This window comes from Pseudomonas sp. Y3 TE3536 (genome assembly GCF_053629175.1).
In genome coordinates this window covers 1-57,185 of sequence record NZ_JBRJHU010000001.1, presented here as the reverse complement: position 1 = coordinate 57,185, position 57,185 = coordinate 1, and the positions used below count along the sequence as shown (strand labels likewise).

Here is a 57,185-nt window from a genome sequence, read left to right as displayed (position 1 = left end):
CCCTGTTGCCGATCCTTCACGCCATTCAGCAAGACATCGGCTTCGTGCCGGATGCCGCCGTCCCTGAAATTGCCCATGCCCTGAACCTCAGCCTGGCCGAAGTGCGCGGGGTGATCAGCTTCTACCACGATTTCCGCACCACCGCGCCGGCACGCCATACCCTGCGCCTATGCCGGGCCGAGTCGTGCCAGAGCCGTGGCGCCGAGGCCCTGGCCGCGCAACTGCGCGACCAACTGGCACTGGACGACCATGGCACCAGCGCCGACGGCGCTATCAGCCTGCGCCCGGTGTATTGCCTGGGCGCCTGCGCCTGCTCGCCCGCGCTGGAACTGGACGGCCAACTGCACGCGCGGCTCACGCCTGAGCGCCTGCGTGCCCTGGTGAACGGTTGCCTGGAGGGCGAAACATGCTGAAGGTGTACATCCCCTGCGATTCGGTGGCCCGTGCCGTGGGTGCCGACCAGGTTGCCGAGGCCCTGCAACGCGAGGCCGAGCGCCGGCAGTTGGCGGTCGATATCCAGCGCACCAGTTCGCGTGGGCTGTACTGGCTGGAGCCGCTGGTCGAATGCGACAGCGCCCAAGGGCGCCAGGGTTTCGGCCCGGTGACCGCGGACGATGTGCCGGCGCTACTCGATGCCTTGGCCGGCCAGCCCCAGGCGCATGGCCTGGCCTTGGGGCCGGTTGAAGACATCGCTTATCTGAAATCCCAGCAACGCCTGCTGTTCGCCCGTGCCGGCGTGACCCGGCCGCTTTCGCTGGACGACTACCGCGCCCACGGCGGTTTTGCCGGGCTGGAGCGCGCCGTGGCACTGGACGGTGCCGAAGTGGTCGCTGCCGTGCTTGATTCTGGCCTGCGTGGCCGGGGTGGCGCCGCGTTCCCGGCGGGTATCAAGTGGCGCACTGTGCGCGATGCCGGGGCCGGGCAAAAGTATGTGGTTTGCAACGCCGACGAAGGCGACTCCGGTACCTTCGCCGACCGCATGCTGATGGAAGGCGACCCGTTCCTGCTGATCGAAGGCATGATCATCGCTGGCCTCGCCGTGGGTGCCAACAAAGGCTACATCTACGTGCGCTCGGAATACCCGGATGCCATTCGCGTGCTCGACCAGGCCTTTGCCATAGCCCGCGACGCCGGTTACCTGGGCGATGACGTGGCCGGCAGCGGCCAGGCCTTCGACCTGGAAGTCCGGGTCGGTGCTGGCGCTTATATTTGCGGCGAAGAGACCGCGTTGCTGGAATCGCTCGAAGGCAAGCGCGGGATCGTCCGGGCCAAGCCGCCACTGCCGGCCCTGCAGGGCCTGTTCGGCTTGCCGACGCTGGTGCACAACGTGCTCACCCTGGCGTCGGTGCCAATCATTTTGGCCAAGGGCGCGGCGTTTTACCGCGATTTCGGCATGGGCCGTTCGTTGGGCACCATGCCGTTCCAGCTGGCGGGCAACATCCGCCACGGTGGCCTGGTGGAGCGCGCGTTTGGCCTGACCCTGCGCGAACTGGTGGAAGGCTACGGGGGCGGTACCGCCAGCGGCCGGCCATTGAAGGCCGCGCAGGTCGGCGGCCCGCTCGGGGCCTGGGTGCCGCCCAGCCACTTCGACACGCCGCTGGACTATGAAGCCTTCGCTGCCATGGGCGCGATGCTCGGCCACGGCGGTGTGGTGGTGGCGGACGACACCCTGAACATGGCCAGCATGGCCCGCTTCGCCCTGCAGTTCTGCGCCGAGGAATCGTGCGGCAAGTGCACCCCGTGCCGCATCGGCTCGACCCGTGGCATGGAAGTGGTGGATCGGCTAATCGCCACCACCGATTTCACCGAACGCCACGACCAGGCCCTGCTGCTGCGCGACCTGTGCGACACGATGCAGTACGGCTCGCTGTGCGCCATGGGCGGGATGACCGCTTACCCGGTGGCCAGCGCGCTCAAGTACTTCCCCGCCGATTTCGGGCTGACCCACACGGAGGCCGCGCAGTGATCAATTTCTTCGACCCCGAGACCGACCTTGGCACCCCAGCACGCGACAGCCAGGTGCAGGTCAGCCTGAACATCGATGGCCGTGCCATCAGCGTGCCTGCCGGGACTTCGGTCATGCGCGCCGCCGCCATGCTTGGCACCAGCATTCCCAAACTGTGCGCCACCGACAGCCTCGAGGCGTTCGGCTCGTGCCGCATGTGCATGGTGGAAATCGAAGGCATGCGCGGTTACCCGGCGTCGTGCACCACCCCGGTCAGCGAAGGCATGGTGGTGCGCACCGAAACCCCGCGCCTGGCGGGGTTGCGGCGCAATGTGATGGAGCTGTACATCTCCGATCACCCGCTCGACTGCCTGACCTGCTCGGCCAACGGCAACTGCGAACTGCAGACCGTCGCCGGCCAGGTCGGCCTGCGCGAGGTCCGCTACGGCTATGACGGCGCCAATCACCTGGCCGAGAAAAAGGACGTTTCCAACCCGTATTTCGACTATGAACCGAGCAAGTGCATCGTCTGCAGCCGCTGCGTGCGCGCCTGCGAAGACATCCAGGGCACCTTCGCCCTGACCATCACTGGCCGCGGCTTCGACTCGCGGGTGGCAGCCGCTGGCGGGGACAACTTCCTGGCCTCGGAGTGCGTGTCGTGCGGCGCCTGCGTACAGGCCTGCCCGACCGCGACCCTGACCGAAAAAAGCCTGGTGCAGCTCGGCCAGCCTGAGCGTGCGGTGATTACCACCTGCGCCTATTGCGGTGTCGGTTGTTCGTTCCGTGCCGAGATGAAGGGCGACCAGCTGGTGCGCATGGTCCCGGACAAGAACGGCGGCGCCAACCATGGCCACGCTTGCGTCAAAGGCCGCTTCGCCTGGGGGTATGCCACCCACCCGGACCGTATCACCACGCCAATGATCCGCAAGCGCCTCGAAGACCCGTGGCAAGAAGTCAGCTGGGACGAGGCGGTAACCTATGCCGCCAGCGAGTTCCGCCGCATCCAGCTCAAGTACGGGCGTGATTCCATCGGCGGCATCACCTCCAGCCGCTGCACCAACGAAGAAGCCTACCTGGTACAGAAGTTGGTGCGTACGGCGTTTGGCAACAACAACGTCGACACCTGCGCGCGGGTGTGCCATTCGCCCACGGGCTATGGCCTCAAGCAGACCCTCGGTGAATCGGCGGGCACGCAGAGCTTCGATTCGGTGATGCAGGCCGACGTGGTGCTGGTGATCGGCGCCAACCCCACCGATGCCCACCCGGTGTTCGGCTCGCAGCTCAAACGCCGCCTGCGCCAGGGCGCGCGGCTGATCGTCATCGACCCACGGCGTATCGACCTGGTCGACTCGCCCCACGCCCGCGCCGAGCTGCACCTGCAACTGCGCCCGGGTACCAACGTGGCCATGCTCAACGCCCTGGCCCATGTGATCGTCAACGAAGGCTTGCTGGCCCAGCGCTTTATCGACGCCCGCTGCGAGACCGAGGACTTCGCCCGCTGGCGCGACTTCGTCAGCCTGCCAGAGAACGCGCCAGAAGTACTCGGCCCGGTCTGTGGCGTGCCTGCCGAGCAGATCCGCGCCGCCGCGCGGCTGTACGCCACCGGTGGCAACGCGGCCATCTACTACGGCCTGGGGGTCACCGAGCACAGCCAGGGCAGCACCGCCGTGATGGGCATCGCCAACCTGGCCATGGCCACCGGCAACATCGGCCGCGAAGGGGTAGGGGTGAACCCGCTGCGCGGGCAGAACAACGTGCAGGGCTCGTGCGACATGGGCTCGTTCCCGCATGAACTGCCTGGCTACCGGCATATTTCCAATGAAGGTGTGCGTGCCGAGTTCGAGCGGGCCTGGGGGGTGACCTTGCAGCCAGACCCAGGCCTGCGCATCCCCAACATGTTCGAGGCAGCCCTGGATGGCAGCTTCAAGGCGCTGTATTGCCAGGGTGAGGACATCGCCCAGAGCGACCCCAACACCCAGCACGTCACGGCCGCCTTGCTGGCCATGGAATGCGTGGTGGTGCAGGACATCTTCCTCAACGAAACGGCCAAGTTCGCCCACGTGTTCCTGCCGGGCAGTTCGTTCCTTGAAAAGGACGGCACCTTTACCAACGCCGAACGCCGTATCTCGCGGGTGCGCAAGGTCATGGAGCCCCTGGCCGGCAAAGCTGACTGGGAAGCGACCGTGGCCCTGGCCAACGCCTTGGGCTACCCGATGCAATACCGCCACCCGGCCGAGATCATGGACGAGATCGCGCGCCTGACGCCGACCTTCCACCGCGTCAGCTACGCCGAGCTCGACCGCCATGGCAGCCTGCAGTGGCCGTGCAACGATGCCGCGCCCGATGGCACGCCGACCATGCATATCGACCAGTTCGTGCGGGGCAAAGGGCGCTTCATGCTCACCGGCTACGTGCCCACCGACGAGAAGGTCAACAGCCGCTACCCACTGTTGCTGACCACCGGGCGTATCCTCAGCCAGTACAACGTCGGCGCCCAGACCCGCCGCACTGGCAACGTCGCCTGGCATGACGCCGACCGCCTTGAACTGCACCCCACCGACGCCGAAAGCCGTGGCATCCGCGATGGCGATTGGGTCGGTATCGGCAGCCGCGCCGGGCAGACGGTGCTGCGCGCCAAGGTCAGTGCGCGGGTGGCGCCGGGGGTGGTGTACACCACGTTCCACTTCCCTGAGTCGGGGGCCAACGTGATTACCACCGACAACTCCGACTGGGCCACCAACTGCCCTGAATACAAAGTCACGGCGGTGGAGGTGGTGAAAGTGTTCCACCCGTCTGAATGGCAGAAGCGTTACCAGGACTTCAGCGACGAACAGCGCCGCCTGCTCAAAGAGCGCCGTACTGCCGAGCAGCAAGAGAAAGCCGAGGTGCGCCGATGAGCAATGACAACCTGGTCAAGATGGCCAACCAGATTGCCCATTATTTTGACAGCGAACCGAACCGGCAGCTAGCGGTGCAAGGGGTAAGGCAGCACATCCAGAGCTTCTGGACGCCGGCGATGCGCCGGCAGTTGCTGGCGTGGAGCGAGGCCAATGCAGGGGAAGGGCTGGACCCGAAAGTGCGCGAGGCGCTGGTGTAAACGCGCCGCCCTTTGTATTTGTAGGAGCAGCCTTGTGCTGCGAAGAGGCCGGTGATAGCAGCATAGATTCTCTGAGCTGTCACCGGCCTCTTCGCAGCGCAAGGCTGCTCCTACAAGGGCCACGCATGCATTAACCGCGGGCCAGCTCTGTCAGGTGGGCAATTGCTTGTTCGCTCTTGAGCACCAGCACATCCCCCTCGAGCGAATCGAGCACCACCTCGGAGGTATTCCCGATCAATGCCCCGGAAATACCCGTGCGGGCCACCGTGCCGATCACCGTCACCACGGCATTGTATTGTTTCTCGGTGTAGGGAATCAGCACATCCGCCGGGCCTTCGGCGACATGCAGGCGTTCATCGCTGATGTCGTACTCGGTCTGAAACGCGCGGCAGGCTTCCCGGTAGCGTTCGGCGATGGTCTCGCTGAGCTGGTAGGTCGGGTCCGAGGCAGACAGCATGGGGGAGGGGTGTGCGCTGATGACGTGCAAATCGCCTTTGGCCAGGCCGGCAATCGCATAGCCATGGTCGATGATGCTCGCGTGCAACAGGCGGTGGTCCTCATCCTGGTTGCCGACATCCACCGCCGCCAGAATCACCCCCCTGGCCCATGGCCGTTCGCTTTTCACCATCAGCACCGCGCTGGGGCACAGGCGCAGCAGCTTCCAGTCGCTCGGGGTCAGCAGTGCCTTTTTCAGCGGGTTGTCCGGCCGATGCTCCTTGATGACCAGCTCGCAGCCCTCGGCTTGTTGCACATAGATGATGGTGTCGTGCAGGTTGTCACGCCAGGCTGCCTCATGGGTGACGTTGTCGTATCCGTCATCGTGCAACTGGCTGCTCAGCAGGCTGAGCAACGCACTGTGATCCTGCTTTTTGTCGCACATCAACAGGTGCAGGCGCGCGCCGGTCACGCCTGCGATCAGCTTGGCACGGGTCAAGGCCCGGCTGTGGGCATGCGCGGGGTCGAGGACGACGAGGATGCTGCGGACGGCTTGCATGGGCGTGAGCTCCGTTCAAAGATGGCGACCAGTGCCTGACTATAGTCGGCGCCTCACCCGTCGCCGCTTGATGTACATCAAGCATAGTCACTGGCGCTGCCGGTTGCCGCCGGTATAATCGCCGGCCCTGCCTGTTCTGTCTGGTTGCACGCTTATGTCCTTGACCCCCGAAATCGACGCCTTTCTTGGCTGCCCGACCCCAGATGCCTGGATCGAAGCGGCGCTTGCCGACCAGGAAACCCTGCTGATCGACCACAAGAACTGCGAGTTCAAGGCCGCCAGCACTGCCCTGAGCCTGATCGCCAAGTACAACACGCACCTGGACCTGATCAATATGATGTCGCGCCTGGCCCGTGAAGAACTGGTGCACCACGAGCAGGTGCTGCGCCTGATGAAGCGCCGGGGCGTGCCCTTGCGGCCAGTGTCGGCCGGGCGTTATGCCTCCGGCTTGCGCCGCTTGGTACGTGCCCACGAGCCGGTCAAGCTGGTCGATACCTTGGTGGTGGGGGCCTTTATCGAAGCACGCAGTTGCGAGCGCTTTGCCGCGCTGGTGCCGCACCTGGATGAAGAGCTGGGCACGTTCTACCACGGCCTGCTGAAGAGTGAAGCGCGCCATTACCAGGGCTACCTGAAGCTGGCCCATCAGTACGGCGAAGAAGCGGACATCGCCCGCAGGGTTGAGCTGGTACGTGAGGCAGAAGCCGAGCTGATCCAGTCACCGGACCAGGAACTGCGCTTTCATAGCGGCATCCCAATGGCGCAGGCCGCCTGAAAACCTTCAGGCGGCACTGCGTTCATTAAACGGGCTTAGTAGCGGCGACCCAGCAACAGGCCGACCACCAGGCCGAAGCCTGCGGACACCGCGACGGTCTGCCAAGGGTGGCCGCCGATGTAGTCCTGGGTGGCATCCACCACCGGTTGAGCCTTGTCACGTACGTTGCTCGCGGCCTGGCGAGCCTGGCGCAGTTTGAGGCTGACTTGCGCGCGCAGGGTTTCGGCCTCCTCGCCAACCAGGGCAGCGCTGTCGTTGAGCAGCTTTTCGGATTCTTCGATCAGTGACTGCAGTTCGCTGAAGACCTGATCCTTGATCTGATCGCTGGCGGCTTGTACGGCGTTTTTTCGGGCCATGAACTCATCCTCGTCAATGGGGGGGTGAACAATGGATGCCGGTGCGTCGGGAAAGTTGCGCCGGCTTTCCGATGACGCGTCGCTACGGTGTAAGATAGCGGCCATTTTCAGCAGGCAGGTACCTTCAATGAGTTTCAATCTGGCCAACAAGAGCTTCGAGGAACGGGCGCAGATCGAGGCAGAGAAGGCGCGGTTGTTCGAACTGTGGCAGAGCAACCTGGGCAAGGCCAAGGGCGAAGCCGCCCGGCTTATCTCCGAAAAGCCACGGCGCAAGGGTAAATGGGCGGAATGGGTACGGGCTGAACTGGAGGCCATGTCGCCGCCTGAATACGCAAGCATGGTGCGCAGCGAAGTCAACAAGATGATGGCCGCCGCCAACAGCAATCGTTGAGTGGGCTACCAGTAAGTCCCGGCTGCCTTGGGCAGGTCCAGCGTGCCCTCATCGGTGAAGCGGACGGTGCCCAGCAGCCCACCGGCCAATTTGCCGCGCAGTACATAGGGTAGCCCTTGCAGCGAACTCCGCTGGCCCAGCCCATAGGCCTGGCGCAGGAAGGAGAACGCGGTCACGCTCACCGGCACCACGATTACCGCCTCGTCGAAACGGCCTATGTGGCCCTGCTGGTCGCTGACACCGGCGGCCAGCGGCTGGCCGTTCACCTGCAGGTCGAGCGCGATACCGTTGTAATCGATCGCGGTTTCGTTGGGGTTCTGCACACGTATTTTCACCGCCATGCGCAGTTCCAGCTCCTGCCCGGGCAGCGGTTCGATGCCAATCACGTTGATATTCAGTGGGTCACGCGCCTGAAACAAGGCGCAGGCACTGAGGCCGTAAGCCATCAGCAGTATCAGCAACCAGCGGTGCAATCGGGCAGTCATGGGTTGCAACCTTGCCTGAAGAATTCAACCGCCAGTGTGGCAAATGCGCGTTGACGTTGAAAGTAGCGCGTCCAATGAAAGATACTGTTTCTCATTAACGCCCGACAATTCCTCTTACTGGCCTTTCTCCTACCCCATGCTGACGTCTCCCGTGTCTGGTCTGCTGGCGAGTTTCCAGGAGCACTACGACGACCTCTTGCTGTTCCTGACTCGGCGCATGAGCGACCGGCAGCGTGCTGCCGACGTCGCGCAAGAGACGTACCTGAAGCTGGTGAAGATCGACGCGCAGGCCGTGCCGGTGCTGCATGCACGCAGCTTCATCTTCCGGGTGGCGGGCAACCTGGCGATCGATGCCTTGCGCCGTGAACAGCGTATCGCCGCCCGCCACGAAGATGCCGATGGCACTGGTGAGGTGGCCTGCCCGGCGCCTGCGCCCGAGGCCACGCTGCTCGCCCGCGAGCGCTTGCAGATACTCGATGAGGCGCTGTTGCAACTGTCCAGCAATGCCCGCCAGGCCCTGTTGCTCAACCGCGTCGAAGGCCTGACCCAGGCGCAGATCGCACAACGGTTGGGTGTTTCCGAGAGCATGGTGGCAAAATACATCGGCCAGGCGCTGCGCCATTGCCGTGACTGGCTCAAACACAACCATGACTGAGCCTCACGCCATGCCAGCCGCCCAACCGCTCAGCGACCTCTCTGACGATGCCCTCGATTGGCAGGTGTTGTTGCATTCGGGCAACGCCAGTGCGGCGGACCACGCGCGCTACCAGCGCTGGTGCGCACTGAGCCCGGCGCATGCCGAGGCCGCGCGCGAGGCAGAGGCACTGTGGCTGGACATCGGCCACACCCCAACCGCTCAGGTTGTCGCGGCACCGCCTGCCCGACGCAAACGGCACTGGGCCGCAGGCCTGGCAGCATCGCTGGCGCTGTTGGTCGCGGGTTATACCGGTTGGCAGCAGGCGCCTATCTGGCTGGCGGACTACCACACAGGCCTCGGGCAACGGCAGGCGGTGACCCTGGCCGATGGCTCGCGGGTACTGCTGAACAGCGGCAGTGCCTTGACCGTCGCGTTCACCGACCGCGAGCGCCGCGTGGTGCTCAATGCGGGCGAAGCCTTGTTCGAGACGACCAGTGACCCACGGCCCTTTGTGGTCGATAGTGCAGGCGAGGCGGTGCGCGGTACGGGCGCAACGTTCAGCGTGCGCCGCGATGGCCGCGTGGTGCTGGCCCAGGGCGAAGCCACGGTGGGTGAGCGCAGCGTGCCGGTGTCGCCTGACGCCAGTGCACAGACCGCTTGGCAGCGCGGCAAGCTGATCTTCAACGGCAAGCCGCTGGGGCAGGTGCTGGCGGAGCTTGAGCGCTACCAACAGGGGCGCATTCTGCTGTCTGACACGAAGCTGGCGGCCCTGGAAGTCAGCGGTGTATTCGACCTCGATAAACCCCAGGCGCTGCTGCGCACCCTTGAGCAACGTTATGGCCTGCAGGTCACCTACTTGCCGTGGTTGGCCGTGGTGCACTGAGCCGGTAAAAAATAATCTAAATATTTTTCATCTGCCGCTGCAAGTTCAGCCAGGCCAGATCGTCGTAGTGGGACTGATCAGCAACCCATTCTCATTTACGACTTGCCTGGAAGCTCATTCGTGGCCCTTACGCTCAAGCCTACGCACCGCCGCAGCGATCCCCTTCATCACGCCTTGTTGTCTTGCACTGCCTTGGCCATGCTGGCTGGCCCCTTGCAGGCGATGGCCTCAAGTGGTGCGCACCAGGCCCCGGTGGAAGCCCGCCAAGTGCAGCTGGACCTGCCTGCCCAGGCGCTGGACCAAGCGCTCACGGCCTTCGCCGACCAGGCCGGGTTGCACCTGCTGTACACCACCCACGATGTTGCGGGCCTGAACAGCCCGGCGTTGCAGGGCAGCTACAGCATCGAGCAGGCACTGCAGCAGTTGCTGGCGGGCAGTGGCATGAGCTGGCAGTTCAGTGATGCCCGCACGGTTACCCTGCGCAAGGCGGACGCCACGCCGCAGGCCGTCAACCTCAAGCCCATCGAGGTCAGTGTGGCCTCGCGCACCAGCACGGCGATCAGCGAAATCCCTGGCACCGTTTGGGTGGTCGACCAGCAGCAACTGCGTGAGCAGATCGACAGCGGGGTGAGCCTCAAGGAAGCCATCGGCAAGCTGGTGCCTGGCCTGGACCTGGCGCCAGAAGGGCGCACCAACTATGGCCAGAACATGCGCGGGCGCAATGTGCTGGTGATGATCGACGGGGTCAGCCAGAACAGCTCGCGCGGCCTGTCGCGCCAGTTCGACAGCATCTCGCCGTTCAACGTCGAGCGTGTCGAAGTGCTGTCGGGGGCCAGCGCCCTTTACGGCGGCGGCGCCACCGGCGGCATCATCAACATCGTGACCAAGAAGGGTGAGCCCGGCCCGGCCCGCTTCGAGACCCAGCTGGGTGCCAGCAGCGGCTTCAACAACAGTGATGACCTGGCCACCCGCATTGCCCAGTCGATCAGCGGCGGCAACGAGCGGGTCAGTGCCCGGCTTGGTATTTCCGGCGAACAGAACGAAGCCTTCTATGACGGCGCTGGCGATCAGATCTTCATCGACAATACCCAGACCGACCTGCAATACAACCGCACCATCGACGTGCTCGGCACCCTGGGGCTGACGCTGACCGATGAGCAGAGCCTGGACTTGCTGGCCCAGTACTACGACTCGGGCAACCACGGCAGCACCGGCATCTACTTCCCCAACCTCAACTACAACGCCCCCTCGGACCTGGAAGACGCCGAGCTGCGCAGTGGCTATTCCTCTGACCTGGAGCCACGTACCCGGCGCCTGTTGCTCAACGCCAACTACCATCACACCGATGTGCTGGGCCAAGACTTCTACCTGCAGGCCTCGTACCGCAAGGAAGACGACAACTTCTACCCGTTCCCGTACTACAACCGCGCCACACCCACCGGTTCGCGCGGGGTGTACTTCGCCGCATCACAACAGAACTTTGAGGTCACCAGCCTCAAAGGCCTGTTCGCCAAGCAATGGGACACGCTCAAGCTGACCTACGGTGTCGACCTGGACCGCGAGCGCTTCAACGCCGAACAGACCACCTTCGACGCCCTGACCTCATCCGAAAGCGGTGGGCTGGACATGGAAAAGGCCAGCAAGGCCGCGCGTTACCCCAGCTACCGGGTTGACGGTGTGTCGTTGTACGCCCAGCTCGATTGGCATGCCACCGACAACCTGACCTTGTCCGGCGGCGCCCGGCGGCAGCAGATGGACGTGGATGTCAGCGAATTCAAAGGCGTACCCGGCGGCAGCAACGATTACCAAGTCAACCTGTACAACGTCGGCGCCATCTACGACTTCAAGAATGGCCATCAGGTGTGGACCAACTACGGTGAAGGTTTCGACCTGCCGGACCCGGCCAAGTATTACGGCAAGCCGGGCTTGAGCGTCGCCGACAACCCGCTGGCCGGCATCAAGAGCCGCCAGGTCGAGCTGGGCTGGCGCTATGCCGACGTGGATTGGGACGCTCAGGCGGCGCTGTACTACATCTGGTCGGACAAGATCATCAATGTCGATTCGCAGACGCTGACCATCAATGTCGAAGAGCAGAAGAGCCGTGACTTTGGTTTCGAAGGTGCATTGACCCGCCACTTCCAGAGCGGTTGGGAAGCCGGGGGTACGCTGCACCTGACCCGCTCCGAGGAAGAAGACGTCGACGGTGGCTGGATGAAACGCGATGCCCGTTATGCGTCGCTGTCCAAGTCCACGGCGTTTGTTGGCTGGAAGGGCGATGGCCGCAGTGCCCGCCTGCAGGCCAACCATGCGTTCACCCTCAAGGACGATGCCGACCACGAGATCGACGGTTACACCACCTTCGACCTGCTGGGCAGCCAGGAAACCGGCTTCGGCACCTTCAGCGCAGGCATCCAGAACTTGCTGGACAAGCAGTACAGCACGGTCTGGGGGCAGCGGGCGACGTTGTTCTACGCACCGACCTATGGCCCAGCGTACCTGTATGACTACCAGGGCCGTGGGCGCACCTACACCCTGACCTGGAGCATGGCTTACTGACAGCTATGTGGGGATTCAGGTAGGAGCAGCCTCGTGCTGCGAAGAGGCCGGTGCAAACAGCGAAAATCTATGCTGTTGTCACTGGCCTCTTCGCAGCACAAGGCTGCTCCTACCCGAATCGTGCATGGCGCGAGTTGTCTGGACTAGTTGTTCTACGCACCGACCTATGGCCCGGCGTACCTGTATGGGCCGTGGGCGCACCTACACCCTGACCTGGAGCATGGCTTACTGACAGCTATGGCGGGTTTCAGGTAGGAGCAGCCTTGTGCTGCGAAGAGGCCGGTGCAAGCAGCGAAAATCTATGCTGTTGTCACTGGCCTCTTCGCAGCACAAGGCTGCTCCTACCGAATCGTGCATGGCGCGAGTTGTCTGGACTAGTTGTTCTACGCACCGACCTATGGCCCGGCGTACCTGTATGGGCCGTGGGCGCACCTACACCCTGACCTGGAGCATGGCTTACTGACAGCTATGGCGGGTTTCAGGTAGGAGCAGCCTTGTGCTGCGAAGAGGCCGGTGCAAGCAGCGAAAATCTATGCTGTTGTCACTGGCCTCTTCGCAGCACAAGGCTGCTCCTACCGAATCGTGCATGGCGCGAGTTGTCTGGATTAGTTGTTCTACGCACCGACCTATGGCCCGGCGTACCTGTATGGGCCGTGGGCGCACCTACACCCTGACCTGGAGCATGGCTTACTGACAGCTATGGCGGGTTTCAGGTAGGAGCAGCCTTGTGCTGCGAAGAGGCCGGTGCAAGCAGCGAAAATCTATGCTGTTGTCACTGGCCTCTTCGCAGCACAAGGCTGCTCCTACCGAATCGTGCATGGCGCGAGTTGTCTGGATTAGTTGTTCTACGCACCGACCTATGGCCCAGCGTACCTGTATGACTACCAGGGCCGTGGGCGCACCTACACCCTGACCTGGAGCATGGCTTACTGACAGCTATGGCGGGTTTCAGGTAGGAGCAGCCTTGTGCTGCGAAGAGGCCGGTGCAAGCAGCGAAAATCTATGCTGTTGTCACTGGCCTCTTCGCAGCACAAGGCTGCTCCTACCGAATCGTGCATGGCGCGAGTTGTCTGGACTAGTTGTTCTACGCACCGACCTATGCCCCGGCGTACCTGAATGACTACCAGGGCCGTGGGCGCACCTACACCCTGACCTGGAGCATGGCTTACTGACAGCTAGGTGGGGATTCAGGTAGGAGCAGCCTCGTGCTGCGAAGAGGCCGGTGCAAACAGCGAAAATCTATGCTGTTGTCACTGGCCTCTTCGCAGCACAAGGCTGCTCCTACCCGAATCGTGCAGGGTGCGAGTGGTGTGGACTACAGTGACGGACAGCTCCCTTTGCCGAGGTGTCCGTCATGCGTCGATCGCTGTGCCTGCTGTCCCTGTGCCTGGCCCTGCCGCTGCAAGCCCAGGAGAAGGTCGTCAACCTCTACAGCTGGGCCGACTATGTCGCCCCGCAAACCCTCCAGCGCTTCGAGCGCGAAACGGGCTACAAGGTACGCTACGACACCTTTGACACCACCGAGGTGCTGGAGACCAAGCTGCTGACAGGTGGCAGCGGCTATGACGTGGTGGTGCCGTCATCCACCGTGCTGGCCCGGGCGCTCAAGGCCAAGGCCCTGCAGCCGCTCGATGCCCAGGCCATGCCCGGCTATGCCAACCTCGACAAGGACTTGCTGGCCAAACTGGCCGAGGCCGACCCCGGCAACCGCTACGCGGTGCCTTACACCTGGGGCACGCTGGGCCTGGGGGTGAATGTCGAGGCCGTGCGCCAGCGCCTGGGCGATGTGCCGCTGGACAGCCTCGACCTGTTGTTCAAACCGGAGTACGCCAGCCGCCTGAAGGATTGCGGCATCGCCATGCCCGACTCGCCGCAGGAAGTGATCGGCCTGACCTTGAACTACCTGGGCAAGGACCCTTACAGCCAGAACAAGGCCGACTTGGACGCCGCGCAGGCACTGCTGAACCAGCTGCAGCCCTCTGTGCGCTATGTTGCCAACGGCCGGCAGATCAGCGACCTGGCCAATGGCAGCGTGTGCCTGGCGCTCACCTACAACGGTGATGCGGCGATGGCCGCCGACCAGGCACGCCGTGCTGGCAAACCGTTCGAGCTGATCTACCGCATCCCCCAGGAAGGCACCTTGGTCTGGCAGGACAACCTGGTCATCCCCAAGGACGCGCCACACCCGGAGGCAGCCCGCGCGTTCATCGCCTTCATGCTCAAGCCGGACTCGATCGCCGCGCTGACCAACACGCTGTTCTTCGCCAATGCCAACCAAGCGGCCACCCCCTTGGTCGACGCTGCCGTGCGCAACGACCCGGACATCTACCCGCCAGCCCAGGTGCGTCAACGGTTGTACGCCGACCGCAGCATGGCACTGTCCGACTTGCGCCAGCGTAACCGCCTGTGGATGGCCTTCCGCAGCGGCCAATGAGCCCGGCGGGGCTGCGCTGCAGCCCCTTGGGGTCCATACTGAAACATCAGGAATTATCTCCAGCCGCTTTCACACTTTTGCCGCGAACCCCTCGCGCCTTAGGCTATCCAACGCACAAGGCGCGGCATTTCGTACAGGAGGTGAAGCATGAACCTAGCACTGCCAATCCTGGCCATCGGCCTGGCGTTGTGCCTGCCCGCGCGCGCAGCGCCGGTTGCGCCCTTGCAACTCGCGGCCAGCAACAACAACCCCTACAACAGCCCGATCCAGCGCGCCAACCCCAATAGCCGCCAGGGCAGCATGCCGGCCACACCGCCCGTGCGTGGCCCATCCACCGACCCCTACCAGCGCACGCCCTCGCTGGACAACCGCGGCATTGGCAACGGCGACAACCTGCGCCGCCAACAGCAAGCGCCCAATCTGGAACCCACCCGGCCGCCGCGCGATAACCCACGCGCGCCGTAAGCCCCGTCGAAAGGAATTCTGCATGACCCGAGCTACCTGGCTGACCACCTTGACCGCCGCCGCGCTGCTGCCCCTGTTGGCGCACGCGGCTTCCGAGCAGCAGTTCCCCAGCGAAGAAGGGCCATTGACCGTCAGCACCGTCGCCGATGGCCTGCGCAACCCTTGGGCATTGGCTTTCTTGCCGGGCGGCAAGGACATGCTGGTGACCGAGCGCCCCGGCAACCTGCGGGTAGTCAACGCCGAAGGCAAGGTCGGCCCGCCCATCAGTGGCGTGCCTCAGGTCTGGGCCGAAGGGCAGGGCGGGTTGCTGGACGTGGTGTTGTCGCCGGAGTTCGGCAAGGACCGCACCGTTTACCTGTCCTATGCCGAAGCGGGCAATGATGGCAAGGCAGGGACGGCGGTCGGCCGCGGTCAGCTGTCCGAAGACCGCGCACGGCTAGAAAACTTCACCGTGATCTTCCGCCAGCAGCCCAAGCTCTCGGTGGGCAACCATTTCGGTTCGCGGCTGGTGTTCGACCGAGACGGTTACCTGTTCATTGCCCTGGGCGAGAACAACCAACGGCCGACTGCCCAGGACCTCGACAAGCTGCAAGGCAAGGTCGTGCGGATCTTGCCTGACGGCGAAGTGCCCAAAGACAACCCCTTCGTTGGCAAAGACAATGTCCGCCCCGAGATCTGGTCGTTCGGCCATCGCAATCAGCAGGGCGCAGCACTCAACCCTTGGACTGGCAAGCTCTGGACTCACGAACACGGCCCGCGGGGCGGCGACGAGATCAACATTCCCCAGCCCGGCAAGAACTACGGCTGGCCGGTTGCCACCCACGGCATCAATTACTCGCTGCTGCCGATCCCGGAGGCCAAGGGCAAGCACGTCGATGGCATGGTCGACCCGCACCATGTCTGGGAAAAGTCACCTGGCATCAGCGGCATGGCGTTCTACGACAGCCCGACGTTCAAAGCGTGGGACCACAACCTGTTCATTGGGGCGCTGGCTACTCAGCAATTGATCCGTCTGCAGCTCGAGGGCGACAAGGTGGTGCACGAAGAGCGTTTGCTGGGGGACCTCAAGGCGCGTATCCGTGATGTGCGGGTAGGCCCGGATGGGTATCTGTACGTGTTGACCGATGACAAGGACGGGGCACTGTTGAAAGTGGGGTTGGGCGAGGGCTGAAGCGCTGGCTTCTGCCATGCACGGTTCGTGTAGGAGCAGCCTTGCGCTGCGAAGAGGCCGGTGGTGACACTTTAGATAGTCGTGGCCTACAGAGGCCTCTTCGCAGCACAAGGCTGTTCCCACACAGGAGCGGCGTTGGCTTGCTGACGATGGGGCCAGTACCGATAATGCGGCATGACCGCCCAACCGCAGACCCTCTACCAACAAGCCCTGACCGACCACGGCTATGTCCATGACCCCGCCCAGGCCCACGCAGTCGACGCGTTGCAGGCCTGTTTCGAGGCGATCGAACAGGGCCGCCTGACCCAGGGTGTCTACCTCTGGGGCCCTGTCGGCCGGGGCAAGACCTGGTTGATGGACCAGTTTCACCGTTGCCTGCAACACCCCAGCCGGCGCCAGCACTTTCACCATTTCATGGCCTGGGTGCACCAGCGGTTGTTCCAGCTCAACGGCACCGCCGACCCGCTGCTGGCCCTGGCCCGTGAACTGGCCCGGGAGATTCGCGTACTGTGCTTCGACGAGTTGTTCGTCAATGACATCGGTGACGCGATTATCCTCGGCCGCCTGTTCCAGGTGTTGTTCGACCAGGGCGTGGTGATTGTCGCCACCTCCAACCAACCGCCCGACCAGCTCTACCGCGATGGCTTCAACCGTGACCGCTTCCTGCCCGCGATTGCCGCCATTGAACGGCACATGCGGGTGTTGTCGGTGGCCGGCGAGCAGGACCATCGCCTGCATCCGGGCGCTGTGCGGCAACGTTACTGGGTCACTGAGGCCGGCGAGCGCGGCGTGCTGGGTGAAGTGTTCCACCAACTCAGCCCGGCTGACCCCGGCAGCGAGCAGCCGCTGGCCATTGGCTCAAGGCAGATAAACGTCATCCGGCGCAGCGAGCAGGCCATCTGGTGCCGCTTCACCGACCTCTGCGAGCAGCCCTTGGCGGCGATGGAGTTCATGGCCCTGTGCGACCGTTACCCGTCAATTCTGCTGGAAGGCGTGCCAGCGTTAGGTGGCGAGCAACGGGCCGGGCGGATTGCCCGTGGTACCGAGGATGGTGCGGCGCGGGTCGCGGCAGGGGACCGGGAGCTGCCGGCGCTGTCGCCCAAGGACGATGCGGTGCGCCGGTTCATTGCCCTGGTCGACGAATGCTACGACCGCCGGGTGGCGTTGTACCTGGAGGCGCAGGTGCCGCTTGACGCGCTTTATACCCAAGGGTACTTGGCGTTTCCGTATCAACGCACCTTGAGCCGCTTACGCGAGATGCAGTTGCAACGCTTCGGCTAAGCCCCTGTGGGAGCGACACGATGGATGGCACGGGCTGCGCCCGTGTTCGCGGGCAAGCCCACACAGTGATCGCGCATAAGTTTAGATTTTGCCGAAGGCAGTTGCGCCCACTCAGTAGGTTGGGGGCTAGCCCACTCAGCGCCCCAACCACTCGATCAGCGTCCGGTTGAACCGCATCGGCTCTTCGATCTGCGGCGCGTGACCCATACCCTCGAACGTCACCAGTTCACCCTGGGGGATCAGCTTGGCCACTTGTGGCCCCAGCACCTGGTACTTGCCCAAACGTGCCTTGACCTCTGGCGGCGCGATGTCGCTGCCGATGGCCGTGGTGTCCTGGTCACCGATCAGCAACAGGGTCGGCATCTTCAGGTCCTTGAACTCGTGGTACACCGGCTGGGTGAAAATCATGTCGTAGATCAACGCCGAGTTCCACGCCACTGCTTCATGCCCCGGCCCTTGGTTGAGGCCCACCAGCATCTGTACCCAGCGCTCATACTCCGGCTTCCAGCGCCCGGCGTAATAGGTCTTGCGCTCATACTCACGCACCCCTGCGGCATCGAGCTTGAGCTCCCGTGCATACCACTGGTCCACCGTACGGTAGGGGACGCCCAGGGCCTTCCAGTCTTCCAGGCCAATCGGGTTGACCATCGCCAGGCGTTCGACTTGCTGCGGGTACATCAGCGCATAGCGGGTCGCGAGCATGCCGCCGGTGGAGTGGCCAAGCACAATGGCCTGCTTGACGCCCAGCTGGTCGAGCAAGGCGTGGGTGTTGTCCGCCAATTGCTGGAAGCTGTACTGGTAATACGCAGGTTTGCTTGAGGTGCAGAAGCCGACCTGGTCCGGGGCGATGACCCGGTAGCCGGCTTTGCTCAGGGCATTGATGGTGGTTTCCCAGGTAGCGGCGCAGAAGTTCTTGCCATGCATCAGCACCACGCTGTGGCCATTGGCCTGGCCTTGGGCGGGTACGTCCATGTAGCCCATCTGCAGGGCTTGGCCCTGGGAGCTGAAGTCGAAATGCTTGAGCGGGTGAGGGTAGCTGAACCCTTCGAGTTGTTTGCCGTAGGTGGGCGACTCGGCAGCAAGGGCCGGGCCGCCGACAAGGCAGGCAAGGGCCAGGGCGGTTGCGCGCAGCATGGGGGCACTCCGTGTAGGGCCATGTAGGAATAGGCGACTGTATCAGCCAGTTGACCGCCTGAAGCGGCAAAGGTGTTACCAGGCGTGAAACCAGCCCAGGGTGATCATCGCCACCACGGCGTAACGGCCGGCCTTGGCCAGGGTCACCAGCAGCATAAAGCGCCAGAAGGGCTCACGCATGATCCCCGCGATCAGGGTCAGCGGGTCGCCGATCACCGGCATCCAGCTGAGCAGCAGCGACCACTGCCCCCAGCGCTGGTAGCGGTGTTGCGCGCGTTCGAGCTGGCGGGCGCTGAACGGGAACCACCGCTTGTCACGCAGGTGCTCGATGGCCCGGCCCAATACCCAGTTGACCACCGAACCGAGCACATTGCCCAAGGTGGCCACCAGCAACAAGGTCGGCCAGGCGTCGGGCTGGCGCAGCAGCAAACCAACCAGCACGGCCTCCGATTGCAGCGGCAGCAGGGTGGCGGCGCCGAAGGCGCTGAGGAACAGCGCCCACTCGCTGAGCATCAGTAGTTGGCGACCACGGTGTCCTGGCCATCCTGGGTCACACCGATGACCTGGTAGGCGTCTTTGTGGTCACCCATTTCCATCCCCGGCGAGCCCATGGGCATGCCGGGGACGGCCAGGCCCTTGAGGTCGTTGCGTTTGGCCAGCAGGCGGACCTGTTCGGCCGGCACATGGCCTTCGACGAACTTGCCGTCGATCACCCCGGTATGGCACGACGCCAGGCGCGGTGCCACGCCCAGGCGTTGCTTGACTGCGCTCATGTTCGGTTCGACGTGGTCGTTGACGGTGAAGCCGTTGTCGCGCAGGTGGCTGATCCAGGCCTTGCAGCAGCCGCAGTTGGGGTCGCGGTAGACATCGATGGCCTCGGCGGCCTGGGCCAGGCCAGTGATAGCCAGCAGCCCGAGGGTCAGCAGGTGTTTGTGCAGCATGGTGAAACACTCCTTTAGAAACGCAGGCGGATACCGGCCACCAGGCGGGTCTGGCCGGTGTCTTCGCCGTCTTCGCGGGCCTGGTCGGCGCGGTTGCCGTGCAAGCGATTGAAACTGACCCCGACGTACGGCGCGAAACCACGGCTGATTTCATAGCGCAGGCGCAGGCCGATTTCGCTGTCGGCCAGCCCCGTGCCTTGCTCGCGGCGCGCATCGTCGCGGCCAAAAACGTTGGCTTCCAGGGTGGGTTCGAGTACCCAGCGGTTGGTCAGCAGCATAGCGTAAGCGGCTTCCAGGCGCAGCGCGGTCTGTTGCCGCTCGCCGACGTAGGCAGTGGCCTCCAGCTCAACGCCATACAGCGGCGTGCCCTGGATACCGAAAGCCCCCCAGGCCTGCCCGCTGGCGGGCTTGAAGTCTTGGCGCAGGCCGCCGACCAGTTCCCACCAAGGGCTGATGGCGTGGCCCCAGAGCGCCTGCAGTTCGGCCTTGTGGGTCTTGCCCTGCTCGCGTTCGCCCTCGCTGCGCAGCCACAGGCGGTCGATGTCGCCGCCGACCCAGGCGCTGGCGTTCCAGTTCAACGCGCCGCTGCTGTCGAAGTGCTGGTATTCAAGCTGGTCGACGATCACCGCCCCGTTCAGTGCCCGGTCATGCACCTGGTGCCCTGGCAGCGGCGGGAAAGCCGCGCGACGGTCGGCGTCACTGAGCACCGGCAGCGGCGTACGCGGCTGTTGCGCAGGCGGCGTTGCGTGGTTCATCTGGCTGTGGTCCATGGGCATGGCGCCGTGGCCCCTGTGCTGCAGGCCGGCGGCCATGGCGCGTTCACTGGCGAGCAGCGCCACCAGGGCCACACCGGTGACGATGCGACGGTTATTGAGCTCATTCATCGACGCGTACCTCGCGGAACATGCCGGTCTCCATGTGGTAGAGCAAATGGCAGTGGTAGGCCCAGCGGCCCAGGGCGTCGGCAGTGACTCGGTAGCTGCGACGGCTGCCAGGCGGGATGTCGACGGTGTGCTTGCGCACCATAAAGCGCCCCTGTTCGTCTTCCAGGTCGCTCCACATGCCATGCAGGTGGATGGGGTGGGTCATCATGGTGTCGTTGACCAAGGTGATGCGCACCCGCTCGCCATAGGCCAGGCGCAACGGTGCGGCATCGCTGAACTTGACCCCGTCGAACGACCAGGCAAAGCGCTCCATGTGGCCGGTCAGGTGCAGCTCGATGTCGCGTGAGGGTTCGCGGCCATCCGGGTCGGGGTAAGGGCTGCGCAGGTCGGCGTAGGTCAGCACGCGCCTGCCGTTGCCGCGCAGGCCGATGCCTGGGTCGGCGAGGTTGGGCCGTGGGGCCATGGTCTGCATGTCTACCAGTGGATTGCCGGTCTCGCTGGGTGGGTGTTGCTGCAGGGCGGCCATGCTGGAGTGGTCCATGCCGGCCATGTTGCTGTGGTCCATGCCTGCCATGGCGCCGTGGCCCATGTCGGCCATGCTCAGTACGGGGCGCGGGTCGGGTTGCGGCACGGGCGCCTGCAGGCCGTTGGCGCGGGCCAGGGTGCCGCGCGCGTAGCCACTGCGGTCCATGCTCTGGGCATACAGCGTGTAGGCGGGCAGGTCGCCGACGGTCACCAGCACGTCGTAGGTTTCGGCCACGGCGATGCGCAGTTCGTCCACGCTCACGGGTGTCACCGGCAGGCCGTCGGCGGCGATCACGGTCAGTGTCAGGCCGGGGATGCGGAAGTCGAAATAGGTCATGGCCGAGGCGTTGATCAGCCGCAGGCGCACGGTTTCGCCCGGCTGAAACAAGCAGGTGAAGTTGCCATCCGGTGGTTGGCCATTGAGCAAGTAGGTGTAGGTGGCTGCGCTGACATCGGCCAGGTCCGTGGGGCTCATGCGCATGCGGGCCCAGCTCATGCGCTCGGCGACAGTAGTGCTCCAGCCATGGTCGGCCACGTCAGCGATGAAATCGCCGAGTGTGCGTTTGTGGTAGTTGAAGGCGTCGGACTGTTTTTTCAGGGTCGCCAACAGCTGTTCAGGGGGCTGGTCCGACCAGTCGCTGAACAGCAGCACATGGTCACGCTGGTACTGATGCGCCTCGGGTTCGCGGGGTTCGATAACGATCGCCCCATACACCCCGGCCTGCTCCTGCAACCCGGAATGGCTGTGGTACCAGTAGGTGCCGCTTTGGCGCAGGGTGAACTGGTAAAGGTAGTCGCCGCCGGGCTCGATACCGGCAAAGCTCAGGCCTGGCACACCGTCCATGTTGGCTGGCAGGAGGATGCCATGCCAATGGATCGAGGTGCTCTGGGCGAGGCGGTTACGCACGCGCAGGCTGACGGTGTCACCTTCGCGCCAGCGCAGCAGCGGGCCGGGCAGGCTGTCGTTGACGGTCAGGGCGGTGCGTGGGCGGCCGGTGATGTTGACTGCGGTCTGGCCGACCGACAGCTCGAAGTGCTGGCCGGCCAGGTCGCGGCCATTGGCGGCCTGGGCCAGCGGCCGCCACAGCCCCAGGCCCGCCAGCGTAGTGGCGGCGCCCAGGCCTTTGACGAAGGTACGGCGGAAGGGGTTGCGCAACATGGCGTGGCCTCATGCGAGAGAGCCTTGATGTTGGCCGTTGCTGGCTGTCAGCCAGCTGAGCTGCGCATTACAGCGTTGTCAGGCGGCGGCCTCGTCGTGGCGCAGGTCACGCATCAGCAGGCCGTATTCCAGCGGGACCTGCTCCGGAATCGGCAGGTACACCACATGGCCGTCACCCGGCGCTACCTCGATGGCCTGCTGCTGGCGGTCGCCCAGGCGGTGCAGGTCGAAATGGTAGTTGCCGCGCGGGGTCATCAGCTCCAGGTGGTCGCCCACGGCGAAGCGGTTCTTGACCTTGACCTCAGCCAGGCCGTCCACACGCGCGCCGGTCAGTTCGCCGACGAACTGCTGGCGGTCAGACACCGAGTTGCCACGCTGGTAGTTCTGGTACTCATCGTGCACATGCCGGCGCAGGAAGCCTTCGGTATAGCCGCGCTGCGCCAGGGATTCGAGGTTGCCCATCAGGGCGCGGTCGAAAGGCCGGCCTGCCACGGCGTCGTCGATGGCCTGGCGGTAGGACTGCACCGCGCGGGCGCAGTAGAAGTGCGACTTGGTGCGGCCTTCGATTTTCAGCGAGTGCACGCCCATGCTGGCCAGGCGTTCGACGTGCTGGATGGCGCGCAGGTCCTTGGCGTTCATGATGTAGGTGCCGTGTTCGTCCTCGAACGCCGGCATCGCTTCGTCCGGGCGGTTGCTTTCCTGCAGCAGGAAGACCTGATCGGTAGGGGCTCCGAGCCCCAGGGTCGGTTGCACTTCGCGCACGATGTCGCCGGTGGCATCCTCGCTGGCCGGCGTGGCGTCGTATTTCCAGCGGCAGGCATTGGTGCAGGTGCCTTGGTTGGCGTCGCGCTTGTTGAGGTAGCCCGACAGCAGGCAGCGGCCGGAGTAAGCCATGCACAGGGCACCGTGGACGAACACTTCCAGTTCCATGTCCGGCACGTGGTGGCGGATGTCTTCGATTTCTTCGAGCGACAGCTCCCGCGACAGGATCACCCGGCTCAGCCCCAGCTGCTGCCAGAACTGCACGCTGGCCCAGTTGACGGTGTTGGCCTGCACCGACAAATGCACCGGCATCTGTGGGTAGTGCTGGCGCACCAGCATGATCAGGCCGGGGTCGGACATGATCAGCGCATCCGGCGCCATCGCGATCACCGGTGCGAGGTCCTTGAGGAAGGTTTTCAGCTTGGCATTGTGCGGGGCGATGTTGATCACCACGTAGAAACGCTTGCCCAGGGCATGAGCCTCCTGGATGCCCAGCGCCAGGTGGGCGTGGTCGAATTCGTTGTTGCGCACCCGCAGGCTGTAGCGTGGTTGGCCGGCATAGACGGCGTCGGCGCCGTAGGCGAAGGCGTAGCGCATTGTCTTGAGGGTGCCAGCGGGGGCCAGCAGTTCGGGCTTGGCGGGAAGGGTCATGTGCGCACCGGGGCAAAAGGCCTGAATGCTATGGCTTGGCGGTTTTGCCGGCATTGACCTGAATCAACGGCGCGACGGCACTTTTACCCCTACGCCGCGCACTAACGTTCAGGACACTTGAGGATCCTTCATGAACGAAACCGCTTTGCAGAACAGAGCCTTGGCCGTGCTACTGGCACTGGTGACCATCGCCTTCGTGTGGATCTTGCTGCCTTACTACGGGGCGATCTTCTGGGCGGTGATTCTCGGCATCCTGTTCGCGCCGCTGCAGCGCAGCCTGCTGATACGGTTTGGCAGGCGGCGCAACCTTGCCGCCGCCACGACGCTGTTGATTTGCCTGGTGGTGGCTGTATTGCCTGTGATCATCACCAGTGCCTTGTTGGTGCAGGAGGGGGCGACGTTGTACCAGCGCATCGAGAGCGGGCAATTGGACATTGCCGGCTACGTCGAGCATGGCATGAACATGCTGCCGGGGTTTGTGCAGCACGGCCTGGACAGCTTGGGCATCGGCAACCTGGAAGGGCTGCGCGAGAAGATCACCAAATGGGCCACCCAAGGCAGCCAGGCGTTGGCCAGCCAGGCCTACAGCTTTGGGCAGGGCACATTCGAGTTTCTGGTGAGCTTCGGCATCATGGTCTACCTGCTGTTCTTTTTCCTGCGTGAAGGGGCCGAGGTCGCGCGTCGCGTGCGCCTTGCGGTGCCGCTGCCCGAACACCAGAAGCGCCGCTTGCAACTGAAGTTCAACCGCGTGGTGCGGGCAACGGTCAAGGGCAACGTGTTGGTTGCCATTACCCAGGGCGCGCTTGGCGGCTTCATATTCTGGGTGCTGGATATCCCCAGTGCGTTGGTGTGGGCGGTGATGATGGCGTTTCTGTCGCTGCTGCCAGCGGTGGGGGCGGGGATCGTGTGGGCGCCGGTGGCGGCGTATTTCCTGTTGAGCGGGGCGATTCTGCCGGGGGTGATCCTGACGGCGTTCGGGGTGCTGGTGATCGGCCTGGTGGACAACGTGCTGCGCCCGATCCTGGTGGGCAAGGACACGCGCATGCCGGATTACCTGATTCTGGTGTCCACCTTGGGTGGGTTGGCGGTGTTCGGGCTCAACGGGTTTGTGATCGGGCCATTGATCGCCGCGTTGTTCGTGTCGAGCTGGGCCATTTTTGTCGCCACCAAGCCGCAGGTGCAGTTGCCGCAGTAGGCTCAATACCTTGGCCGCATGCGAACGGTGTAGGAGCAGCCTTGTGCTGCGAAGAGGCCAGTGACCACACCCTCGATTTCGCTGTGGTCACTGGCCTCTTCGCAGTACAAGGCTGCTCCCGGTCAGGATGCCTGCGGCATCTCGCCCTTGGCCAGGCGCCGGTTGATGTCGGCAATCACTTCGGGCAGCTCATTGATGGTGTCGATCAGGTAGTGCGGGCGGGAGCTGGCGAACAGCGCGTGAATGCGCGTGCGCTCGCGCTCCAGTTTCTCGGCACTCAACGCGCGGTAGCCTTCCCAGGTCAGCCCCAGGGCGTTGCCGGAGCACACCAGTGCCACCGTCCACATGCCGGCACGGCGGCCTTCGAGGATGCCCGGTACGGTGTCATCGACCTTCACGCAGGCGGCCACGTCATCGATGCCCAGGGCAATCACGTTGGCCAGGGCCTGGGCCGGCCAGGGGCGGCCGTTCGGGGTTTCGTCGGTGGCCACCACATGGTCGGCGACATAGCCGTTTTGGGCGGCCAGTTCCACCACCTTGTCCATCACCACCTTCGGGTAGCCCGAGCACGAGCCAATCTTCAGGCCGTCCTGGCGCAGGCCGGTGAGGGTGTCCAGGGCGCCGGGGATAAGCGCCGAGTGCACGGCGATCTTCTCGATCTGCAGCGGCATGAAGCGGTTGTAGATGGCCGTGACGTCATCGTCGGTGGGCGTGTGACCGAACACCTTGCGGTAGCGTTCGGCGATTTCCGGCACGTTGCACAGGGTGCGGATGTGGTCCCACTTGCCCATGCCCATCGGGCCTCGGGCTTCTTCGATGGACACCTGGACGTCGAACTCGGCGAAGGCTTCGACGAAGATCTGGGTGGGGGCGAACGAGCCGAAGTCGACCACGGTGCCGGCCCAGTCGAGGATGGCGGCTTGCAGCTGGGTAGGGTTGCTGTAGTTCATGTGCGCTATTTCCTGAATTGGGGTGGGCAAAGGGTCAAATGTCCAGCACTTCCATTTCCCGCAGCACCTCGGCCACGGCGTTGACTGCGGCTTGCATGCCATCCGGCCCGACCACGCCGATGCAGCCGACGCGGAAGGTCTCGACCTGGGTCAGCTTGCCGGGGTAGAGGATGAAGCCCTTGGCCTTGACCCGCTCGTAGAAGTCGTTGAACTGGTAGCGGGCATCGTTTGGGGCATGGAAGGTGACGATGATCGGCGCCTGGATCTCGGCCGGCAGGAAGCTGCGCAGGCCGAGGGCGGCCATGCCGTCGAGCAGGGTTTTGCAGTTGTCGGCGTAGCGCTGGTGGCGCGCAGGCAGGCCCCCTTCTTCGTTGTACTGCTGCAGCGCTTCATGCAGCGCCGCGACCACGTGGGTGGGCGGGGTGAAGCGCCACTGGCCGGTCTTGGCCATGTAGGCGTGCTGGTCATGCAGGTCCATGGCCAGCGAGTGGGCGTTGCCTTCGGCAGCGGCCAGGGCGGTTTTTTCGGCGAAGACGAAGCCCATCCCCGGCACGCCTTCCAGGCATTTGCCCGAAGCGGCGATCAGTGCGTCGAAGGGGACCTCGCGGGCATCGATCGGCAGCGCGCCGAACGAGCTCATGGCGTCGATGATCAGGCGCTTGCCGTGGCGTTTGATCACCTGGGCGATCTCGGCCAGCGGGTTGAGGATACCGGTGCTGGTTTCGCAGTGGATCAACGCCACGTGGGTGATGGCTGGGTCGGCGGCCAGCAGGCGGTCGACATCGGCGGCGGTGGTCGGTTGGTCTTCGGCGGTTTCGAAGGTGCTGTAGGTGCGGCCCAGCACCTTGCAGATTTTCGCCAGGCGTTGGCCATAGGCGCCGTTGATCAGCACCAGCACCTTGCCATTGCGGGGTACCAAGGTGCCGATGGCGGCTTCCACGGCGAAGGTGCCGCTGCCTTGCAGGGGGACGCAGTGGTGGCTGACGCTGCCGTCGATGATCGCCAGCAGTTGCTCGCAGACGCTGGCGGTGAGTTGGTTGAAGGCGTTGTCCCAGGAGCCCCAGTCCACCAGCATGGCTTGGCGGGTGCGCAGCGACGTGGTCAGGGGGCCGGGGGTCAGCAGGATGGGTGCATTGCTCATTCCGTGGTTCCTCACAAGCGGCGGGTGGTCAGCCGAAAAATCTGGCGCTGAAACTACGGGGGCTAGGTTGCAATTGGCTAAGCTATCAATCAAATTGTTTGTTGTTATGCCAGCCATAAGTCAGGCCGATAAACATGAACCTGTTCCAGCTCCGCGCTTTCGATGCCGTCGCCCGTGAGGGCAGCTTCACCCGTGCCGCCGCGCGGCTGTTCATCAGCCAGCCGGCCGTGACTGGGCACGTCAAGGCGCTGGAAGAGCACTACCAGATCACCCTGCTCAGGCGCACGGCGCGGCGGGTGGAGCTGACCGAGGAGGGCTCGCGGCTGGCTGCCATCACCCGGGCCATGTTCGGCCTGGCCGAAGAAGCCCAGGCAATGCTCGAAGCCAACCGGCAGTTGCTGACGGGCCGCCTGGAGGTGGCGGCGGACGGCCCGCACCGGGTGATGCCGATGCTCGCCCAATTGCGCGAGCGCTACCCGGGCATCACCGTCAACCTGCGCTTGGGCAATGCCCAGGAAACCCTGGCCGCGCTGCTGTCCGAGCACGCCGATGTCGCGGTGTTGACGGAGATCGAACCGCGCAAGGGCTTGTACCTGCAAAGCCTGTGCGAGTCGCGGCTGTGCGCGTTGCTGCCAGCGGGGCATGCGTGGGCGGACGGTGAAGGCGACTTGCCGTTGACCGCGTTGAATCAGCAGATCATGGTGCTGCGCGAGCCCAGTTCGACCACCCGCCGTACGTTCGACAAAGCCTGTGCCGCCGCCGGGGTGCAGCCCCGTGTGCTGCTGGAGCTCGACAGCCGTGAAGCGGTGACCGAGGCAGTGGCGTCGGAACTGGGGGTTGGCGTGGTGTCGTCGACCGAGGTGGCCCATGACCCGCGCGTGGTGGCGCGGCCGCTGGCGGGTGACGGCCTGGTCAACCAGCACATGATTGGCTGCCTGGAGCGGCGCCGCGAACTGCGGTTGATCCAGGCGTTTCTAGGTTTGGCGGCCACCCTGTGAGGCAACGCTGGCGTTTTTCCTGCCCCGGCCTAAGATGGCCGGCATAGACCCACCTGGATGGCCGATGAGCGATAAAGACACCATCTCCATGCAACTGGTGCGTGAAGCCCTGTTGCAAACCTGCCCGGCCGGGCAGCCCGATGTCAGCGTGCTGCAGCGTGCCGGCATCGACCCGGCGCAGCTCGAGTTGCCACAGGCACGCGTCTCTGCCGATGCCTATGCGCGGCTGTGGCGGCTGCTGGCGCGTCGCTGCAACGACGAGTTTTTTGCCATGGACCCGCGCGGGCTGCCGGTGGGCAGCCTGGCCTTTCTGACGCGTGCGGCCATGGCGCAGCCTACTCTCGGGGCTGGCCTAGAAATTGCCATGGGCTTTCTGTCGTTGATGCTCGAAGACCTGCAGCCAAGCGTGGTGCGCCAGCAAAGCCTGGCCGAAATCGTCATCAACGAGCCGCGTGAGCAACCGCGCCGGGCCTTTACCTATTTCACCTTCTGGATGATCGTGCACGGCGTCGCTTGTTGGCTGGCGGGGCGGCGCATTCCGATCCTGGCCATCGACCTGCGCTGCGCCGAGCCACCGTTCTGTGACGATTACCGGGTAATGTTCTCGGAAAACCTGCAGTTCGAACGCCCGCGCTCGCGCATCATCATTGCGGCCGACTGCCTGGACCTGCCGCTCAAGCGCACGCCGCAGGAATTGCAGCGTTTTCTGGCCGAGGCGCCGGGCAACATCCTGGTCAAGTACCGCGACCCGGCCAGCCTGGCCCGGCGCATCCGTGGCCAACTGCTGGCCCTTGACCCAGCGCAGTGGCCGGATGCCGAAAGCCTTGCGCACGGCTTGTGCCTGTCTGGCGCGACCCTGCGGCGGCGCTTGGCCGACGAGGGCCAGACTTATCAGCGGCTCAAGGACAGCGCCCGCCGTGAGCTGGCCATTGCCTGGCTGGCGCAAACGGAGCCGGCCCTGGGCGAAATTGCTGAGCGGCTGGGGTTTGCCGACAGCAGTTCGTTCTACAAGGCTTTTCGCAAATGGTTTGGTTGTAACCCGGGGCACTATCGGGCGTTGATCCAGGCAGAAGGCCTCGGCGAAGCGCGAGGCGATTGAAGCGTTTCCAGCTGATGGATAGGGCATACAAGCACAAGCATGTACGGCCCATCGCCTACCACTGGAACCGCCATGCCCACGCCAACTGCCACTCAGCAATCGCCTGCCGTGCAAGCGAAGCTGTCGACTGCAACGGATGACTTCATCAAGGGCCAGTTACCCGACTGGCTGAAGCGCGCCACGCGGGCGCAGATCAATGCGCTACGCAGCCGTTTCAGTGAGCACAAGAACAGCCAAGATCAACTGCATGAGGCAATAGCTGGCTTGCCTGCGCTGCGGCAATTTGCCGAAACACATTTTCAAACGTTGCTGCCGGACAACGTGCCCCACGACGTGCGCTTGGCTGATCTGTCCTGGATCAAAGTGGTCAACATAGCCCAGCCGAATTTGAATAGGTTTGTCTACCCCCGCAAGTACACCTACGAACCTGCTCTGGCCCGCCTGATGCAGGGCCTGCAAGCCAGTGCTGATGTTGTACTGAGCAAGGGCCTGGGTTTTGAAGGGAGCACTTCCCTGCTGCTGGAAGCCGATGATGCGTTTCTCGAACGCTATCGACAACTGGACGTAGGCAGGCGCTACCAGGATGAACTAGACCAGGTCTACAACCCACAGAACCTGAACTTGCTTGGCGCAGATAAACGCAGCGGCTTCAGTCTGGCCACTGAGCTTGCGGCGCTCAAAGGGCACCTTAGCCCGTGGGAGCATGCCGCCCTGCGCGAGATTGCGGCGTTTTCCCCGAATACCTATGGGCAGCCCAAACCTCACAGTGTCAGCACGCTCGAGATGCTCGGGCAGACACTTTCCAATACTTTGTTAATAGAGCTGCGTACACCCGCCAACGTCAGCCAGAGCGTGCTGCTGTACCTGCCTGGCGATTCGCATTACGCCTTGCGCCGCTATGGCTCGATGACCGAGATGCAGCAGAAGCTTGCCGTCGAGTTGCAGCAAGCGGGCTTTCGACAGGCGTTGGCGCAGCAAGTGAGCCTGAAGCAGCGTCCTGGGTTTATGCAGACCCTCAGCTTGCGCTTGCAGGACACGCAGCCTGACCTGTCGCTGACACGGGGTGAAATGGTCGAGGACGCCTTCCTTACGCTAGCCCGGCTGCAAGTGCTACAAGCGAAAGCCGATGCCCGGTTGCTGCTCGTGCCTACTGCCGACGTCGACGAGGCTGCAGCCGAACACAGCCGGCAGATGTGGAAGGCGCTGGGTGCCGGCGTGGTCAACCTAGCCGGGCTGTTCGTGCCAGCAGTGGGCGCGTTGCTGTTGGGGCAATTGGTGGTACAGACCTTGTGCGAGGTGTTCGAGGGCGTCAGGGATTGGTCGCGGGGCCATCAGCATGAGGCGCTGCAGCATTTTCTCAGCGTCGCCGAGGTGGTGGCGCTCACCGGCGCCACGGTCGCCGGGGTGGCGGTGGTGCGCAGTGTGTTCGTCGACAAGCTCGAACCCGTCGCGCTGGGGGCGCAGCAGGTGCGGCTCTGGAACAACGACTTGGCCCCATATGAAACAACCCCTGAAGACCGAAGCCTGCAGCCTGATGGCCTGTATGGCGCGGGCAAGCGCCGCTGGATGCGGTTGCAGGCCCGTTATTACGAAGTGCATCGCCCTGTGGCCAACGGTTCTTGGTGCTTGCGCCATCCGCTGGACGACAGTGCTTATGGGCCGGCGCTGGTGCATAACGGCGAGCGCGGCTGGCGCTTGCAGCTCGACCAGCCACTGGCGTGGGACGACAGCGCCCGCATGCTCGATTGCCTGTGGCCACAGGATTCGCCCGTCGACAGGGAGAGGGCCGAGCAGATCCTGAAGGTGGCCGGTATCGACCAGGATGAGCTGCGCGGTGTGCTGGTGGAGAACCGTCCGGCACCCATCACCCTCGCCGATACACTGCGCCGTTTTGCTGCGGACGCACGTATCGAGGCCTTCGCTCGCCATTTAAACAACGAAACGCGTCTGCCCCGTGATGAAGAGTTGCTGACCTGGCTAAGCGCGCAGCGTGAAGTGGCAGGCCCCCAAGCCGGCCTGCGCGACAGGTTGCTGCAACAGCTGCCGGCCATGCGTTGGCGTGCGTTCGAACATTTGGCCTATGCCCCGCGCTCTGCCGCATCGGTGGCCGGCCTGGTGTTGCGCGAGTTCCCAGGCTTGCCGAAGGGTTACATTCCTGAGGTATTGAAAGACTGCAGTGCAGTCGAATACGCCATTGCCCGTCGCGAGCAGCGCTTACCACTGCCACTGGCCAGCAAAGCGCGAGCGCTGCTGCGCGCCGCACGCCTGACCCGTGCCATCGAAGGTTTCTACCTGGCCAGTGCCAGTTGCAGCGAAACCGATGAGCTTGCCGTCGCCTTGCTGCGCAAGCTGCCAGAGTGGCCCGCCGGGCTTGCGCTGGAGGTGCGCGAGGCGACGCCGCAGGGCCGGCTGGTGGCCAGCTTTGTTCCAGAGGGCCAGGAAACGGCGCGTGTTCAGTTGGTACGCATCGATCGGCATTTCCACCTGTACGATGCGCAAGGGCAAGCCCTGGCACAGACCCACCCGGTGCCTGCCACGGTTTTCGAAGCCTTGGTCGCGGCGTTGTCGCCAGCCCAGTTGCAAGCACTTGGCCTTGAAGGGAATGACCCCGCCCTGGCCTTGCGAGAAAAGCTGCGAGCACAGTTGCCAGCCTCACACCAGGATTGTGTGGCACTGCTTGGGTGGACGCCGCAACAGCGCTGGTTCAACCCGGGCCAGCGCCTGGCTGATGGCCGCGTGGGCTACCTGCTAAGCGGCCGTGGTGCGGTGGTACAGACACCGCGGCAAACCTTGCTCACCGGCTTGCGCCGGCTTTTCCCGGGCTTGGACGACAACCAGCTTAACCAGGAACTGGAGCACCTGCTGCAGGGCGAGGACATGCCGTTTGCACGGCTGGCAGTTTTGCAGGATGACCATGAGCAATTGAATCGGGCGGTCAACCGTTGGGTATCCGCAGAGTTCAGCAACAGCAGGCGGGCCAGTCGGCAGTTGATCGCCGATCGGGTGCTCCGTGCCTGGCGTGGACAAGGGGAGCGCTTGTCACTGGGCTTCGGCGAACAGGCCAGCCTGCCGGCACTGCCGGGGCATGTGCAATTTCGCTTCGTGACGTCGCTGGTCATTAACGACACCGCCATCAGTAGTGTGCCGAGTGACTTTCTGCACAGCTTCACCCAGGTGAACTACCTGAACCTCAGTGGTAACCGGTTGTTGAGTATTCCGCCCGGGCTCAGCTACCTGCCCCAGTTACGCACACTGCGGCTGGCGCGCAATTTGATCCGCCTGAATGCGTCGGCTGTCGAGACACTTGCCGGGCTGTCCGAGCTGTCACGGCTGGACCTGAGCTACAACCCGCTGGGGGCGCTGCACTTGCGCTTCAATCGGCTGCAGCAGCTGATGCACTTGAACCTGCGACATTGCCGGCTCGGTATCTGGCCGCAGTACATCGAGCTGTGCCAGAACCTGCAGGTGGTCGACCTGCGTGACAACCAGCTCAGCGCGGTGGCCGATGAAACACTGCAGATGCCGCAAGCCTTCCGGCAGGTGTTTCTGGTGGAGCGCAACCGCTTGAGCAACCGCCAAGTCATGGCACTTTACGCGCCAGAGGTGATACCGGAAGTCCCGGAGGCCACAGTGGACCCCGACTACGTGCGCGGCCTGTGGCTTCAGGCCTCGCCTGAGTCACAGCAAATCGAGCGGGGCTTGACATGGGCAGCAATGGCCACGCATCGCAACAGCGACGCTTTCGTTCAATTGTTGGGGCAATTGGAGCATGCCTCGGATTACGAGCAGGCACGCCCGCATATCGCCGGGCAGGTGTGGTCACTGCTGGAGCAGATGCAACGCGATGACACGCTGCGCGATGCCGTGTTCGAGCAGGCTGCCGACACACCCTCGGGCGAAAGGCGCGCAGTGGATGTGTTCAGCCGGATGCAACTGCATAGCTTGCAGGCACGTGCTGCGGCTAATGCCCATCGGCTCGAGCGCATCAACGAGCATATCGGCTTGGGGCTCAGCCTGTTCCGGTTGGACTTCCTGGCAGTGATTGCACGGGAGACGGCCGCACAGGTGAATGAGCAGCGGGAAATCGCCCGGCTGGATGACCCCGCGTTGATGGGCTTGGCAGATGTCGATGTCCGGGACATCGACATGCTCTATCGCGTCAGGCTGAGGGAGGCCCTTAATCTGCCTGGCCAACCCCAAACCCTGCGTAATGCTGAGGCGCTGGGTGTCAGTGAGGCGTCGATAGACGAAACCAGGCAGCGTATCGAACGGGTGGGCGATATCGAGACGTTCGCCGAAGACTTGAGCCAGCGTGGCTTCTGGCAGCGCTACTTACGTAGCCAGCACGCGGAAGATTTTCTCGCCTTGGAGCGTGCTCATGGTGAGCGTGTCCGCAGGTTGCACGCCGAGCAGCCAGACGCACCTGCGCCAGTGCGTGCGCAGGCCTTGGAGAACCTGGAAATCGAGCACGAGTCAGCCCTGCACCGTCACAGCGTGGCACTGACGCGCTTCGAGCTGAGGACCAACCTGGCCCGCCAGGGCTGACATTAGCTGCGCCATCAGCCCTTGAACGTGCCTGCAGGGGCGGTTTTCCGGGTTCAGGCAGGGGGTGGTGAGCCGCAGAGTTAGCGGCTCATCCACCACTGTGATCACCACCATGACCGAACCGACCCCAGACCTCCCGCGCCAACAGGCAACCGACGCCTTCATCGCGCAAACGCTGCCTGATTGGCTGAAAAACGCCGATCACGAACAGTTGCTGGCCCTGCGCAGCCGCTTCGACGCGCACATTCAGAGCCAACAGAAGATTCAGCAGACGTTTGCCCGGCTGCAGTCGATCGACACGTTCGCCACAGCGTTGCTACAAGAGCGGTTGCGCGTCGCCATGGAACTGAACATCACGTTAGCCAAAGCGCAATGGCGAGAGCAGCGTTTCAAGAAAGTCGATGATGCGCCAGCCACGCAGTTCGAACCCTACTTCGTGCGCCAGCCGGCCTTGCAGAGACTCATGCAGAACTTCAAGGCCGGAGAGTCGTTTTATCCAGATACTGGCCTGGTGTACCCGGACGACCCAGCGACGGGCGAGGCGGAGGAGGTGCTGACCACCTCGGGTGACACGCTGGTCGAGACCTGCCGGGCGCTGGATATTGGCAAGCAGTACCAGCAGCACCTCGACACGCTGATCGATGCCGACTGCATGGCCCTGATTGCCGAAGACAAGCGCTTGCAGCTGGCCTTGGCGATCGAAATCGCGGCGCTCAAAGAGCACCTACCGGACGATGACCTGGCGATGTTGCGGCGAATCCTGCACGGCAAGCCACCGACGCACGCCCGCAGCAACCGCGCCTACGTAGGGGCGTTGACCGTGCTGGGCTGTCGGGTAGAGGGCGCCATCGCATTCGAGCGAATGGATGTCGCTCCCTTGTTCGGCTCTGGGTCTTCAACCGTGGTGACCGGTGTCATCCTGTATCTGCCAGACGATCCTGAACAGTCGCTGCGTGCCTATGGCACTTGGCGCGAGGCCAGCTTGGACCTTGGCAGGCGTCTGCGCGAGCCCGGCTATCAGCGGGCATTTAGCCAGCGCATCGCGTTAGCCGACCGCCCTGAATACCTGACCACCTTGAGTAAGCGCCTGGGCGATGCGCAGACCGATGCCCAGTGTGCTTGCGAAGAGATCCATGAGGCATTGTTCGCGACCTTGGCTGCACAACAGTTGCAGCGGATTCGCGACAACGCGGGGTTTATCGCGGTGCCCACCGCGCAGGTCGATGCCCGTGTCAGCGCCCAACGCCTGAAAACGCTGGAAGCGATAGGGATGGGCTTGCTCAACCTGGCCGGCCTGTTCGTACCCGTGATCGGTGAGGTGCTGGCGGCCGACATGATCGGCCAGACGCTGAAGGAGGTGTGCGAGGGGGTCGAGGACTGGCATCAAGGGCATCGCCATGAAGCCATCGAACACCTGCTGGGCGTGGCCGAAACGCTGGCGGTCGGCGCTGCGTTGGCTGGCGGTACCGCCGTGGTCGCCCGAGGCTTCACCCGCAGCGCGCAGGTCGATCAATTGTTGCCGGTACTCAACGATGGCGGAGCGCCGCGACTTTGGAGCTGGGATATCAGCCATTTCGAGGACAAGGCGCCGCCCGCCGACCTGCAGGCCCTGGACAACGGCTTGCTCGCCAAGGGTGACGGGCGCTGGTGGCGCAACGGCGATACCTACTACCCAGTCAGGCCGGTGCCTGGGCGCAGTGCCTGGCAGCTGCGCCACCCGCAACGGGAGGCGAGCTTCGGCCCGGTGCTGGAGTTTAACGGCGAGCGCAGCTGGCGCTTGCCGACCGAGCGACCCCTGGCATGGCAAGGGGAGGGGCTGCTGTTGGGGCGCCTTTGGCCGCCGGCGGCAGCGCTGAGCGAGCAACGTATCGGGCAGATTCTCAAGGTGGCCGATGTCGACCAGGAACACCTGCGCGGGCTGTTGGTGGAGGCCCGGCCGTTACCGGTGGCGTTGCGTGACACGGTCGAACGGTTTGCCGTGGAGGCGCGCACCGAGGCGTTCTTCACGCAATTGGCCGAAGGCCAGCCCGCAGATGCCCCCCTGTGGCAGTGGTGTATGGACAGCTTGCGCATCGAAGCGTTGTCTTTGGAGGAGCAACGCCTGGAACTGCTGGATGACGCGGCAGATTTGAGGGAGCAACTGCTGGAACATTTTTCGCGCCAATATCTGGCAACAGACCCATTGTTGCCGTTGATCCAGAGGGACTTCAACGGCCTGCCTGACGCCTACGCGCTCGATGTGCTCAAGTCGGCAACCGACACCGAGCGCCAGTGGATGCTGAGGGAGGACCGCATCCCCTTACCGGTTGCCGAAAAGGCCCGTGAGCATTTGCAACTGGCGCGGCTGACGCGCATGCGTGAAGGCCTGTACCTCAAGGGCAGCTATCACCCCGATACAATCAAACTGGTATTTGCGCTGTTGCGCCAGCAGGCCAACCTGACGGGGGCGGTCGACTTGGAATTGCGCGAAGGCTCAGATGTCGGCCGCTTATTGGCGCAATTGCAGCCGGACAAGGGCTCGGAATATGTCACCACGGTGTTGGTGAAGTGCCCTGGCGGGTTCAAGTGCTATGACGCGCAGGGGCGTGAAGTGGATATCGACCGGCGCGACCCCGTCGATATCGCCGACGTGTTGGCCAGGCACCTGGCCCCTGGTGATCGTGCTCGCCTGACCTGGGATGGCAGCCAGGCCCCTGAGCAAATCCGCAATGCACTGCGTAGCTGGTTGCCTCGCGAGCGTCAGGCGCTGGCCGACCTCATCGGGTTGCGCGAGATCAAGCCTACGCGCAGTCCTTTGCGAAGGCTTGCCGATGGGCGAATCGGTTACCTGCTCAACGGGCGTGATGAACTGCCTGATTCGCTCCGGCAAGACCTGGTCGGAGCGGTGGGGGATTTGTTCCCCTCCTTCCGCGCACTGGAAGTGGACCGCTACGTGTCGGTATTGCTCGAATCGCCGGAGACCGCGTATGCCGCGATGATCCGGCTGTACAGGGAATATATGGGAATGGACCGGGCTCTGCATGCCTGGATGTTGGACGTGCCGCCCGGCAACTTGCGTGGCGCGCGTCATCATGTGGCCAGCATGTTGCGCCGCAGTTGGCGCCTGGAAGGGCTGCGCATCGATGCCCAAGGCGCGAGTCGGGAGTATCGGCGCTTGAGCCTGGTCGGGATTGAGGTCGGGAGCTTGCCCACATTGCCTGTCGGCACGCAGTTCGGTCATGTCACCGACCTGGGCTTGATCGGCCTGCGCCTGCAGACGTTGCCACAAGGTTTTCTGCGCTGCTTCACGGGGCTGCGATTACTCAATCTCAGCAATAATGCCCTGACTACGCTGCCAGCGGAGATCGCCGAGCTGAATCTGCTGAGCAGCCTGCGTGTGTCACACAACCGCATCCGCATGACCGAGGCGTTAGCGACCAGCCTGAGTGGGTTGTCGCAGTTGGACACGCTGGACCTGAGCTTCAACCGCTTGGGCGGCGTCAGCCTGCAATTGGGTGAGTTGGCACACCTCAGGGTGCTGAACGTGCGGCGGACCAACCTGCAGACCGTACCCGTCGGGCTTGAGCGTTGTGTACAGCTGGAGTCGGCCAACCTGCGTGACAACCACATCGCCCACGTGCGGCAAAGCATGTTCGCCATGCCCTTGCAGCGTCGTCGCGCGGTACTGCTGGAGAACAACCCGCTGGCACTGGCCGAGCGTGAACGTTTTCATGCCGTCAACCCACTGCCGGCCCTACCGCCAGAGCCTGCCGAGAACTTTGCGCAAGCCCGGGCGCAATGGCTGGAGCAATTGGATGAGCCCGCCAGGGCTGGCCGCGAGCTGCAGTGGAATGCATTGCAGGCCCTTGATGAAAGTTCTGAGTTTTTCAGTTTGCTGAGGGCGTTGACCCTGACCAGCGACTTCCGGCGCGAACCCCAGGACCTGGCGCGCCGGGTATGGACGGTGATCGCGGCGGCCAGCGAGGATGCGGCCTTGCGTGATGAGCTGTTTGAAACGGCCTCTTCACGTGGCTGTGTGGACAGCGTGATCTCGTGTTTCAGTGCGCAGGAGGTGGGCGTCATGGTGGCGCAGGCGATGCGCGCCGAAGGGGCTCCGGCGCAGCAAGGCGCCTTGCTTGAACTGGCTTCAGGCCTGTTCCGGCTGGAGCAAGTCGAGGCCCAGGCACGTTTGGACATCGAGCGACGCGTGGCGCTGGAGGAGGACAGGTTGCGCAACGCCGGGCTGGAAGAGGCCGACGCGGCAGGGCGCGCCCGTGACAGCGTGGACGAAATCGAGGTCAGCCTGGCCTATCGGATCGGCCTGGCGCGTGTGTTGGGCCTTCCGGGTCAGCCAAGGACCATGCAGTTCGAGCAAATGGCCGGGGTCAACCAGCAGCAGCTCGACAACGCCGCAGCGTCTGTGCGCTGGGCGCAAAACACCGATGCACTGGTGAACTACATCAGTGAACGGGATTTCTGGGTCACCTACCTGAGGGCACGTCATGACGATGACTTCGTCCAGCTCAGGCAGCCGTTCGATGAGCAAACGGAAGCAGAAAGCCCACTCGATGCAGCACGTGGGAGGCAGATCCAGAATGCATACGATGAGGCTGAACGGCGGCTGATCCTGCGCCTGACGCGCAAGGCCCTGAGCGAACAGGCCTCAGGCCAAACCGCTCATCACGATTGAGCAATTAGGCCATTGCCGAGCGGCAGGTGTAGCGACACCATCGTCAGATAACGGGTGCACTCCAACAATAAAAAGCCAGGAGTCTGATGATGCGTAACTACGCCGAGGCCGCTCGTGCCTTCGACCATGCCCAGGCCGCCGCTGATGCCCTGCAGGGCGATCTGTCTGCGCTCAACGCCTGCGTCGAATGCTGCGACCGCCATGTGGGCAGCGACAAGCTTGCCCTGCTGTGGGTGAACCGTGACGGCGAAAGCCAGCCGTTCACATTCGATACGCTGTGCGAGCAGGCCGCGCGCTTTGCCAACGTGCTCAAGGCCCAGGGTGTAAAAGCGGGAGACCGCGTTGCCGGCCTGATGCCGCGCACCCCGCAGTTGCTGGTGACCATCCTTGCCACGTGGCGCCTGGGTGCTGTCTATCAGCCACTGTTTACTGCGTTCGGGCCTAAGGCCATCGAGCATCGCCTGGAGCAGTCCGGGGCCAAGGTGGTGGTCACCGACAGCCAGAACCGCGCCAAGCTGGATGAGGTGCACGGTTGCCCAACAATCATCAGCGTGCAGGCTCGCGTCGGCGAGCTGGACTTCCAGCAGAGCCTGGACAGCGCCGCCGAGCACTGCCCGCCGGTCATGCGCTCGGGCGATGACCCTTTCCTGTTGATGTTCACTTCCGGCACCACAGGCCCGGCCAATCCCCTCGAAGTGCCGCTGCGCGCGATCGTCGCCTTCCAGGGTTACATGCGCGACGCCATCGACCTGCGGCCGGAAGACAACTTCTGGAACCTGGCCGACCCGGGCTGGGCCTATGGGCTTTACTACGCCGTCACCGGCCCGCTGGCGCTGGGCCATGCCACCACCTTCTACGATGGCCCGTTCAGCGTTGAAAGCTGCGCGCGGATCATCGACCAGTTTGGCATCACCAACCTGGCCGGCTCGCCGACCGCGTACCGCCTGTTGATCGCGGCAGGCAGCGAATTTTCCGCACCGATCAAAGGCCGCCTGCGGGTGGTCAGCAGCGCCGGCGAGCCGCTCAACCCAGAGGTGATCCGCTGGTTTGCCGACGAGCTAGGGGTAACCATCCACGACCATTATGGGCAGACCGAACTGGGCATGGTGTTGTGCAACCACCATGGCCTGGAGCACCCGGTGCACCTGGGGTCTGCCGGCTTCGCCATCCCCGGGCACCGCATCGTGGTGCTGGACGAGCAGGGCGCGGAGCTGCCGCCTGGCCAGCCCGGCATCCTCGCCGTGGACCGCGAGCAGTCGCCGTTGTGCTGGTTTGGTGGTTACCACGGCGTGCCGACCAAAGCCTTCGTCGGCAAGTATTACCTCAGCGGCGACACGGTCGAACTTAATGCCGATGGCAGCATCAGCTTCGTGGGCCGCAGCGACGACGTGATCACCACCTCCGGCTACCGGGTTGGCCCCTTCGACGTGGAGAGCGCGCTGATCGAGCACCCGACGGTGGTCGAGGCGGCCGTGGTCGGCAAGCCCGACCCTGAACGCACCGAGCTGATCAAAGCGTTCGTCGTCCTGGCCAAAGGCGTGGAGGGCACCCCCGAGCTGGAAGAAACCCTGCGCCAGCACGTGCGCAAGCGGCTGTACGCCCACGCCTACCCCCGCGAAATCGAATTCGTCAGCGAGCTGCCCAAGACCCCGAGCGGCAAGCTGCAACGCTTCATCCTGCGCAACCAGGAAATCGCCAAACAACAGGCCCAACTGGCCGCTCACGCCAGTGCCTAAAGGAACGACACCATGCAAATAGCCAACAAACACTTTATCGTCAGTGGCGCCGCATCCGGGCTGGGTGCCGCCACCGCACAGATGCTGATCGAGGCCGGTGCCAAGGTCATGCTGGTCGACCTCAATGCCCAGGCGGTCGAAGCCAAGGCGCGTGAGCTGGGCGACAACGCCCGCTTCGCGGTCGCCGACATCAGCGACGAGCAAGCCGCCAAGGCTGCGGTCGACGCCGCGGTCAGCGCGTTAGGCAGCCTGCATGGGCTGGTCAACTGCGCCGGTATCGTCGGCGCCGAGAAAGTCCTGGGCAAACAAGGCCCGCATGGCCTGGCCAGTTTCGCCAAGGTCATCAACGTCAACCTGATCGGCAGCTTCAACCTGCTGCGCCTGACGGCGGCAGCGATGGCCGAGGGGCCGGCGGATGAGCATGGCGAGCGCGGGGTAATCATCAATACCGCCTCTATCGCTGCCTATGACGGGCAGATCGGCCAGGCCGCCTACGCGGCCTCCAAGGGCGCCATTGCCAGCCTCACGCTGCCAACGGCCCGTGAGCTGGCGCGTTTCGGCATCCGCGTGATGACCATCGCCCCGGGCATTTTCGAAACCCCGATGATGGCCGGCATGACCCAGGAAGTGCGTGATTCGCTGGCCGCTGGGGTGCCGTTCCCGCCGCGGCTGGGCCGCCCTCAGGAATACGCTGCGCTGGCCCGCCACATCATCGAGAACAGCATGCTCAACGGCGAGGTGATCCGCCTCGACGGCGCGCTGCGCATGGCTGCCAAGTAAGGAGTAATGAACATGACCCTCGCCAACGACCCAATTGTCATCGTCAGCGCCGTGCGCACGCCTATGGGCGGCCTGCAGGGCGACCTCAAGAGCCTCACCGCACCGCAGCTGGGTGCCGCAGCGATCCGCGCTGCGGTCGAGCGCGCCGGCATCGAAGCCACCAGCGTCGAACAGGTACTGTTCGGTTGCGTGCTGCCGGCAGGCCTGGGCCAGGCCCCCGCGCGCCAGGCAGCGCTGGGCGCTGGCTTGGACAAACACACCACCTGCACCACCTTGAACAAGATGTGTGGTTCGGGCATGCAGGCCGCGATCATGGCCCATGACCTGCTGCTGGCCGGCAGCGCCGATGTGGTGGTGGCGGGTGGCATGGAGAGCATGACCAACGCGCCCTACCTGCTGGACAAGGCCCGGGGTGGCTACCGCATGGGCCATGGCAAGATCATCGACCATATGTTCATGGATGGCCTCGAAGACGCCTACGACAAAGGCCGTTTGATGGGCACCTTCGCCGAGGATTGCGCCCAGGCTGGCGCTTTCAGCCGCGAAGCCCAGGATGCCTTTGCCATCAGCTCGCTGACCCGCGCCCAGGACGCCATCAAGCAGGGCCGTTTCAGCGCCGAGATCGTTCCGGTGGAAGTCACTGAGGGCAAGGAAAAACGCGTCATCAAGGATGACGAGCAACCGCCCAAGGCGCGCCTGGACAAGATCCCGCAGCTTAAACCGGCCTTCCGTGAAGGCGGTACGGTGACGGCCGCCAACGCCAGCTCGATTTCCGACGGCGCTGCTGCGCTGGTGCTGATGCGCCGCAGCGAAGCCGAAAAGCGCGGCTTGAAACCTTTGGCCGTGATCCATGGCCATGCGGCCTTTGCCGATGCGCCCGCGCTGTTCCCCACCGCTCCGATCGGGGCCATCGACAAACTGATGAAGCGCACCGGCTGGAACCTGGCCGAGGTGGACCTGTTCGAGATCAACGAAGCGTTTGCCGTGGTCACCCTGGCGGCCATGAAACACCTCGACCTGCCACACGACAAGGTCAATATCCATGGCGGTGCCTGCGCCTTGGGCCACCCGATCGGCGCCTCGGGCGCGCGCATTCTGGTGACCTTGCTGTCGGCCCTGCGCCAGAACAACCTGCGCCGCGGCGTGGCGGCCATCTGCATCGGCGGTGGCGAGGCCACGGCCATGGCCGTCGAATGCTTGTATTGAGGTGAACCATGTTGGTAACTGACGAGCAACAACAGATCGCCGACGCCGTGCGTGACTTTGCCCAGGAGCGGCTGCGCCCGTTCGCCGAACAGTGGGACAAGGCCCACCGCTTCCCGCGGGAAGCCATCGACGAGATGGCTGCCCTGGGCCTGTTCGGCATGCTGGTGCCGGAGCAGTACGGCGGCAGTGACACGGGCTATGTGGCGTACGCCATGGCCCTTGAAGAAATTGCCGCAGGCGATGGTGCCTGTTCGACCATCATGAGCGTGCACAACTCGGTGGGCTGCGTGCCCATCCTGAAATTCGGCACCGAGCAGCAGAAGCAGCAGTTTCTGGCCCCGCTGGCCAGCGGCGCGATGATCGGCGCCTTCGCCCTCACCGAGCCCCAAGCCGGCTCCGATGCCAGCAGCCTGAAGACCCGCGCACACCTGGACGGCGACCACTACGTGCTCAACGGCAGCAAGCAGTTCATCACCTCCGGCCAGAATGCTGGCGTGGTCATCGTCTTCGCGGTCACTGACCCGGAGGCGGGCAAGCGTGGCATCACGGCGTTCATCGTGCCGACCGATTCGCCGGGCTACCAGGTTGCCAGGGTCGAGGACAAACTCGGCCAGCATGCCTCGGACACCTGCCAGATCGTCTTCGACAATGTGCGGGTGCCGGTCGCCAATCGCCTGGGCGAAGAGGGGCAGGGTTACAAGATTGCCCTGGCCAACCTTGAAGGGGGCCGTATTGGCATTGCGTCGCAGTCGGTCGGCATGGCCCGGGCGGCCTTCGAGGTGGCCCGCGACTATGCCAAGGAGCGGCAGAGCTTCGGCAAGCCGCTGATCGAGCACCAGGCCGTGGCCTTCCGCCTGGCCGACATGGCCACGCGCATTGCCGTGGCCCGGCAGATGGTGCTGCACGCCGCGGCCTTGCGTGATGCCGGGCGGCCGGCCTTGACGGAGGCGTCGATGGCCAAGCTGTTTGCCTCGGAAATGGCCGAAAAGGTCTGTTCGGACGCCTTGCAGACCCTGGGCGGTTATGGCTATCTGAGTGACTTCCCGCTGGAGCGGATCTACCGCGACGTTCGGGTCTGCCAGATTTACGAAGGCACCAGCGACATTCAGCGCATGGTCATTGCGCGCAATCTTTGAAGGAGCAGTCTGCATGGCATTCGAAACCATCCTGTTGGACATCCACGGCAAGGTCGGCCTGATCACCCTCAACCGGCCGCAGGCGCTCAATGCGCTCAATGCGCAGATCGTCGGCGAGATCAACCAGGCCCTGGACCAGCTCGAGCGTGACCCGAACATCGGCTGCGTGGTGCTGACCGGCTCGGCCAAGGCCTTTGCCGCAGGTGCCGATATCAAGGAAATGGCCGACCTCCAGTACCCTCAGATCTACGTCGACGACCTGTTCAGTGACGCAGACCGGATTGCCAATCGGCGCAAACCGATCATTGCGGCGGTGTCGGGTTTTGCCCTGGGCGGGGGGTGTGAGCTGGCGATGATGTGCGACTTCATTCTGGCAGCGGACAATGCCCGGTTTGGCCAGCCTGAGATCAACCTTGGGGTGTTGCCGGGCATGGGCGGCACCCAGCGGCTGACCCGCGCGGTGGGCAAGGCCAAGGCCATGGAACTGTGCCTGACAGGGCGCTTGATGGGCGCCGAGGAGGCCGAACGTGCCGGGCTGGTGGCGCGTGTGGTACCGCAGGCCGAGCTGGTCGAAGAAGCCCTGAAGGTGGCGGCGACCATCGCCAGCAAGTCGATCCCGGTGAGCATGATGGTCAAGGAAAGTGTCAACCGGGCCTTTGAAGTGACCCTGAGTGAGGGGGTGCGTTTCGAGCGTCGGGTGTTCCATGCGGCCTTTGCCACTGAAGACCAGAAGGAAGGCATGAGCGCTTTTATCGCCAAGCGCGAGGCACAGTTCAAGGATCGTTGAACCTGGCTGTAGGGTATGGCGTGAGGTGGGTGGCGTCTGGGAGATCGAGCGCCGCCCGCGCGGCGCTCGATCTCATGGGCTATGCATAACCCAAGGCAGGCGCCCATCAGCCCAGACGCGCCCGCAACCCCTGCCACCCAAGCACCGACCAGCGGATTCTGGTCAATCGAATCAAATTCGCCTCCGATTGCAGTTGCTCCACGCGACGTGGCGCCTTAGACTGCCGCCCCCTGTAAAAGAGTGCCGGTTGGCGCTTGAAGAATTCCGCTGCCGATGCACTGGCGTCGGCGGCACCCGAATCGCCCAAATGCACATTTTTCATAGAGAAATCGATGACCAAGGAACAGTTGCTGGCCATGTCGGCCGATGACTACATGAACGCTGATCAGCTCGCCTTCTTCACTGGCCTGCTGCAGTCGATGAAAGTCGAAACCCATGAGCGCATCGAGTTGAGCCGTGCCACCATCGAGGGCCTGGACACTCCGTCGGACCCTGCTGACGTGGCTTCGGTAGAAGAAGAGCGTAGCTGGTTGGTCAATGCCATCGACCGCGACCAGCGTTTGCTGCCACAGCTTGAAATGGCGTTGGACCGTATCGCTGACGAGAGCTTCGGCTGGTGCGATGACAGTGGTGAGCCGATTGGCCTGAAGCGTTTGCTGATCAGCCCGACCACCAAGTACTGCATCGAAGCCCAGGAACGCCACGAGCAGCTCGACCGCCACCAGCGCCAGGTCTGATCGCGCGCAGTGCGTGAAGCCCCACGGAGCAATCCCTGGGGCTTTTTGCGTTTGTGCGTGATATGCCCAGATTTGTTGCCTGTGGCGTAACACTGCTGTACCGAGATGCGCTGTTTCCTACGTGCAGGCAGGCGTATCATGGCTTTATCGTTAGGGTGCTAATTAAATTCCGGAGGGGATGATGAATAGCCGTGTCGATGTAGCCGTGATGATTGGCTCGGGGGTACCTGCCACTCTGCAGGCGCTGGGTAAGCGTATTTGTTGGGTGGTGCTGGTCAATGGCGAGCGCCGTGGCACGGCGTTCGCCACCCGTGACGAGGCCTTGGAGTGCCAGGCGGCGTGGATGCAGCAACTCAGAAAGGGCCTGGCCGCCTGACGGCCGTCATTGCTCCAGATGGCGGGCCAGTTCACACGCGTCCTGATGCCGGCAGCGAAACCCTTTGACCCGGCCCGTGGCGCTTTCGGTGACATGAAAGAAGCGGATACCTGCCGGTATGACAACGTAACGTGGCGTTGCATGAGTGCTGGCGATGTAAGAAATGTTCTTTGCCTCTCGACGGATTTCGGTGTTTTCGTGCATATTCCTTCCCCAGTAATGCGCTGATGGATTTCAGAGCCCGTTCTGTCGAGCGCTCTGCAACTACCTATCGCATCTTTTATGGCGGGTTTGTTGTCAGGCAATACGCTTCCCGCGTTGGGAATTTGCCGAAAACCTGCACTTAGGCCATATCTGGCAAGCCAGAGTAAAAATTCCTGCAGGCTGCAGTGCCAGCGGATACAGACATCAGCGCATCGCTTTATTACTCTTTTCGCCTATCGATATGTAATGGCCGTGCCTCACCGAGCGTGTGTGGGGGCGGGATGTAACCGATTGAGGATCACTTCATTGGCAGTCAGCACACTTGATACCCACGCCTTGTTCGCCTTGGGCGATTTGCGCGGTAAATTGGCCCAGCTGTTTCAGGGCCGCTTTGTTTATGTCACCGAACAAAGTCCTGAAGGCCTGTACATGGCCGAAATCGACACCGAAAGCGCTTTGGTGGTCGATGACAAACAGCGTCTGGAGCTGAAGGTTGGCGATCACTTCCGCGCTGCGGTATTGCCCAGCCGCGAGGGTGGCAAGCTGGAAATGCGCTTTCGAGACATCAAGTTCAACGTCTACGGTGTTGGCGACTACGCCTTTGTTTCCGTGCCTGAAGGCGAGGGTGTCGTGTTGCGCGAAGGCAATGGCGTGATGCTGGTCTTTGCCGCGCAACAGCAAGTGCAGGAAGGGCTGGGTAAGCTGCTCAAGGCAGTGACTGGCAAAGTCGCGAAGTGGCGCAAGGGTGAGCTGACCACGTTCAAGGCCAGTGAATGACCGAGCGCGACAACACGCCTGTGTCGCGTGCCGAGTTCCATCACCAGCACCAGGCGGATGCGCTGGCGCAAGCCGAACGGCTGTTGGCCCGGCGTGAAGCGCTGCAAGGCGCTTGGCTGAACTGGGTGGCAGGCGAGCTCTATCGACTCAGCCCGCCACCGTATGCCGCCATGGTGCGGCGTGAGCTGCAGCGCCTCAGCCAGGGGTGAGGCTGCAACCGGTCAATGGCCGCGGTCGCTGCCGCTACTGACTTCTTCAGGTACCGCCTCTTTGGACATCCGCTTGCGAAACAGCGCAGCCCTGGCGAGCAAGAGTGTGGTGACCGGCACCGTGATCGACAACAGGATCGGGATCAGCCAGGCGTGCAGAACGGGCCCTTCTTTAAGCCACGAAAAGTAGATGATCGAGGCCAGGGCAACACACCATGCGCCAATGGTGGAGGCCAGTGCGGGTGGGTGCATGCGCTGAAAGTAATCCTTCAGGCGCACCAGGCCCACGGCACCGATCAGGGCGAACAGGCTGCCGATCAGCAGCAGCGCAGCGGTGACCAGTTCAAGCCAGAAGGGCAGTTGTAGCGCTTCGGTCATTCGATCACCTCACCACGTAGCAGGAACTTGGCCAGGGCGAACGAGCCGACAAAGCCGAACAGTGCAATCAGCAGGGCACCTTCGAAGTAGGTGTCGCTGGCATAACGGATCCCCAGTACCAGCATCGTCAGCATGGCCAGGATGTACAGGTAGTCCAGTGCCAGCACCCGGTCCTGGGCGGACGGGCCGCGGAACAACCGGATCAGTGCCAGGGCCATGGCCAGGGCGAAGATGAACAGGCTGGCGAGTACAGCGTTGGCGAGCAGGCCTGTCATTGGAAAATCTCCATCAGCGGGCGTTCGTAGGTGTGCTTGAAGTGCTCGATGAAGGCGGCTTCATCCTCAAGGTCGAACACATGCAGCAACAGCACGCTGCGGTCCAGCGCCAGTTCGGACCAGACCGTGCCAGGTACCACCGTGGTGATCATCGACAGGGCCGCCAAGCCATGGGCATCGCGCAGGGCCAGCGGAATGTGCACGAATGCCGAGCGCGGCGGCTGCTTGCCCGCACGCAGAACGCCACGGGCCACCAGCAGGTTGGACACGATCACATCCAGGCCGACCCGGCCAATCAACTTGGCAATTACCCAAGGCCGCTGCACATGGGCGTGCTGAGGGCGTAGGGGGGCCATTAGCAGAGGTGCAAAAATGCCGAGGATGGCACCCAGCAGCAGGTTGCCGGCGCTGACCGACAGGTTCAGCAGCAACCACAGGCCGAACAGCGAGACCGACAGCAGTGGGGCGGGAAACAGGCGTTTCATGGCAGTACCTCCACGTCGAGGGAGGTCGGGCCAGGGATGGGCCGAGCGGCCATCACCGCTTTGATGTAGGTATCGGGTGCCTGCAGGCTGGCCGCTGTGTCCTGGGTGTAGCGCAGCAGCGGCTCGGCCTTGAGGCTGAGGATGATGCACAGGCCCAGCAGGATGACGATCGGCAGGCATTCATAACGACGCAGCAGCGGCGAGGGGCGCTCTTCGGGCTTCCAGAAACGCTGGATGCCCACGCGGCCGAAGGCGATCAACGACGCCATGCCGGACAGCACCAGCAGTGCCACCAGGCCCCAACCTGCCGCTGTCAGCGGTTGCTCCGGCGCGATACCCAGCCCCAGCGGGTTGAACAGCGCGTTGATCAGGTTGAGTTTGCCGACGAAGCCCGACAGCGGCGGCATGCCGATGATCAGCAGCGCGCAGGCGATGAAGCTCAGGCCGAGGAAGGCCATGGTCCAGGGGATGATCTGGCGCGATCACCACCTTTTGTTCATCATCGAGGTTGATGCCCTTGGGTGGGTGCAGCGATTCCAGGGGCGAAGGCATGGCATCTTCTTCGTCATCCAGCGGCGCTTCATTGGCTGAGCGCGAGCGCTCGACCAGCTCGGCGAGCAGGAACAACGCGCACAACGCCAGGGTCGAGTTGACCAGGTAGAACAAGGCCGCACCCGTTAACGCCGGCTGGGCAAAGCCGACGGCCGCGAGCAGGGTGCCGGCGGACACCAGGATGCTCAGTGCAGCCATGCGTTCCAGGCGCTGTGCGGCCAGTATCGAGACTGCGGCCACGGCCAGTGTGACCAGCCCCCCGTACACCAGCCACTCGCCGCCAAACTGCGCGGAGGCGCCGGCCTGCCCGGAGAACAGCAGCGTCCACAGGCGCAGCACGGCATACAGGCCGACTTTGGTCATGATCGCGAACAGCGCGGCAACCGGTGCGCTGGCCGAGGCGTAGGCCGGCACCAGCCAGAAGTTCAGCGGCCAGATACCGGCCTTGGCCAGAAACGCCATGGCGAGGATCGCAGCGCCCGCATGCAGCAGGCCTCGGTCGGCCTCTGGCACCAGCGGGATCTTCAGCGCAAGGTCGGCCATGTTCAGGGTGCCTGTCACGCCATAGAGCATCGCCGCGCCCACCAGGAACAACGACGAAGCGAACAGGTTGATGGCGATATAGTGCAGGCCCGCCTTGACCCTGGCACGCCCCGAGCCATGCAGCAGCAAACCGTAGGACGCGGCCAGCAGCACCTCGAAGAACACGAACAAGTTGAACAGGTCGGCGGTCAGGAAGGCACCGTACAGCCCCATCAGCTGGATTTGGAACAGCGCGTGGAAGCTGGCGCCGGCACTGTCCCAACGGGCCCGGGCAAACAACAGGGCGCTGAAGCCGATGATGCCGGTCAGGGTCAGCAGCAAGGCAGACAGGTGGTCCACCACCAGCACGATGCCAAACGGTGCAGGCCAGTTGCCCGGCAGGTAGACACCGATCGATTCGGCTTGGCCTTGGGTGCGGACCCACAGCAGCAGGCTGACCGCGATGGCCAGGCCGGCGAAGGTGGACAGCAGGTTAAGCCGCGCCTTGATCCGCCGGTGTTTCTCGCCCAGCAACAGCATGATTGCCGCCGTGATGAGGGGCAGCAGGATGGGCGCGACGATCAGTTGACTCATACCACTCATTCGTCACGCTCCCGGCCATCGACGTGGTCGGTACCGGTCAAGCCGCGCGAGGCTAGCAGCACGACCAGAAACAGCGCGGTCATGGCGAAGCTGATGACGATGGCGGTCAGCACCAACGCCTGGGGGAGCGGGTCGGTGTAGTGCAGCAAATCTTGGGTGACGCCGTCCTTGATGATCGGTTCCTTGCCGATGAACAGGCTGCCCATGCTGAAGATGAACAGGTTGACCCCGTACGACAACAGGCACAGGCCCATGATCACCTGGTAGGTCCGTGGGCGCAGGATCAACCACACCCCGGAGGCGGCCAGTACACCGATGGCGACTGCAATGACTTCTTCCATCAGGCGGCTCCTGCTTGGCTGGATTTCGACGGGTTGCCCGGGCGGTAGGCGCGCACCGATTGGTGCGCCAGGGCAGTGAGGATCAGCAGGGTCGAGCCGACCACCACGGTGTACACGCCGACGTCGAAGAACAGCGCGCTGGCCACATGCACATCACCCAGCACGGGCAGGTGCAAGTGGGCGGTGTGCGTGGTCAGGAAGGGGTAGCCGAGCAGCATGGCGCCTACCCCGGTCAGGGTCGCGCAGAGCAGGCCGGTGCCCATCCAGCGCAGCGGGCGCAGGCTCATCTGTGCTTCGACCCACTGGGTACCGGCGACCATGTACTGCAGGATGAACGCCACCGACATCACCAGGCCTGCGACAAAGCCGCCGCCCGGCTGGTTGTGGCCGCGCATGAACAGGTACATCGATACCAGCAGGGCGATCGGCAGCAACAGCCGCACCAGCACCGCAGGCACCATCATGAAGCCCAGCGCGGTGTCCGTAGCGTGGCGCGGGTTGATCAGGTCAGTGACCACGTCGGGCGCCAGCTGGCGTTGCTGGGCGGGCAGTTGCATGCTCTCTTTGGGGGGGCGGAAGCGTCGCAGCAGGGCGAATACGGTCAGGGCCACGGCGACCAGCACGGTGATTTCACCGAGGGTGTCGAAGCCACGGAAATCGACCAGCATCACATTGACCACATTGGTGCCGCCGCCCTGCGGCAGGGCGCGGCTCAGGTAGAACGAAGAAATGTCGTTGGGGGTCGGCCGGGTCAGCATGGCATAGGACAGAATCGCCATGCCGCCGCCCACCAGCACGGCCAGCAACAGGTCGCGCAGGCGACGCATGCGGGCGCGCTCCAGGCTGCCGGGCAGCGGCGAAACGCCCTCGATACGGCGCGGCAGCCAGCGCAGGCCGAGCAGGATCAGCACGGTGGTGACCACTTCCACAACCAGTTGAGTCAGGGCCAGGTCGGGCGCCGAGAACCAGACGAAGGTGATGCAGGTCATCAGGCCGCAGACACTGACCATGATCAAGGCGGCCAGGCGGTGATACTTGGCTTGGTAGGCGGCGCCGATGGCGCAGGCGATGGCGATCAGCCAGAGTGCGACAAATACACCGGAGCCCGGAATTTTCGGGCGCTCGCCCCAGGTCAGGCCGCTGTAGAGCATGGGCGTGAGGCCGGCCAGAAACGCCGCCAGCACCAGCATGAACAACTGCGATTGCAGGCGGCGCGTGGTCAGCAGGTTTTCGATTCGCCGGGCCAGCAGCATCAGGTGGACTTGGCCATGCTCGAACAGGCGCTTGCCATTGAAGCGCTCGATCAGCGGCGGATAAGGGAAGCGCCCCAGGCGCAACTGCTTGCGCAGCAGCAGGTACAGCACGATCCCGCCGCTCATGGCGATCAGGCTCATGATCAAGGGTGCATTCCAGCCGTGCCAGATGGCCAGGCTGTATTCCGGTAACGTACCGCCCACCACCGGCAGGGCTGCCGCCGCCAGCAGCGGGCCTACCGACTGCGCGGGGAAAATACCGACCACCAGGCAGGTGAGCACCAGCAACTCGACCGGCGCACGCATCCAGCGCGGCGGTTCGTGGGGAGTATGGGGCAGGTCCTGGGCAGGTGGCCCGAAGAACACATCGACCGTGAAGCGCAGGGCGTAGGCCACGCTGAATGTACCGGCCAGGGTGGCGATTACCGGCAGGGCGGTTTCGACCCAGGCGGTGGAGCTGATGAATACCGTTTCGGCGAAGAACATCTCTTTGGACAGGAAGCCGTTCATCAGCGGCACGCCGGCCATCGAAGCGCTGGCTACCATGGCCAGGGTCGCGGTGTAGGGCACCAGGCGGATCAGGCCGCTAAGCCGTCGGATATCGCGTGTGCCGCTCTCGTGGTCGATGATGCCGGCGGCCATGAACAGCGAGGCCTTGAAGGTGGCATGGTTGAGAATATGAAACACCGCGGCGACCGCTGCCAGTGGGCTGTTGAGGCCCAGCAACAGGGTGATCAGGCCCAGGTGGCTGATGGTGGAGTAGGCCAGCAGGCCCTTGAGGTCGTTCTGGAACATCGCGGCGAAGGCGCCGAGCAGTAACGTGATGGCGCCGGCACCGCCGACGATCCAAAACCACTCCTCGCTGCCTGACAGCACAGGCCAAAGCCGCGCCAGCAGGAACACCCCGGCCTTGACCATGGTTGCCGAATGCAGATAGGCCGAGACCGGCGTGGGTGCTGCCATCGCGTGGGGCAGCCAGAACTGGAAGGGGAACTGCGCACTCTTGCTCAAGGCGCCAATCAGGATCAAAGGCAGCAGCACCGGGTACAGCGCGTGCTGGCGGATGAGGTCGCCGGCAGCCAGGACCTTGTCCAGGTCGTAGCTGCCGACCACATGGCCCAGTAGTAGCGCCCCGACCAGCAAGCACAGGCCGCCGGCACCGGTGACCATCAGCGCCATGTAGGCGCCGCGGCGGGCATCGGCGCGGTGGTGCCAATAGCCGATCAGCAGGAACGAGAACAGGCTGGTCAGCTCCCAGAAGAACACCAGCTGGATCAGGTTACCGGAGATCACCAGGCCCAGCATGGCGCCCATGAACGCGAGGAAGAAGGCGAAGAAGCGCGGTACCGGATCCTGCGGCGACATGTAGTAGCGGGCGTACAGCGACACCAGTGTGCCGATGCCCAGTACCAGCAGCGAGAACAGCCAGGCGAAGCCGTCCATGCGCAATACAAGGTTCAACCCCAGGCTGGGCAGCCAGAGGAATTCCTCGCGAATCACGCCACCGTGGGCAACTTGGGGGTACAGCAGTGCTACCTGGACCGTACCGACCAAGGCGACAAGCCCGGCGAGTATGGACTCGGCGTTTCGTGCGTTGTGCGGCAGCACGGCTGCCAGGCAACTGCCCACGAACGGCAGAAGCAATAGCACTATCAAGGACATAGCGTTCTATTCTGGAGAGGTTTGCCAAGGATCATACGTGCCGAGCAGTTGATCACCAACACGCAAGCTGTCGCAGAATCGTACAAATACGGTGTTACAAGGTATTTTTTTATAACAGTTTTTTACAAAGCATAGCTGGAGTTGGCGGGTTTACAGGCCTGTTTGGTGCTCGGCTTCATCCTGCGCTTCGCGCGTTGTGGCGCTTTCGCGGGGGCGGCGCACCTTCAATTCGCTGACCACCACGGCGATCACGATCAGCAGCCCGCCAATCAACGCCACACCGGGCAGACGCTCGCCGGCGATGCGCCCGACGATCCCGGCCCACACAGGCTCGCCCGCATAGATCAGCGTGGCGCGGGTGGGTGAAACCGACTTTTGTGCCCAGTTCATGGCCAGCTGGATCACTGCGCTCATGGCGCCGAGCCCCACCGCACTCATCACCAACAGCCAGGAAAAGTCGGGGAGGCGCTCCTGGGTCGGCACGATCATCAGGAATGACAGCAACGACGCGGTGGCCAGCTGCACCACGGTCACGCGGCGCACATCGACCTGGCCGGCATAGCGGCTGATCAGGATGATCTCGCCGGCGATGGCGATGGCGCTGACCAGGGTCACCATCTCGCCTTCGCTGAAGTGCAAGCTGCCGCCTTCCGGCCCTGCCAGCAACATCAGGCCAAGGAATGCCAGGCAGATGCCGAGGCTGGGCATCAGGCCGGGGCGACGGCCTAGCACCAGCCATTGCAACAACGGCACGAAGGGTACATACAGCGCGGTGATAAACGCGGACTGGCTGCTGCTGATGGTTTGCAGGCCCATGGTCTGCAAGCCGTAGCCGAGCATGATCGAGACGCCGATCAATACGCCCGCCTTGAGTTCGGTAAAGGTCAGCCCCGACAGCGCGCGCGCCGAGATCGCGCCAACGAACAGCGCCGCCGCAGCAAAACGCAGGCCGACGAAGAACATCGGGCCGCTGACCGTCATCACGTTATGCACCAGCAAGAAGGTGCCACCCCACAGCATGGTGATGAACACCAGCATCAGTTCGGCTTTGCTCAGGCGCAAAGAAACGCGTGTATTGGGCTTGTAGGTGGGCTGGCTCATGGTCTTGCGCACTCGGAGGGGGCGGCGCACAATCTGCGCAAAGTGGGCAGTATACTGCGCAGTCACGATCAGCGAGCAATACAGTGCACAAAAATTCCACGCACCGGGCATCGGTGTTACAGCATGTTAGCCTCAACGTACGCAGCCTGCGTCACGCAGCGGGTATGAGCCAGTCTGCCTTGGCCGAGCGTTCTGGCGTCAGCCGACGCATGTTGGTGGCGATCGAGGCGGGTGAGAAGAATGTCAGCCTTACCACGCTCGATTTGATCGCCGAGGCCTTGGGGGTGGCGTTCAGTACGTTGATCCAGGCGCCCGAGCGGCGCGACCCCAGCCGCATCGACGAACTGGCCTGGGCCGGTGAGCATCCGCAAAGCAAGGCAGTGCTGCTGGGTAGCAGCACCGCCCGGCGTGAGGTCGAACTCTGGGAGTGGACCCTGGCACCGGGCGAGTGCTATGTCAGCGAGGCCGATGCCGATGGCTGGAGCGAGCAGATCTATGTGGCCGAAGGGCAGCTCACATTAGTCATCGAGCAGGCCGAGTATTGCCTGCAGGTTGGCCAGTTTCATGTCTTCCCCAGTAACTGCCGCTACGCCTACCGCAACGATGGCGCCGTGGCGGTGCGCTTTGTGCGCAATGTGGTGATCTGACAACTCGCCTTAAAGGCGGGGCGCGATCATTTGCCGAGCAGCTCATCGGTCTTCACCACCTTGGCGTAGGCAAACGCCAGCGCCGCCATTGCCGAGTCGTGTACATGGGCCGCCGGTACCTGTTTGCCATCGAACGCCAGCGGCAAGGTCGCGCAGGCGTCGTGAGCCACAGTCACGTCGTAGCCATAATCGGCGGCGGCGCGGGTCGCTGCATCGATGCACATGTGGCTCATGCTGCCGACGATGGTCAGTGCCTCGACCCCTTGCTGGTCCAGCGTGTGTTTGAGGTCGGTACCGAGAAACGCATTGACCTTGTGCTTGAGCACCACCGGCTCACCGGCCTTGGGTTGCACCTTGGCGTGGATGGCCGCGCCGGGGGAGCCCGGTGCGAAGAACGGCGCATCGGCACTTTCGAACTCATGCCGCACATGCACCACCAGGTCGCCCCGCTCACGCGCGGCCGCCAACAGCCGGGCGGCGTTGTTGGCTGCCTGGTCTGCGCCGTCGAGGGTCCATTTGCCACCGGGGAAATAGTCGTTCTGGATGTCGATGATGATCAGCGCTTGCTTGCTCATGTTGCCTCCTGCGGCAGTGGTCGTTGAATGACGATAGTTATAGGCTGTGCGCTTCGACCTGAGGATTGGCACGACCGACACAATGAGGGCAAAAACTGACAACCCTGCGCGCCTGGACATCGGCCTGCTGCTTTACCCAGGGGCGCAGCGTGCGGCCGTGCATGGCCTGACCGACCTGTTCACGGTGGCCAACCGAGTTGCCGCCGAGTTGGGCGCTGTCGAGCTGCCGCAGATCCGCGTCAGCCAATGGCAGGTCGATGAAGCGGGGTTGTTGCAGTGGGTTGAGGATAGCGGCTCTGAGGCGGCCACGGCGCTGAGGGTGATGATCATTCCGCCAAGCCTGGACTCGGCGCCACACGCTGAGCTGCTTGCGCGCCATCGCCTGCCCTTGAATCAGCTCCACGGGCGCGGCACGGTGCTGGCGTCGGTGTGCATCGGCGTGTTTTTTATCGCGGCCAGTGGGCTGCTCGACGGGCGCCCGGCCTGTACCCATTGGAACTACGTGCAAGCGCTTGCACAGCGTTTTCCCCTGGTGCAGGTAGAGGCGAACCAGCCGCTGCTGGACGACGGTGACATCATGACGTCGGCCGGGCTGATGGCCTGGACCGAGCTGGGCTTGCGCCTGCTGGAGCGGTTCATGGGGGCGACGGTGGCGCGCGAGACGGCTCGCTACCTGGCTGTCGAACCCGTGGCGGCGCCGTTGCCGGGGGCATTGTTCAACCCCCGCCTGGACCATGGCGATGAGGCGGTGCTCAAAGTGCAGCACTGGTTACAGGGCAATGGTGGGCAGGATGCCGACCTGGCCGCCATGGCCGCTTGTGCAGGCCTTGAGGAGCGGACCTTTCTGCGGCGCTTTCGAGCTGCCACCGGTTTACGCCCGACCGAGTATTGCCAGCAAGTACGGGTAGGGCGCGCCTGTCGGTTGCTGGAATTTACCCGGCGCAATGTCGAACAGATCGCCTGGGGTGTGGGTTATCAGGACCCGGGCGCTTTCCGCAAAGTGTTTCAGCGCATCACCGGTTTGACGCCCAGTGAATATCGACGACGCTTTGCAGTTTCAGGTTGAGCCAGCGACCGCTCGTGCGGCAGCAAAAAACACTTGACCTTGACTTAACTTGAGGTTTTACCCTGCTCACCATCACGCCATTGGCGTCCGGAGCAAGGAGACTTTTCATGACGGCAACGCCTCATTCTCTGTGGTTTACCCAGATGATCGAATACGAAGTGCCTGCGCTGCAGCAAGTGGCGCTGGCCCAGGCCCTGGTGGTACGCAGCGAAGCATTGGCCGCAGGTTGTGAGGGCTTGCAGGGCGTGAGCATCCAGGCCAGTGATGATGGCAGCCGGGTCCTCCAGTACCTGCAATGGCAATCGCGCCAGGCCTGGGCGGCGGCCGCAGACCGTTTCGTTGAAGAACCCTTTCTCGACCTGTTGTGCCAGCACCAGGCGCGGGGCGTCAACTTCGCGGCCTACCAGACACTGCGCAGCCTGGTCCGCAATGCTGACGGTGGCCTGCACTGCCAGGTCGGTGAGCCTTAGGCATACCAGGGCGCGTAGTGTGGGTAGCGGTCCAGGCGTGCGCCAATGACCATCTCGCTGATCCATGATGCGAGAATCGAGCTGTAGGCTTTCTGGCTTTCTTCGCTGGACAACGCGTGGTCGGCACCGTCGACGATGCGGTGGGTCAGCGAATGGGCGCTGATGAATGCCGAGCGGTAGCTCATCAGTGTGCTGTGGGGTACATAGTCATCATGTTCGGACTCCACCAGTAACACATCGCCGCCGAATTCGGCGCACGCGGCCAGTGCGCGGTTATCCGCCGGGCCAAGCTGGCGCTGGCGGTAGGCGTTTAGCCGCTGCCGATCGAGGGTTTGCTTGGGGGTTTCCCACTCATCGTCCCAGTACAGGGCAGGCACCCGCATTGCCAGCCACCTTACTGGCCGCAACCGCGTCAACAAGGTGGCCAGGTAACCGCCATAGCTGCTGCCAATGATGGCGATGGAGTTGCTGTCCACGCTGGGGTGACTGACCAGGCGGTCGTAGGCTGCCAGCAGGTCGTTGAGGTTCTGTTCGCGGGTGACGGTCAGGCGTTGGCTTTCGGTCTTTTCATGCCCGCGCAAGTCGAAGGTCATGCACACGCACCCCAGCCCGGTAATGTGCCGGGCGCGGGCCAGGTCGCGTTGCTGGCTACCGCCCCAGCCGTGGACGAAGAGTATGCCGGGCATCTTGCTGCCAGGGCTGACCAGGGTGCCGACGATGCTGTCGTTCTCGACGTGCAGCTCAATGGTCTCACTCTGAATGCTCATGTTCGCGAATCCGCGCAAATTTGCTGAGTTGTCCGAGTTCACTGTCGATTCCTTGGTAGAAGAGGGTGGCGTCAGTGGGCAGGTCGGGCGTGCCGAACACTTCATGGGTCGAAGCACGCACCCGCTGCAGTGTCGGCTCAGCGGCGAAGGCCTGCAGGGCCAGCAGTTCTGCACTGCTGGCACCGCCCAGACGCCAGGATTGTTCAAGCACGCCGCTGCGTACATGGCCTTGGGCGGTGGTGCCGCGGGCAATGTCGTAGTTACGTCTTGACGCCACGAAGCCTGGGAAGTGCTGCTCTGCGGCACGTTCGTAGACCATGGCTTGGTTGATCGCCAGGCGCAGGTGGTCTTCCAACGGCAGTTGCAGCAACGCCTGGTAATCACCGCGCACTACGACCAGATCGGAACCGCCATAGACCT

The 57,185-nt window shown here is 63.7% G+C and carries 50 protein-coding genes and 2 pseudogenes (1 of these 52 running past the window's edge); 30 read left to right on the top strand and 22 right to left on the bottom strand.

What is annotated here, in order from left to right:
* The 4 genes in view from AB7M33_RS00260 to AB7M33_RS00245 are tightly spaced (each overlapping or abutting the next) and all read left to right on the top strand, a layout consistent with a single transcriptional unit that may run on beyond the window.
* Positions 1-413: the 3' portion of a formate dehydrogenase subunit gamma gene (locus AB7M33_RS00260; RefSeq protein ID WP_027596585.1), read on the top strand. 70 nt of this gene lie to the left of the window's left edge; the window shows 413 of its 483 coding nt (coding positions 71-483); its start codon lies beyond the left edge, outside the window; it ends in the stop codon at positions 411-413.
* Positions 407-1,966 carry a formate dehydrogenase beta subunit gene (locus AB7M33_RS00255; protein ID WP_099429994.1) on the top strand — a complete coding sequence of 520 codons (1,560 nt, stop codon included), beginning with the start codon at positions 407-409 and terminating at the stop codon, positions 1,964-1,966. Before AB7M33_RS00260 ends, AB7M33_RS00255 begins: the two co-directional genes overlap by 7 nt.
* On the top strand, positions 1,963-4,842 hold the full coding sequence (gene fdhF, locus AB7M33_RS00250) for a formate dehydrogenase subunit alpha (protein ID WP_265969122.1): 2,880 nt from the start codon (positions 1,963-1,965) through the stop codon (positions 4,840-4,842). Before AB7M33_RS00255 ends, fdhF begins: the two co-directional genes overlap by 4 nt.
* Positions 4,839-5,042: a formate dehydrogenase subunit delta gene (locus AB7M33_RS00245; protein WP_027596582.1), complete on the top strand. Its 204-nt coding sequence runs from the start codon at positions 4,839-4,841 to the stop codon at positions 5,040-5,042. Before fdhF ends, AB7M33_RS00245 begins: the two co-directional genes overlap by 4 nt.
* A 130-nt stretch (positions 5,043-5,172) precedes the next feature.
* Here AB7M33_RS00245 and AB7M33_RS00240 read toward each other — a convergent pair whose 3' ends face one another.
* Entirely contained in the window at positions 5,173-6,036 is an 864-nt protein-coding gene (locus AB7M33_RS00240) for a universal stress protein (protein ID WP_454242232.1), read from the bottom strand.
* 154 nt (positions 6,037-6,190) lie between these two features.
* On the opposite strand from AB7M33_RS00240, the gene miaE reads away from it, so the two are divergent.
* The gene (gene miaE / locus AB7M33_RS00235) at positions 6,191-6,808 is read left to right on the top strand and encodes a tRNA isopentenyl-2-thiomethyl-A-37 hydroxylase MiaE (RefSeq protein ID WP_454242231.1); all 618 of its coding nucleotides are present in this window, start codon (positions 6,191-6,193) and stop codon (positions 6,806-6,808) included.
* 35 nt (positions 6,809-6,843) lie between these two features.
* Here miaE and AB7M33_RS00230 read toward each other — a convergent pair whose 3' ends face one another.
* Positions 6,844-7,164, bottom strand: a complete 321-nt coding sequence (locus AB7M33_RS00230; RefSeq protein ID WP_027596579.1) for a DUF883 family protein — start codon at positions 7,162-7,164, stop codon at positions 6,844-6,846.
* Between the two features lie 127 nt (positions 7,165-7,291).
* Between AB7M33_RS00230 and AB7M33_RS00225 the strand changes: the two genes are divergently transcribed.
* Complete coding sequence (locus AB7M33_RS00225; RefSeq protein WP_027596578.1) at positions 7,292-7,555, top strand: hypothetical protein; 264 nt, start codon at positions 7,292-7,294, stop codon at positions 7,553-7,555.
* A 5-nt stretch (positions 7,556-7,560) separates the two neighbouring features.
* Here the strand turns inward: AB7M33_RS00225 and AB7M33_RS00220 are convergent, their stop codons facing one another.
* On the bottom strand, positions 7,561-8,040 hold the full coding sequence (locus AB7M33_RS00220; RefSeq protein WP_027596577.1) for an LEA type 2 family protein: 480 nt from the start codon (positions 8,038-8,040) through the stop codon (positions 7,561-7,563).
* Between the two features lie 136 nt (positions 8,041-8,176).
* On the opposite strand from AB7M33_RS00220, the pseudogene AB7M33_RS00215 reads away from it, so the two are divergent.
* From AB7M33_RS00215 to zapE, 7 genes and pseudogenes are all read left to right on the top strand, one after another.
* Positions 8,177-8,683: pseudogene (locus AB7M33_RS00215) on the top strand (RNA polymerase sigma factor); the annotation flags it as partial.
* 4 nt (positions 8,684-8,687) lie between these two features.
* The gene (locus AB7M33_RS00210; RefSeq protein WP_274887773.1) at positions 8,688-9,560 is read left to right on the top strand and encodes a FecR family protein; all 873 of its coding nucleotides are present in this window, start codon (positions 8,688-8,690) and stop codon (positions 9,558-9,560) included.
* A 120-nt stretch (positions 9,561-9,680) separates the two neighbouring features.
* Complete coding sequence (locus AB7M33_RS00205) at positions 9,681-12,116, top strand: TonB-dependent receptor (RefSeq protein WP_454242230.1); 2,436 nt, start codon at positions 9,681-9,683, stop codon at positions 12,114-12,116.
* Positions 12,117-13,470: 1,354 nt separating this feature from the next.
* Positions 13,471-14,550 carry an extracellular solute-binding protein gene (locus tag AB7M33_RS00200; RefSeq protein ID WP_265969127.1) on the top strand — a complete coding sequence of 360 codons (1,080 nt, stop codon included), beginning with the start codon at positions 13,471-13,473 and terminating at the stop codon, positions 14,548-14,550.
* Between the two features lie 147 nt (positions 14,551-14,697).
* Positions 14,698-15,015 carry a hypothetical protein gene (locus AB7M33_RS00195; protein ID WP_027596572.1) on the top strand — a complete coding sequence of 106 codons (318 nt, stop codon included), beginning with the start codon at positions 14,698-14,700 and terminating at the stop codon, positions 15,013-15,015.
* Between the two features lie 22 nt (positions 15,016-15,037).
* The gene (locus AB7M33_RS00190) at positions 15,038-16,186 is read left to right on the top strand and encodes a PQQ-dependent sugar dehydrogenase (RefSeq protein WP_454242229.1); all 1,149 of its coding nucleotides are present in this window, start codon (positions 15,038-15,040) and stop codon (positions 16,184-16,186) included.
* A 174-nt stretch (positions 16,187-16,360) separates the two neighbouring features.
* Entirely contained in the window at positions 16,361-17,467 is a 1,107-nt protein-coding gene (gene zapE / locus AB7M33_RS00185) for a cell division protein ZapE (protein WP_027596570.1), read from the top strand.
* 135 nt (positions 17,468-17,602) lie between these two features.
* Here the strand turns inward: zapE and AB7M33_RS00180 are convergent, their stop codons facing one another.
* The 6 genes from AB7M33_RS00180 to trhP all read right to left on the bottom strand — a co-directional run bounded on the left by AB7M33_RS00180 (position 17,603) and on the right by trhP (position 23,523).
* A complete protein-coding gene (locus tag AB7M33_RS00180) occupies positions 17,603-18,601 on the bottom strand; it encodes an alpha/beta fold hydrolase (protein WP_085274171.1) in 999 nt (332 codons plus the stop codon).
* 75 nt (positions 18,602-18,676) lie between these two features.
* Positions 18,677-19,114, bottom strand: a complete 438-nt coding sequence (locus AB7M33_RS00175; RefSeq protein WP_027596568.1) for a YqaA family protein — start codon at positions 19,112-19,114, stop codon at positions 18,677-18,679.
* Positions 19,114-19,542 carry a DUF411 domain-containing protein gene (locus tag AB7M33_RS00170; RefSeq protein ID WP_027596567.1) on the bottom strand — a complete coding sequence of 143 codons (429 nt, stop codon included), beginning with the start codon at positions 19,540-19,542 and terminating at the stop codon, positions 19,114-19,116. The genes AB7M33_RS00175 and AB7M33_RS00170 overlap by 1 nt, the downstream gene beginning before the upstream one ends.
* A gap of 14 nt (positions 19,543-19,556) precedes the next feature.
* The gene (locus AB7M33_RS00165) at positions 19,557-20,426 is read right to left on the bottom strand and encodes a copper resistance protein B (RefSeq protein ID WP_454242228.1); all 870 of its coding nucleotides are present in this window, start codon (positions 20,424-20,426) and stop codon (positions 19,557-19,559) included.
* On the bottom strand, positions 20,419-22,110 hold the full coding sequence (locus AB7M33_RS00160) for a copper resistance system multicopper oxidase (protein ID WP_454242227.1): 1,692 nt from the start codon (positions 22,108-22,110) through the stop codon (positions 20,419-20,421). Before AB7M33_RS00160 ends, AB7M33_RS00165 begins: the two co-directional genes overlap by 8 nt.
* Positions 22,111-22,188: 78 nt before the next feature.
* On the bottom strand, positions 22,189-23,523 hold the full coding sequence (trhP, locus tag AB7M33_RS00155) for a prephenate-dependent tRNA uridine(34) hydroxylase TrhP (protein ID WP_454242226.1): 1,335 nt from the start codon (positions 23,521-23,523) through the stop codon (positions 22,189-22,191).
* Positions 23,524-23,653: 130 nt separating this feature from the next.
* On the opposite strand from trhP, the gene AB7M33_RS00150 reads away from it, so the two are divergent.
* A complete protein-coding gene (locus tag AB7M33_RS00150) occupies positions 23,654-24,718 on the top strand; it encodes an AI-2E family transporter (protein ID WP_027596563.1) in 1,065 nt (354 codons plus the stop codon).
* Positions 24,719-24,840: 122 nt separating this feature from the next.
* On the opposite strand, the gene phnX is transcribed toward AB7M33_RS00150, so the two are convergent.
* Both phnX and AB7M33_RS00140 read right to left on the bottom strand, forming a co-directional pair.
* Entirely contained in the window at positions 24,841-25,668 is an 828-nt protein-coding gene (phnX, locus tag AB7M33_RS00145) for a phosphonoacetaldehyde hydrolase (protein ID WP_265969137.1), read from the bottom strand.
* Between the two features lie 34 nt (positions 25,669-25,702).
* Complete coding sequence (locus AB7M33_RS00140) at positions 25,703-26,809, bottom strand: 2-aminoethylphosphonate--pyruvate transaminase (protein ID WP_454242225.1); 1,107 nt, start codon at positions 26,807-26,809, stop codon at positions 25,703-25,705.
* A gap of 134 nt (positions 26,810-26,943) precedes the next feature.
* Here AB7M33_RS00140 and AB7M33_RS00135 point away from each other — a divergent pair, with 134 nt between their 5' ends.
* The 11 genes from AB7M33_RS00135 to AB7M33_RS00085 all read left to right on the top strand — a co-directional run bounded on the left by AB7M33_RS00135 (position 26,944) and on the right by AB7M33_RS00085 (position 44,878).
* Positions 26,944-27,807: a LysR substrate-binding domain-containing protein gene (locus AB7M33_RS00135; RefSeq protein WP_274888489.1), complete on the top strand. Its 864-nt coding sequence runs from the start codon at positions 26,944-26,946 to the stop codon at positions 27,805-27,807.
* Positions 27,808-27,871: 64 nt separating this feature from the next.
* Positions 27,872-28,906: an AraC family transcriptional regulator gene (locus AB7M33_RS00130; protein ID WP_454242224.1), complete on the top strand. Its 1,035-nt coding sequence runs from the start codon at positions 27,872-27,874 to the stop codon at positions 28,904-28,906.
* A gap of 72 nt (positions 28,907-28,978) precedes the next feature.
* Positions 28,979-33,451 carry an NEL-type E3 ubiquitin ligase domain-containing protein gene (locus AB7M33_RS00125; RefSeq protein WP_454242223.1) on the top strand — a complete coding sequence of 1,491 codons (4,473 nt, stop codon included), beginning with the start codon at positions 28,979-28,981 and terminating at the stop codon, positions 33,449-33,451.
* Between the two features lie 67 nt (positions 33,452-33,518).
* Entirely contained in the window at positions 33,519-38,120 is a 4,602-nt protein-coding gene (locus tag AB7M33_RS00120; protein WP_454242222.1) for an NEL-type E3 ubiquitin ligase domain-containing protein, read from the top strand.
* 89 nt (positions 38,121-38,209) lie between these two features.
* Positions 38,210-39,856, top strand: coding sequence for an acyl-CoA synthetase (locus AB7M33_RS00115; RefSeq protein ID WP_454244186.1), 1,647 nt, complete (start codon positions 38,210-38,212; stop codon positions 39,854-39,856).
* 12 nt (positions 39,857-39,868) lie between these two features.
* On the top strand, positions 39,869-40,636 hold the full coding sequence (locus tag AB7M33_RS00110; protein ID WP_454242221.1) for an SDR family NAD(P)-dependent oxidoreductase: 768 nt from the start codon (positions 39,869-39,871) through the stop codon (positions 40,634-40,636).
* Positions 40,637-40,648: 12 nt separating this feature from the next.
* Positions 40,649-41,842, top strand: coding sequence for an acetyl-CoA C-acyltransferase (locus AB7M33_RS00105; RefSeq protein WP_238216230.1), 1,194 nt, complete (start codon positions 40,649-40,651; stop codon positions 41,840-41,842).
* Between the two features lie 8 nt (positions 41,843-41,850).
* On the top strand, positions 41,851-42,978 hold the full coding sequence (locus AB7M33_RS00100; protein ID WP_454242220.1) for an acyl-CoA dehydrogenase: 1,128 nt from the start codon (positions 41,851-41,853) through the stop codon (positions 42,976-42,978).
* A gap of 13 nt (positions 42,979-42,991) precedes the next feature.
* A complete protein-coding gene (locus AB7M33_RS00095; protein ID WP_099429973.1) occupies positions 42,992-43,765 on the top strand; it encodes an enoyl-CoA hydratase in 774 nt (257 codons plus the stop codon).
* Positions 43,766-44,097: 332 nt separating this feature from the next.
* On the top strand, positions 44,098-44,502 hold the full coding sequence (locus AB7M33_RS00090; RefSeq protein WP_027596552.1) for a TraR/DksA family transcriptional regulator: 405 nt from the start codon (positions 44,098-44,100) through the stop codon (positions 44,500-44,502).
* Between the two features lie 181 nt (positions 44,503-44,683).
* Positions 44,684-44,878: a hypothetical protein gene (locus AB7M33_RS00085; RefSeq protein WP_027596551.1), complete on the top strand. Its 195-nt coding sequence runs from the start codon at positions 44,684-44,686 to the stop codon at positions 44,876-44,878.
* Positions 44,879-44,884: 6 nt separating this feature from the next.
* On the opposite strand, the gene AB7M33_RS00080 is transcribed toward AB7M33_RS00085, so the two are convergent.
* Positions 44,885-45,082, bottom strand: coding sequence for a hypothetical protein (locus AB7M33_RS00080; RefSeq protein WP_238216314.1), 198 nt, complete (start codon positions 45,080-45,082; stop codon positions 44,885-44,887).
* Between the two features lie 306 nt (positions 45,083-45,388).
* Between AB7M33_RS00080 and AB7M33_RS00075 the strand changes: the two genes are divergently transcribed.
* Both AB7M33_RS00075 and AB7M33_RS00070 read left to right on the top strand, forming a co-directional pair.
* A complete protein-coding gene (locus AB7M33_RS00075; RefSeq protein ID WP_027596550.1) occupies positions 45,389-45,859 on the top strand; it encodes a hypothetical protein in 471 nt (156 codons plus the stop codon).
* Positions 45,856-46,068, top strand: coding sequence for a hypothetical protein (locus AB7M33_RS00070; protein WP_454242219.1), 213 nt, complete (start codon positions 45,856-45,858; stop codon positions 46,066-46,068). The genes AB7M33_RS00075 and AB7M33_RS00070 overlap by 4 nt, the downstream gene beginning before the upstream one ends.
* Before the next feature lie 12 nt (positions 46,069-46,080).
* On the opposite strand, the gene AB7M33_RS00065 is transcribed toward AB7M33_RS00070, so the two are convergent.
* The 7 genes and pseudogenes from AB7M33_RS00065 to AB7M33_RS00035 all read right to left on the bottom strand — a co-directional run bounded on the left by AB7M33_RS00065 (position 46,081) and on the right by AB7M33_RS00035 (position 53,240).
* On the bottom strand, positions 46,081-46,446 hold the full coding sequence (locus AB7M33_RS00065; protein WP_027596548.1) for a Na+/H+ antiporter subunit G: 366 nt from the start codon (positions 46,444-46,446) through the stop codon (positions 46,081-46,083).
* A complete protein-coding gene (locus AB7M33_RS00060) occupies positions 46,443-46,721 on the bottom strand; it encodes a K+/H+ antiporter subunit F (protein WP_003259015.1) in 279 nt (92 codons plus the stop codon). Before AB7M33_RS00060 ends, AB7M33_RS00065 begins: the two co-directional genes overlap by 4 nt.
* Complete coding sequence (locus AB7M33_RS00055; protein WP_027596547.1) at positions 46,718-47,206, bottom strand: Na+/H+ antiporter subunit E; 489 nt, start codon at positions 47,204-47,206, stop codon at positions 46,718-46,720. The genes AB7M33_RS00060 and AB7M33_RS00055 overlap by 4 nt, the downstream gene beginning before the upstream one ends.
* Positions 47,203-48,883 (bottom strand): annotated as a pseudogene (locus tag AB7M33_RS00050) (monovalent cation/H+ antiporter subunit D). The gene AB7M33_RS00055 and the pseudogene AB7M33_RS00050 overlap by 4 nt, the downstream one beginning before the upstream one ends.
* Positions 48,880-49,224, bottom strand: coding sequence for a Na+/H+ antiporter subunit C (locus AB7M33_RS00045; protein ID WP_003250128.1), 345 nt, complete (start codon positions 49,222-49,224; stop codon positions 48,880-48,882). Before AB7M33_RS00045 ends, AB7M33_RS00050 begins: the two are co-directional and overlap by 4 nt.
* Positions 49,224-52,139 (bottom strand): monovalent cation/H+ antiporter subunit A, encoded by a 2,916-nt coding sequence (locus tag AB7M33_RS00040; protein WP_099429970.1) that lies wholly within the window; start codon positions 52,137-52,139, stop codon positions 49,224-49,226. Before AB7M33_RS00040 ends, AB7M33_RS00045 begins: the two co-directional genes overlap by 1 nt.
* 150 nt (positions 52,140-52,289) lie before the next feature.
* Entirely contained in the window at positions 52,290-53,240 is a 951-nt protein-coding gene (locus tag AB7M33_RS00035) for a DMT family transporter (RefSeq protein WP_265969149.1), read from the bottom strand.
* 83 nt (positions 53,241-53,323) lie between these two features.
* Between AB7M33_RS00035 and AB7M33_RS00030 the strand changes: the two genes are divergently transcribed.
* Positions 53,324-53,887: a helix-turn-helix domain-containing protein gene (locus AB7M33_RS00030; protein WP_099429969.1), complete on the top strand. Its 564-nt coding sequence runs from the start codon at positions 53,324-53,326 to the stop codon at positions 53,885-53,887.
* 26 nt (positions 53,888-53,913) lie between these two features.
* Here the strand turns inward: AB7M33_RS00030 and AB7M33_RS00025 are convergent, their stop codons facing one another.
* Positions 53,914-54,462, bottom strand: coding sequence for a cysteine hydrolase family protein (locus AB7M33_RS00025; protein ID WP_099429968.1), 549 nt, complete (start codon positions 54,460-54,462; stop codon positions 53,914-53,916).
* An 82-nt stretch (positions 54,463-54,544) separates the two neighbouring features.
* On the opposite strand from AB7M33_RS00025, the gene AB7M33_RS00020 reads away from it, so the two are divergent.
* The gene (locus tag AB7M33_RS00020) at positions 54,545-55,528 is read left to right on the top strand and encodes a GlxA family transcriptional regulator (protein ID WP_454242218.1); all 984 of its coding nucleotides are present in this window, start codon (positions 54,545-54,547) and stop codon (positions 55,526-55,528) included.
* Between the two features lie 107 nt (positions 55,529-55,635).
* Positions 55,636-55,998, top strand: coding sequence for an antibiotic biosynthesis monooxygenase (locus AB7M33_RS00015; RefSeq protein ID WP_099429966.1), 363 nt, complete (start codon positions 55,636-55,638; stop codon positions 55,996-55,998).
* Here AB7M33_RS00015 and AB7M33_RS00010 read toward each other — a convergent pair.
* Both AB7M33_RS00010 and AB7M33_RS00005 read right to left on the bottom strand, forming a co-directional pair.
* The gene (locus tag AB7M33_RS00010; protein ID WP_265969153.1) at positions 55,995-56,765 is read right to left on the bottom strand and encodes an alpha/beta hydrolase family protein; all 771 of its coding nucleotides are present in this window, start codon (positions 56,763-56,765) and stop codon (positions 55,995-55,997) included. The two genes, AB7M33_RS00015 and AB7M33_RS00010, sit on opposite strands and share 4 nt — an antisense overlap.
* On the bottom strand, positions 56,749-57,185 hold a 437-nt coding region (locus AB7M33_RS00005), incomplete at its 5' end, for a DUF3182 family protein (protein ID WP_454242217.1). The genes AB7M33_RS00005 and AB7M33_RS00010, both read right to left, overlap by 17 nt.

Bases quoted from the DNA above. Each gene is read 5' to 3' on its own strand.
- AB7M33_RS00115 (WP_454244186.1), top strand. From the start codon at position 38,210: ATGCGTAACTACGCCGAGGCCGCTCGTGCCTTCGACCATGCCCAGGCC.
- AB7M33_RS00135 (WP_274888489.1), top strand. From the start codon at position 26,944: ATGAACCTGTTCCAGCTCCGCGCTTTCGATGCCGTCGCCCGTGAGGGC.
- AB7M33_RS00100 (WP_454242220.1), top strand. From the start codon at position 41,851: ATGTTGGTAACTGACGAGCAACAACAGATCGCCGACGCCGTGCGTGAC.
- AB7M33_RS00170 (WP_027596567.1), bottom strand. From the start codon at position 19,542: ATGCTGCACAAACACCTGCTGACCCTCGGGCTGCTGGCTATCACTGGC.
- AB7M33_RS00240 (WP_454242232.1), bottom strand. From the start codon at position 6,036: ATGCAAGCCGTCCGCAGCATCCTCGTCGTCCTCGACCCCGCGCATGCC.
- AB7M33_RS00060 (WP_003259015.1), bottom strand. From the start codon at position 46,721: ATGACAGGCCTGCTCGCCAACGCTGTACTCGCCAGCCTGTTCATCTTC.
- phnX (WP_265969137.1), bottom strand. From the start codon at position 25,668: ATGAACTACAGCAACCCTACCCAGCTGCAAGCCGCCATCCTCGACTGG.
- AB7M33_RS00040 (WP_099429970.1), bottom strand. From the start codon at position 52,139: ATGTCCTTGATAGTGCTATTGCTTCTGCCGTTCGTGGGCAGTTGCCTG.
- AB7M33_RS00210 (WP_274887773.1), top strand. From the start codon at position 8,688: ATGACTGAGCCTCACGCCATGCCAGCCGCCCAACCGCTCAGCGACCTC.
- AB7M33_RS00095 (WP_099429973.1), top strand. From the start codon at position 42,992: ATGGCATTCGAAACCATCCTGTTGGACATCCACGGCAAGGTCGGCCTG.
- AB7M33_RS00080 (WP_238216314.1), bottom strand. From the start codon at position 45,082: ATGCACGAAAACACCGAAATCCGTCGAGAGGCAAAGAACATTTCTTAC.
- AB7M33_RS00025 (WP_099429968.1), bottom strand. From the start codon at position 54,462: ATGAGCAAGCAAGCGCTGATCATCATCGACATCCAGAACGACTATTTC.
- AB7M33_RS00175 (WP_027596568.1), bottom strand. From the start codon at position 19,114: ATGCTCAGCGAGTGGGCGCTGTTCCTCAGCGCCTTCGGCGCCGCCACC.
- zapE (WP_027596570.1), top strand. From the start codon at position 16,361: ATGACCGCCCAACCGCAGACCCTCTACCAACAAGCCCTGACCGACCAC.
- trhP (WP_454242226.1), bottom strand. From the start codon at position 23,523: ATGACCCTTCCCGCCAAGCCCGAACTGCTGGCCCCCGCTGGCACCCTC.
- AB7M33_RS00065 (WP_027596548.1), bottom strand. From the start codon at position 46,446: ATGACCGAAGCGCTACAACTGCCCTTCTGGCTTGAACTGGTCACCGCT.
- AB7M33_RS00085 (WP_027596551.1), top strand. From the start codon at position 44,684: ATGAATAGCCGTGTCGATGTAGCCGTGATGATTGGCTCGGGGGTACCT.
- AB7M33_RS00035 (WP_265969149.1), bottom strand. From the start codon at position 53,240: ATGAGCCAGCCCACCTACAAGCCCAATACACGCGTTTCTTTGCGCCTG.
- AB7M33_RS00070 (WP_454242219.1), top strand. From the start codon at position 45,856: ATGACCGAGCGCGACAACACGCCTGTGTCGCGTGCCGAGTTCCATCAC.
- AB7M33_RS00220 (WP_027596577.1), bottom strand. From the start codon at position 8,040: ATGACTGCCCGATTGCACCGCTGGTTGCTGATACTGCTGATGGCTTAC.
- AB7M33_RS00045 (WP_003250128.1), bottom strand. From the start codon at position 49,224: ATGGAAGAAGTCATTGCAGTCGCCATCGGTGTACTGGCCGCCTCCGGG.
- AB7M33_RS00055 (WP_027596547.1), bottom strand. From the start codon at position 47,206: ATGAAACGCCTGTTTCCCGCCCCACTGCTGTCGGTCTCGCTGTTCGGC.
- AB7M33_RS00140 (WP_454242225.1), bottom strand. From the start codon at position 26,809: ATGAGCAATGCACCCATCCTGCTGACCCCCGGCCCCCTGACCACGTCG.
- AB7M33_RS00160 (WP_454242227.1), bottom strand. From the start codon at position 22,110: ATGTTGCGCAACCCCTTCCGCCGTACCTTCGTCAAAGGCCTGGGCGCC.
- AB7M33_RS00020 (WP_454242218.1), top strand. From the start codon at position 54,545: ATGAGGGCAAAAACTGACAACCCTGCGCGCCTGGACATCGGCCTGCTG.
- AB7M33_RS00180 (WP_085274171.1), bottom strand. From the start codon at position 18,601: ATGCTGCGCGCAACCGCCCTGGCCCTTGCCTGCCTTGTCGGCGGCCCG.
- AB7M33_RS00190 (WP_454242229.1), top strand. From the start codon at position 15,038: ATGACCCGAGCTACCTGGCTGACCACCTTGACCGCCGCCGCGCTGCTG.
- AB7M33_RS00015 (WP_099429966.1), top strand. From the start codon at position 55,636: ATGACGGCAACGCCTCATTCTCTGTGGTTTACCCAGATGATCGAATAC.
- AB7M33_RS00130 (WP_454242224.1), top strand. From the start codon at position 27,872: ATGAGCGATAAAGACACCATCTCCATGCAACTGGTGCGTGAAGCCCTG.
- AB7M33_RS00105 (WP_238216230.1), top strand. From the start codon at position 40,649: ATGACCCTCGCCAACGACCCAATTGTCATCGTCAGCGCCGTGCGCACG.
- AB7M33_RS00150 (WP_027596563.1), top strand. From the start codon at position 23,654: ATGAACGAAACCGCTTTGCAGAACAGAGCCTTGGCCGTGCTACTGGCA.
- AB7M33_RS00230 (WP_027596579.1), bottom strand. From the start codon at position 7,164: ATGGCCCGAAAAAACGCCGTACAAGCCGCCAGCGATCAGATCAAGGAT.
- AB7M33_RS00165 (WP_454242228.1), bottom strand. From the start codon at position 20,426: ATGAATGAGCTCAATAACCGTCGCATCGTCACCGGTGTGGCCCTGGTG.
- AB7M33_RS00255 (WP_099429994.1), top strand. From the start codon at position 407: ATGCTGAAGGTGTACATCCCCTGCGATTCGGTGGCCCGTGCCGTGGGT.
- AB7M33_RS00090 (WP_027596552.1), top strand. From the start codon at position 44,098: ATGACCAAGGAACAGTTGCTGGCCATGTCGGCCGATGACTACATGAAC.
- AB7M33_RS00195 (WP_027596572.1), top strand. From the start codon at position 14,698: ATGAACCTAGCACTGCCAATCCTGGCCATCGGCCTGGCGTTGTGCCTG.
- AB7M33_RS00225 (WP_027596578.1), top strand. From the start codon at position 7,292: ATGAGTTTCAATCTGGCCAACAAGAGCTTCGAGGAACGGGCGCAGATC.
- miaE (WP_454242231.1), top strand. From the start codon at position 6,191: ATGTCCTTGACCCCCGAAATCGACGCCTTTCTTGGCTGCCCGACCCCA.
- AB7M33_RS00010 (WP_265969153.1), bottom strand. From the start codon at position 56,765: ATGAGCATTCAGAGTGAGACCATTGAGCTGCACGTCGAGAACGACAGC.
- AB7M33_RS00110 (WP_454242221.1), top strand. From the start codon at position 39,869: ATGCAAATAGCCAACAAACACTTTATCGTCAGTGGCGCCGCATCCGGG.
- AB7M33_RS00245 (WP_027596582.1), top strand. From the start codon at position 4,839: ATGAGCAATGACAACCTGGTCAAGATGGCCAACCAGATTGCCCATTAT.
- AB7M33_RS00125 (WP_454242223.1), top strand. From the start codon at position 28,979: ATGCCCACGCCAACTGCCACTCAGCAATCGCCTGCCGTGCAAGCGAAG.
- AB7M33_RS00200 (WP_265969127.1), top strand. From the start codon at position 13,471: ATGCGTCGATCGCTGTGCCTGCTGTCCCTGTGCCTGGCCCTGCCGCTG.